Here is a 57,367-nt window from a genome sequence, read left to right on the forward strand (position 1 = left end):
CGACGCGGGCGGCCTCCCCGGCGGAGAGCCCGGCGCCGTTCGCGGCGACCCGGCGGCGCCCGTCCGGCGCGTGCGCGGCCGCGATCGCCTTGGCGACGGCGGGGTCGGAAGGCTCGTAGGGGACGGCGAGGCGCACGTTCTCGGCGACCGTGCCGTCAATGAGGACCGGTTTCTGCGGCAGCCACGAGATCGAGCGGCGGATCGCCTCCAGGTCGAGGCGGGTCAGGTCGGTGCCGTCGAAGGCGATCGAGCCGCCGATCGGGTGCCGGAAGCCCAGGAGCGAGGCGAGCAGCGTCGACTTGCCCGCGCCCGAGCGGGCGGTCAGGACCGTGGTCTGCGCGGCGGGCACCGTCAGGCTCAGCTCCGGCAGCGGGTCGCGGCCGGGATAACTAAAAACTGTGCGGCGGAACATGATCGTGGGCGCGCGGCGCAGCGGCGGCGCGATGTGCGGGGCGCTCGGCAGCGCGGCCGCGCCCGTGGGCTGCGGCTCCTCGGCCGGTTCGGCGCCTGCTTCGAGGGGCTCGGCGAGGATCGCGAAGACCTTCTCGGCGGCGGCGAGCCCTTCGGCGCTGGCGTGGTAGTGGACGCCGACGTTGCGCAGCGGCAGGTACGCCTCGGGGGCGAGGATGAGGACCAGCAGCGCGGTCTGGAGCCCGGCGGCCCCGGCGAGGCCGCCTTCGACCAGCTGGACGCCGACGGTGACCGCGACGACCGCGACCGACAGGGACGCGGCGAGTTCGAGGACGAGCGCGGAGCAGAACGCGACGCGCAGCAGCGACATCGAGCGGCGCCGGTACTCGCCGGTGGTGACCTGGATGGCCCCGGTCTGCTTGGCGGCGCGCCCGAACGCCTTGAGCGTGGGCAGCCCGGCGACGAGGTCGGCGAAGTGGTGCGCGAGCGCGGAGGTGGCCGCCCACTGGCGTTCGGCGCGGGCCTTCGTGTAGCGGCCGACGAGGATGCCGAACAGCGGGATCAGCGGCAGCGTCAGCACCACGACGAGCGCCGCGGGCGGGTAGGCGACGAGCATGACGACCAGGACGCCGACGGGAACGAGGGCGGCGAGGACGAGCTGCGGCAGGTAGCGCGCGAAGTAGGCGTCCAGGGCGTCGACGCCGCGGACGAGGAGCTGCGCGGTCTCGCCGGTGTGGCGGGTCCCCGAGGGCAGGCGCATGAGCCGTTCGAGGGCCTGGCGCCGCAGCCCGGACTTGACGCCGGCCGAGGCGCGGTTCGCGGCGGCCTCCTGCACGGAGGCGAGCAGGGCCCGCGCGGCGAGGACTCCGGCGAGTGCGATCAGTTGCGGCCCAAGGGAGGCGAGGTCCTCACCACCGGCGAAGGCCCCCGCGATGAGCGAGGCGATGAGCCAGGCCCCGGCGATGACGCACGCGGTCTGGGCCAGGCCGAGCCCGGCGCACACGCCGATGTAGACGGACGCGCCGCGGGCGCGGTGGAGCAGGCGCCGGTCGAAGGTGCCGGTCGTGGGTTTGGGAGCGAGCTGCGTCATGCGACGGGGATCCTCTCGTCCGGGATGCTCTCAACCGCGACCCGCTTGCGGAAGACCCAGTAGGTCCAGCCCTGGTACAGCAGGATGATCGGCAGGAAGACCACCGCGGCCCAGGTCATGATGCCGAGGGTCTTCTGCGTGGCGGACGCGTTCTCGACGGTGAGCGAGTTGGCGGCCTCGCCCGTGGACGGCAGGACGTCGGGCCACAGCGCGCAGAACAAAGCAGCGGACGCGAGTCCGATCGTCAGGGCGGTGGCCGCGAAGGCCCAGCCGCTGCGGTCCTTGAAGTCGAGCGCGAGCGCGGCGACGAGGGCGAGGACGGCGGCGATGATCAAGACGAGCGAAGCGCCGCTGCCGTGGGCCGCCTGGGTCCAGATCAGGAACGCCAGCGCGGGCACCGCGGTCGCAATCCCGAGCCTGAGGCCGAGGGAGCGGGCGCGGGCGGAGAGGTCGCCGGTGGTGCGCAGGTGCAGGAAGTACGCGCCGTGCGTGGCGAACAGGAGCAGCGTGGTGAGCCCGCCGAGAAGGGCGTAGCCGTTGAGCAGGCCCCAGATCGAACCGGTGTAGTCGAAGTTCGCGTCGAGCGGGACGCCGCGCACGATGTTGGCGACGACCGCGCCCCACAGGAACGCGGGCAGGGCCGAGCCGATGACGATGCACAGGTCCCAGCGGCGGCGCCACGCTGCGCTGTCGCCCTTGCCGCGGTACTCGAACGCGACGCCGCGGATGATGAGCCCGAGGAGGATCAGGAAGAACAGCAGGTAGAACCCGGAGAAGAGGCTGGCGTACCAGTGCGGGAAGGCCGCGAACATGGCGCCGCCGGCGGTGAGGACCCAGACCTCGTTGCCGTCCCAGACCGGGCCGATCGTGTTGATCACGGCGCGGCGCTCGCGGTCCTCGCGCCCGAGGACGGGCAGGAGCATCCCGACGCCGAAGTCGAAGCCTTCGAGGATGAAGTAGCCGGTGAAGAGCACGGCTATGGCGATGAACCAGATCGTCGTCAGTTCCATTGGGCGTCCTCGGCTAGTAGGCGAAGGCCATCGGCTTGTCGGGGTCGTCGGACGGGCTCGACGCGGCGAGCGCGTCCTCCTCGGGGGGCGGGCCGGCCTTCGCGAACTTGAAGAACAGCTTCAAGGCGACGACGGCGAGGATCAGGTACACGAGGGTGAAGCCGATGAGCGAGATCGCGACGGTGGCGGCGCCGACGCGCGGGGAGACGGCCTCGCTGGTCTGGTATAGGCCGAAGACGACCCACGGCTGGCGTCCCATCTCGGTGAAGATCCACCCGGAGCTGTTGGCGAGGAACGGGGTCAGGGCCATCCACATCGCGATGGGCCAGAACAGGCGGTGCTCGGGCAGGCGGCCGCGGCGGGTGAACCACCAGACGATGACGGCCATGGCCATGGCGAGGAGCCCGAAGCCGATCATGAACCGGAAGGACCAGTAGGTGAGCGGGATGTACGGGACGTAGTCGCCGGGTCCGAAGAGGTCGTTGTACTGGGCGTTGAGGTCGTTGATGCCTTCGACGCGGCCGCTGAAGGAGCCGGTGGCGAGGAACGACAGGAGCCCGGGGATCTCGATGATCGGCGTGCCGTGGCGCCCGTCCAGGGAGCCGATGGTGAGCACGGAGAACGGTGCGCTGTAGGTGGTCTGGTAGAGCGCTTCGGCGGCGGCCATCTTCATCGGCTGCGTCGCGGTCATGACCTTGCCGAGGGAGTCCCCGGACAGGGTCAGGCCGAGCCCGCCGATGAGGGTGGTGAGGACGCCCAAGCGCATCGCGGGGCGGTGCACGTCGAGGTCGTTGCGGTGCATGAAGTGGTAGCCGGAGACGGCGATGACGACGACGCCGGCGGTGAGCCAGGCGGCGAAGATCGTGTGCGGGAACGCGGCGAGCGCGACCGGGTTGGTGAGGACGGCGCCGAAGTCGGTGAGCTCGGCGCGTCCGGCGGTCTCGTTGAGCTGGTAGCCGACCGGGTTCTGCATGAACGCGTTGGCGGCGAGGATGAAGTACGCGGAGGCCATGGTGCCGAAGGCGACCAGCCAGATGCAGGCGAGGTGCAGGCCGGGCTTGAGGCGGTCCCAGCCGAAGATCCACACGCCGATGAACGTCGATTCGAGGAAGAACGCGACGAGCGCCTCGAACGCGAGCGGCGCCCCGAAGACGTCGCCGACGAAGCGCGAGTACGCCGACCAGTTCATGCCGAACTGGAACTCCTGGACGATGCCGGTGACCACGCCCATGGCGATGTTGATGAGGAAGAGCTTGCCCCAGAACTTGGTGGCGCGCAGGTACGCGGTCTTGCCGGTGGAGCGCCACATGGTCTGGAGGATCGCCACGATGAGCGAGAGGCCGATGGTGACGGGCACGAAGAGGAAGTGGTAGACGGTCGTGACGCCGAACTGGATCCGCGCCAAGTCGAGAACGTCCATAACGCCCCAATCGCCCGTTGAGTGCCTGAGTCCGATTATCGTGGCAGCTTGGGTGTTCCCGAGGGGACGAAACGCGCAATACATCTACTTTTCGCGTTGCCCGCCGGCGAGGCACAATCGGAGGGCAGCCGATTGCTTGAGGAGACGTGATGCGGAGAGTCGCAGTACTGGGCGCCGGGAAGATGGGGCAGGCCATCGTGTCGGGCCTGCTGCGCGCGGGTTGGCCGGCGGACTCGGTGGTCGCCACGGCCCGCAGCGCGGAGCGCGCGGCGGCGCTGCGCGAGCAGTACGGGGTCCGGGTGGAGCCGAACGCGGTCGCGGTCGCGGAGGCCGACGTCGTCGTGGTGGCGGTGAAGCCGCAGGACGCGGCCGCGCTGCTCGACGAGCTGTCGGGCGCGTTCCGATCCGACGCTCCCGTGGTGAGCATCTGCGCGGGACTTCCGGTGGCGTTCTTCGAGAAGCGGCTGCCTGACACGACGCCGGTGGTGCGGGCGATGCCGAACACTCCGGCGCTGGTCGACGAGGCGATGACGGTGCTTTCCCCCGGCACGCACGCGGACGCGCGGTGCCTGGCGGCGGTCGAGGAGCTGTTCAAGCCGCTCGGGCGCACGCTCGTGGTCGACGAGAAGCACCAGGACGCGGTCACCGCGATCTCGGGCTCGGGCCCGGCGTACTTCTACTACCTGGCCGAGGCGATGACCGAGGCCGGCGTCCTCATGGGACTGCCGCGGGACGTCAGCAAGGAGCTGGTGACGCAGACGGCCCTGGGTGCGGCCCGGATGCTGCGCGAGAGCGGCGACTCGCCGGTGGCGCTGCGCGAGGCGGTCGAGTCCCCGGCGGGGACGACGATCAGCGCGGTGCGGCAGCTGGAGAACCACCGGGCGCGGTCGGCGGTGACGGACGCGATCGAGGCGGCCCGGGACCGGGCGCGCGAGATCGCGGAGGAGTACGCGTAGTGGTTGATCTGCGGGAAATCAGAAGCGGACACTTCGCGGACTTGGACGGGCGGACCGTCTACAACCTGGCGCGGCTGCGGCAGGCGGTGTTCGTGGTCGAGCAGGAGTGCGCGTACCCCGACCTCGACGACGCGGACCTCGACCCGGCGACGGTCCACTTCTGGATTGACGGTGCTGACGGCGCCGCGGCATGCCTGCGGGTGCTGCGCGGCGACGGCGAGTGGAAGATCGGCCGCGTCTGCGCGGCGCTGTCGGAGCGCGGGACCGGCTTGAGCGCCAGGCTCATGCGCGCGGCGATGGACTCGCTGGGACCGGAGGTGGACGTGGTCCTCGGGGCGCAGACGTACGCGGCCGGGTTCTACCGGAAGTTCGGCTTCGCCGAGTACGGCGAGGAGTACCTGGAGGACGGCATCCCGCACATCATGATGCGACGCAAAGGAACGAATCCGAAATAACCGAAATATCCCCCCTAAGGGACCCCTGGTATCAAGTTTAAGCAGGGGGTCCGACAGAAACGCCCCCGTCGCGTTCACCCGTCCGAGCGACTCCGAAAGTGAGTCCGGGAGCGGGGCCCCGGATCTGTATGCCCCGCTCCCGGACGGCTCATGCGGGCGGCAGCTGCGTCGGGTCGACCACGCCCCAGTAGGCGGCCTTCGCCTGGAGGCGGTCGTCGAAGAACAGCGGCGCCTCGTGCGGGCGCGAGACCGGCCAGGACCGCAGCCACGAGACCGCGTCGTACAGGCCCCACATGGTCACCGACTCCAGCAGGTGCGCGCGCTCGCGCAGGACCTCGAACAGCTCCTTGTAGTACCAGCCCTGCGCGGCCAGCCGCTCGGGCGGCGTCGCAGGCAGGGACTCCTCCATGTAGTCCGAGACCGAGACGTCGAGCTCGGTCACGGTCTGGAGCACCCGCAGGCGCTTGAACGCGTCGATGGACTCGCCGAGGAGCTGCGGGTCCCGCTTGTAGTCGACGTGGGCCTGGTGGCCGACGCCGTCGATCGGGATCCGCTTGCGCTTGAGGTCCTGCACCAGGTTGTAGGTCGCCTCGCGCTTGTCGGGGAACTCGGTGTTGTAGTCGTTGAGGAAGAGCTTCACCTTGCGCGGCAGGACGCGGCGGGCGATCTTGAAGACCTCGCCGATGTAGGAGCCGCCGCCGAAGACCTCGTACCAGCGCGAGCGGCGCAGGCCGTCGGCCTGCTCGGGGTCGACGACCTCGTTGACGACGTCCCAGGCCCAGACGCGGTCGCCGTAGTGCGCGGCGATCGCGGTGACGTGCGCTTCGAAGCGGGCGAGCAGGAGCGCCCGGTGCGCGCTCGTGCTCTGGAGCGGGTTCCCGTCGGCGTCGAGGAACCACCAGGCGGGGGTCTGGTTGTGCCACAACAGGGTGTGGCCCCAGATGCGCATGCCGTGGGCCTCGGCGAAGGACACGACCTGGTCGGCCCGGTCGAAGGTGAAGACCCCTTCGGTGGGCTGGATCGCGTCGGGCTTCATCTGGTTGCCGGTGGTGACCTGCGCGAAGTGCTTCGCGAGGAGCTCACCGGGCTTGCCGACGACCTCGGGCGGCTCGACGGCGCAGCCGATCGGGAAGTCGCATTCGAGGAAGTCCTTGAGCGGGAGGAGGTCTTGGATCTCGGGCTCCTGGATGCGGGTGAGCGTGAAGTTGTCGACGAGGACCGGGGTCAGGCTGGACGCGGACTCGACGTAGAACTGGAGCCGGTCGGCGGCCTGGGTGATCGAGTACGTGCCGGTGAACTCGGTCCAGGCGTCGGGGGTGACGGCGGTGTTCCACTTGACCGACTCGTAGGCGGTCGACCCGGCGGCGTCGCGCTGCACGGTGGTCCGCAGGTCGGCCGCGTCGGTGCCGGAGGGCAGGCGCATGAGGACGCGCAGCTGGTAGCGGACGCCGACCTCGATGTGCGCGGTGATGTCGATGGCGGCGCCGTTCCAGGTGGCGGTGCGGCCCTCGACGAGGAGGTTCCCTTCGGCGTTCACCGAGAGGGCGACGGCGCCGCGGGCGTACCAGCCCTCGGTGGTGCCGGTGGAGAAGTCGGTGGCGAGCAGCAGGTCGTCGGCGTGCGCGGGGCTCGCGAACCCGAACGGCAGCACGGCGGCGCCGCCGGCGACGGCCGCGCCGGCGAGGACGGTGCGGCGGGTGGCGTGAGGGGAGGACTTCGACATGGACGCTCCTTTGCGGCATGAGGGGAAGCCGCGGCCGGGAGTCGGGGGTGCCGGCCGCGACTGGACGCTCCGAGTGAATTCCGAAACTCTCGGAAACTTTCATTCAAAGTATTGATATGTTACGATCCTTGCGTCGGCGCTGTCAAGGCGACGACCTACCACTGTGGCGGAGATGTGAGGGGCTCTGCCGCAAGAAGAAAGGGGGCCGGCGAAAGCCGGCCCCCTCCAAGCGCGCGTTCGCTACGCCTCTTCGGGCTGCTCGATGAGCGACTGGATGTACAGCGGCTCGCCGATCTTCTCCAGGATCTCAAGCTGCGTGTCCAGGTAGTCGATGTGGTGCTCCTCGTCCTTGAGGATCGACCCGAACAGGTCGCGCGAGATGTAGTCGCCGACCGACTCCATGTGCGCGATGCCGCGCTTGAGCCGGTCGATCGCCTCGACCTCGATCAGGCGGTCGCACTCGAAGACCTCTTTGATGTTGGTGCCGATGCGCAGCGGGGAGAGCCGCTGGTAGTTCGGCATGCCGTCGAGGAAGAGGATGCGGTCGGTGAGGATCTCGGCGTGGCGCATCTCGTCCATCGACTCGGCCCGCGTGTACTTCGCCAGCTTGGTGTAGCCCCAGTTCTCCTGGAGCTTGTAGTGCAGGAAGTACTGGTTGATCGCGGTCAGCTCCGCGGTCAGCTGCTCGTTGAGGAATTCGATGACCTGCTTGTCGCCCTGCATGGTGTGCCCTCCCGGTCTCATTGTCGCCGGTCGAGCGACCGGTGACCCCAGACTAGGACGATAAGTAGGGTGATTTCCAGCCAGGAATACCTAAAATAGGACAACCTATCCTAAGGGAGGACATCCTAAAGGGACGGGAAAATCCCGATAAAGCAGAGGGATCAGGCCGCGGCCGGGACCGAGTCCGTGAAGTAGCTCTCGATCATGTCGACCAGGCGCTCATGGCAGGTGCCGCAGCTGGTGCCGGCGTCGCACGCCTCGCCGATGGCCTCTTCGGTGTGCGCGCCAGCGCTGATGCAGGCGCGGACCTCGTTCTCGTGGACCGCGTGGCAGATGCAGGCGTACACGCACCGACCTCCGGCAGGTTAGGCAGGACTAATAAAGGCATGCCTAACCTACCTAACCGCCGGGCGATCGGCAACCGTCTCTTCGGTCACTTCCCGAGCAGCGTGCCCAGGACCTTCACCGCGTGCTCGATCCCGGCGTCGTCGACGTCCAGGTGCGTGAGCATCCGGCCCCAGTCGGGCCCGAGCACGGAGATCTTCACGCCCTGGTCGGCCGCGGCCGAGGCGACCTTGGCGATCTCGGGGACGCGCACGAGCACGATGTTGGTCTCCACCTGCGCGGCGTCGCAGATCCCGAACGGCTCCAGCGACCGGGCGAGGTGCTGCGCGCGGGCGTGGTCTTCGCCGAGGCGGTCGATGTGGTTCGCCAGCGCGTACCGCCCGGCCGCGGCGAGGAACCCGGCCTGGCGCATGCCGCCCCCGAGGCGCTTGCGGATGACGCGGGCGCGCTGGGCGCGTTCGGCGTCGGTGATGAGCAGCGAGCCGACGGGGGCGCCGAGGCCCTTGGAGAGGCAGACCGAGACGGTGTCGAACAGGCGCCCGTACTCGGCGAAGGGGACGCCGGTGGCGGCGTGGGCGTTCCAGATGCGGGCGCCGTCGAGGTGGAGGCCGAGGCCGTAGGCGTCGGCGAGTTCGCGCAGGCGCCGCATTTCCTCGACCGGCTGGACGGTGCCGCCGCCGATGTTGTGGGTGTTCTCCACGGCGATGGCGCGGGTGACGGTGACGTAGGGGTTGGGGCGGTTGATCAGGGGTTCGATGAGGGCGGCGTCGACACGGCCGTTCTCGCCGGCCCAGGTGCGGGTGGAGATCCCGCCGAGCGCGGCGGCGGCGCCCATCTCGAAGTTGACGACGTGCGCTTTGACGTCGCACAGGAGCTCTTCGCCGGGGCGGACGAGGAGCTGCAGGCCGATCTGGTTGGCCATGGAGCCGGTGGGGGTGAAGACGGCGGCCTCTTTGCCGAACAGCGCGGCGGCTTCGGCTTCGAGGGCGTTGACGGTGGGGTCCTCGCCGTAGACGTCGTCGCCGACGTCGGCGCACATCATGGCTTCGAGCATGCCCGGGGTCGGGCGGGTCACGGTGTCGGAACGGAGGTCGACGATCATGACCCGATTCTAGCCGCGCGGCTAGGAAGGCCGGCCGGTCTCCTAGTAGGGGTTCTCGCCGTTGCCGATGCCGAGGACCGGCAGGTACATGCGCTCGCCGTCGGCGGTGAAGCCGTCGTAGACGATGTCGAAGAGGTCCTGGATGCCGAAGGCCCGCAGGGCGTCCACCATCATGTGGGCGGCCTGGTTGGTGGCGGTGCGGTCGGTGGAGTTGAAGGTCCGCGACCAGTTCGGCTGGGAGCCGCTGGGGGCGCGGAAGCCCATGCTCGGCAGGTTCGACAGGCCGGAGCGCCAGTTGCCGCTCACGGCGGCGCTGGCCTCGACGCGCAGGCCGTCGTCGACGAACGCGGCGACGTACCGGGCGGACCAGTCGCCGGTGCGCAGGAGCACGGTCCCGGAGGTGTCCACCACCGGGACGTCGGCGGCCATGTCCTGCAAGAGCGAGCTGAGCCGCTCGGTGAACTCCCCCATGTCGTGGCACGCGGGCTCGGGAGGCCGGGAGCCGGTCCGCGCATAGGCGGACCACCCCGAGATATCGCCCTTGCCGATGGCATGGGCTTCAAGCTGCTCGAACAGATCCGGGGAGAGCAGCCGCAGGAGCACACCGCCGTGGAACCGGCGAAGATGAAGCTCGAAGATCAATCCATCCCGGTACCAGCGGATCCAGGGCCCGCCGTCGCCGCCGCGAACCTCGGGGGCGCCGAGCTCGGCCATCATGGTCCGGAGGACTTCCCGGAAGATGAGGGTGCGGTGGTTCTCACCCTGGCGGCCGCGTTCGGCGGACCGCAGGACCATGACCTCGATGGAGTAGAAGTCGGCGCGGCCGCTGACGGGAGTCTGGGGCGGGACGGAGTCGGCGATGGCGTTCCCGGTCTCGTAGCCGGTCTCGGCGCGCCACATGCCGATGTCGACTTCGGCGGACCGGACCTGCCAGCCGAGGTCGGTCATGGCCCGCGTCAGGTCTCCCTTGTTCCAGCGCCCGAAATCGGTTTTTCTGGCACGTCGGAGCAAGTCGACGAGTTGCGATTCGCTGATCCGATGTGTGCCGAGCATCCGGTACCGTGCCAATCCGTCCGTAGGTGGGGCTGCGGGCCTGAAGCCCGGCTGGCCACTGCGGTTAGGGTAGCCTTGCCTGAGATACCGAGTCGAGAGGTGAGGGTCGGGAGTTGACCGATACTGTGCGGCAAGACACGCTCGTCAGCCTACTAGGCGGCAAGCGCGGCGCCTTCGACGCCACCGCCCCGCTTGTGGTGTTCGTCCTCACCTGGCTTCTGACCGGCAATTCGGTCGCGTGGGCTGCTACGGCATCCCTCGTCTCAGCGGCCGCGATCGCGGCGGTGCGCCTCACCCAGAAGCAGAAACCACGGGCGGTGATCCTCGGCCTCCTCAGCGTCGCCGTCGCGGCCCTGATCGTCCTCTACACAGGACGCGCCCAGGACATCCTCCTCCCCCGCATCATCTCCAACGCCGCCAGCGCCCTCGTCTGGGCCGGCTTCATCGCCTTCCGCCGCCCCCTCCTCGGCCTCATCGTCGGCGGCCTCCTCGGCCAGCGCACCCAATGGCGCCTCGACCCCGCCCTCCTCCGCGCCTACTCCCTCGCGTCCTGGATCTGGGTCGCCATGTACACCCTCCGCGTCGCCGTCCTCACCCCGTTCTGGAACTCCGACAGCGACGACTTCGCCGTCATCGGAGGCGGCCTCGCCCAGGTGGTCCTCTCCTGGCCCCTCCTCGTCCTCTGCCTCATCGTCTCCGGCTGGGTCATCAAAGCGGCTCTCCCGAAGGACCACCCCGGCCTGAGGCACCCGGTGGTTCCGGCGGAGAACACCGAGACCGAGAAGTCCAACTCTTAACCAGGTTCCCTTCCGCCCCAAGCGAACCAGAATCCAGTCGGATTCCCGACACGTCGGCGTTTCAATGCGGCGATCTTGATGTGTGTACTTCTACACTCATGAAGATGAAGTGGTCAACAGATCATGTGCGGGAGCCGCTACTCACGGAAGCGGAGTACGACACTCTCGGCTCCGGGGTGCACCGGGTCTCGTACCCGAAGGGCTCGCTGCTGGTGCTCTTCGGCGACCATACGGACTTCGTCCTCTACCTGATCGACGGCTACGTCAAGTCCGTCCAGCGCGACCCCGACTGCATCCTCGGCATCCATTCGCCGGGGCGGTTCATCGGCGAGCTCGCGGCGCTGACGTCGAAGCCGCGATCGGCCGACCTGGTCACGCTCACCGAAATAACCGCGCTGTTCATTCCCGGGGACACCTTCCTGAAGCTCGTCACCGGCAACACACAGCTGGCTGCGGCGATGATGCGGCAATTGGGGGAACGTGTGCAGGACCTCGGCATCCGGGTCAAGTCGATCATCAACGCCGAACAGCAGCTCGCCCGGGCAGTGCTGGAGATTGTGCACTCCGGCATCGGAGAGGAGCGCCCCGACGGACTTGAGCTGATCGGGTTCAACCAGCGGGACCTGGCCTCTCTGTCGGGGATCTCCAGGGAGTCGGTCTCAGCAATCCTGAAGCCTCTCAAGGAGAGCGGTGCGGTCACCATCGGCCGAGGCCGCATCACCATCCACGACCTCACGCCGTTCGAGGTCATCGCCCAGCGCGTCGATCACGCGCTTTTACCTGGACGCGCCACGTGATACATGATGTCGAACCTGGACCTCTACCTCTCCGCCGCAGTCTCCGTCATCTCAGCGGTGGCAATGACAACGCAGGCCTGGCTGCTGTACAGGGCGTCGCGCTACCAGAACCATACCGAACTCATGAAGATCCGCATGGACGAGAAACGCAGCGTCGAACCCTCGCAGTCGCGTGAGACCGCCCCAGAACAGGAACGACCTACAGGTGACCCGAACGCGAACAACCAGGTTCAGCGGATTTAAGCTCATCGAGCTGCTACGGCAGCATGTGCCGCACGATTTCGATCCGGAGGACTTCCTCATCGCAGGGAGCGCCCGATTGTGGGCGGGCGGCATCACTCATCAGCTGTCCGATCTGGATCTCCTGGTGCGGCCCAAGAGCGACACTTGGGAGCGGGCCGTGGAGATCGCCTTCGAGCACTCGCTGGTCTTCGATCACACGGCGCTGCGCACCAGTGCCTACAACGGCGACAAGATCGCCCTCCTCTATGGCGGCCTCATCGAGGTCTGCGAATCCTGGCTCCTGCCGGACAGCGACACCGAAAAACTGCTCAGGACCGCCGATGAGATCGACGGATTGAAGTACTTGACGCTTCCCGAGGTGATCGCCTACAAGCGGTACCTCGACCGCCCGAAGGACCGTGCCGATCTTGCCCATGCCGCGCAATACCTTCGCAAACCCAGCTCAACCGGCAAGTGTGCGATGCTGTTAGCCAGCAATGGAAACACCGGAGGCCGAAATGGGAGCCCCACAGCCCGCGATTTTCGACGCTGCACTCGCTGAAATCCACCGCCAGATCAATCACGCCCGCACCAACGTGACCCATGCGGACACGAAAGCGGCGCTGCTTGCTGCCGGGGCCATCCCGATCACGGCAGTGCTCGTGGCTGCGCCGTCGTTAACCCGACCACTCGGATTGCTGAGCGCCGTCGCCTGGATCGCGGCCGCCTTCATGTTCATCGGGATCAGCATGCTCGGCGCGGTAGTTTGGCCGCGGCTCGCCGGAGGCTCCGGCATCAAGACCGGCGCCCGCAGGCCACCTGATCAGATCATCGAGAATGCCCTTCATGCGTCGTCCAGCCCTGAGAGTCAATTGGAGAACGCCGCCGCGGAACTGGAGTTGTTGGCGACGCTTGCATACGCCAAGTTCCGGAGGATCCAGGCAGCGATCCTGTGCTTTGCCGTTGCTGCTGTGTTCATGCTGGTGGCTGCGGTGGTATGAGCTGTTGGCGGGCTGGGGTTTGCGGTGGGGGGTTAGGGTCGTGGTGTAGCGTGCGGCTGCGACCCCCTCGACTGAATCGGACTCGGTGCCTTGATCGCGGCGTACGTCTCGACGTTCTTGACGGCGTTGTGGTCGGCGTTCGTGCCGGTGACGCCTATTGAGCCGTATCTGATCGCGCTGGCGGCGATGACGGGGTACGGGCCGGTCGGGCTGGGGTTGACTGCGGCGGTGGGGCAGACGATCGGGAAGACCGCGATTTTTCTGGGCGCCCGCGGGGTGTTCAGGTCTGATCGGGTCAAGCGGTGGCTGTACGCGGTGTCCGAGCATCGGAAGCGACGGGTCGGGGACCGGCCGGATTCGCCTCTGCGGCAGCGGGTCAGGGCGCTGGGCAAGCCGTTGCGGGCCGCGGCGGCGAAGTTGACGGCTTTGTTGGAGCGGCCGGCGTTGACGCTTCCTATCTTGTTTTTGAGCGCGTTCGCTGGGCTGCCGCCTCTGCTGGCGACGAGTATTTACATTGCCGGGACGCGCGTCCGGACGCCCACGTTCGTCACGGTTTGTCTTATCGGGCGCGCGGCCCGGTTCATCGTCATTGCTTGTGCGCCTCAGATCTTTCTCGGATGACTACGCCTTGACCGGGTTCCAGGATTGAAGCCTCCGTCCATGGCTTCCCGGTCAGTAGATCCTTGCCAGTGGCTTGCAGTTGCTGGGGTTTTTCCGTGTGGTTGATCGCGAACAGGTAACTGCGGCCGTCTTCGTGGCGGCGGCGGACGAGTTCCAGGCCCTCTGGGACGTCGGTGCTGATGCCGAGGCGGTCGAGGAGGGGGTTGAGGTCGGTCGGGCGGGTTGCGAGGTACCAGACTTCGCCTTGGCCGACATGGCGGTGGAAGATCGCTCCTGTCGACGGGTAGTCGGTGAACGAAGCGACCACGTCGGCATCGAGCGCGTGAGCCGCTTCCGACCAGGTCTGGCCTTCCGTGCCGTCGTCGAGGGCGATCGTCTCGCCTTCAGGGATCGGGACGAACTCCTCCACGCGGACGCCGATCAGGTCGCGGATCGCGCCCGGGAGGCCCGGGCGGACGTGGTCGTTGCGGTCGACGATGCCGGAGTAGGGGCCGATGACCAGGGTGCCGCCGTGCTCGACGTAGTCGCGGAGGTGCGCGTCGGAGTCGAGGAGGTACAGGTGCGGGGCGAAGACGAACTCGTAGCCGCTCAGGTCCCACGCGGGGTTGACGATGTCGGTGGTCACTCCGCGGCGCCACAGGGCAGCGTGCCAGCGGCGCAGTTCCGGGTACGTTGCCATGTCGGCACTGGGTTGGCCCGGTGTCTTTGCCGCCCAAGACGATTCGAAGTCCAGCAGCACCGCTGCTCTCGCGACTACCCGCGAGCCCTTCACCTCCGCGATCTGCTTCAGTTGCGCGCCGAATTCCTTCACTTCCCGGAAGACCTTCGAGTCCTCGCCGCCGTGCGGCAGCATCGCCGAGTGGTAGCGCTCGGCGCCGTATCGCGAAGCGCGCCATTGGAAGTACATCGCGCCCTCGGAACCGCGCGCGACGTAGGAGAGGGAGTGGCGGAGCTGGTCGCCGGGCTTCTTGGCGAAGTAGCCGCGGCGCCAGGCGCTGGAGTTGGCGGCCTGTTCCATGAGGAGCCAAGGGGAGCCGCCGGCGAGGCCGCGGGAGGCGTCGGCGCCGAAGGCGACCTGGGCGGGCCACTCGATGTCGGTGTCGTGCTCGGGGATGAGGTAGTGGTCGGTGGCGACGAGGCGGTTCGGGCCGGTGACGTGGTCGCCCCAGCGGTGGTAGTCGATGCCTGAGAAGTCGCCGGTGACCATGAGGTTCGTGGTGATCGGCTTGTCCGAGGAGTACTTCGCGATCGCGTCGGCCTCGGAGCGGAAGAGCTTGAGGAGCGCGTCGGAGCTGAAGCGCTGCCAGTCGAGGACGAGGCCCGGGTTCGGGGTCTCGGCGCAGATGCGCGGCGGGAGGACCTGGGACCAGGCGGTGTAGGTCTGGGACCAGAACACGGTCCCCCAGGCGTCGTTCAAACCCGCCAGGGAGCCGTGGCGCTCCAGGAGCCAGGCGCGGAACGCGTCCGCCGCGAAGTCGCAGAAGCAGGAGCGGTAGTACTCGTTGCCGACGTGCCACATGGCCAGCGCCGGGTGGCCGGTGTAGCGCTCGGCGAGGCGCGAGGCCATCTCGACGACCGCGTCCCGGAAGGCCGGGGCGTGCGGGCAGTACTCGGCGCGGGCGCCGGAGTTCAGGCGCACGCCTTCGGCGTTGACCGGGAGCGTCTCGGGGTGCGCCTCGGAGAACCACGGCGGCGGGGAGGCGGTGGAGGTCGCGAGGTCGGCCTTGATGCCGGCGTCCGCGAGGAGGTCCATGATCGCGTCGAGCTGCTCGAAGTCCCACTCTCCGGGGCCCGGATTGATTCGGGCCCAGGCGAAGATGTTGACGCTGACGATGTTGACGCCGGCCTCGCGCATGAGGCGGACGTCCTCGTCCCAGACCTCGCGCGGCCACTGCTCGGGGTTGTAGTCGCCGCCGTAGGCGAGGCCCTCGACGGTGGGGATGATGTCGTTGTTCGGGTGTACCACTTCCGGCCCTTCGGTGTTGGACGGCGAGTTCAGGATGGCGCGCCGACGATGCCCTGGAGGTCGAGCTCTTCGCGGCGGACGCAGCGCGTGCCGTGCTCCAGCGGGATCTCGCCGGTGTCGCAGCGGCCCGCCTCGGCGTAGCGGCAGCGGCGGGCGAACGCGCAGCCCGGGGGCGGGTTCGAGGGGTCGGGGAGCTCGTCGGGGAGGAGGATGCGGCCGCCGCGGCCCTTCAAGGCGGGGTCGGGGATCGGGACCGCGGACATGAGCGCCTCGGTGTACGGGTGCCTCGGGGCGTCGTAGAGCGAAGCGGTGTCGGCGAGTTCGACGATGCGGCCGAAGTACATGACGGCGACCCGGTCGGCGAGGTTCTCGACCACCGACAGGTCGTGCGAGATGAACAGGTACGTCAGCCCGAACTCGGCCTGGAGCTCCCTGAGCAGGTTGAGGATCTGCGCCCGCACCGAGACGTCCAATGCGGACACCGGCTCGTCGGCGACCACCAGGCGCGGGTTGACGATCAGGGCACGGGCGATGTTCACGCGCTGGCGCTGGCCGCCGGAGAACGCGTGCGGGTAGCGGTCCATGTAGTCGGGGCTGAGCCCGACGCGGCGCATCATCTCGGCGATGCGGTCCTCCAGCTCCGAGCCGCGCGCCTCGCCGGTCGCGACGAGCGGGTCGCCGATGATCTGGCGCAGCGTGAACCGCGGGTTCAGCGACGAGAACGGATCCTGGAAGACCATGCGGATCTGGCGCCGGTACGGGGCCCGCTCGCGTTCGGGCATCGAGGTGAGGACCTTGCCGTCGAAGATGACGGCGCCGCTCGTGGCCTTCTGGGCGCCGACGATGGTGCGGCCCAGCGTGGTCTTGCCGCAGCCGGACTCCCCCACCAGCGCCAGGGTCTCCCCCGGCACCAGGGCGAGGTCGACGCCGGAGACGGCGTGGTTCTCGACCGTGGTGCGCCCGAGCAGGTTGCGGCGCACCGGGAATCGGACGTGGAGGTCGCGGACCTCCAGGATCGGTTCGATCATGCCTTCGCCCCTTCGGTCTCGTAGAGCACGCATTCGGCGGTCCGGCCGCCGCCGAAGTTCACTTCGGGCGGTGCGTCGACGTCGCACTTCCCGGCGATGGCCTCGGCGCAGCGGGGGTGGAACGAGCAGCCGCTCGGCCGGTGGAGCGGGTTCGGGACCGCGCCGGGGATGGTCGGCAGGTCGCGGCGCCGGTCGCGGCCGAGGACCGGGACGGAGGCCAGGAGCGCCTTCGTGTACGGGTGCTTGGGATCGGCGAAGATCTCGTCCACGGGGGCGCGCTCGACGACGCGGCCGAGGTACATGACCGCGACCTCGTCGGCGAGTTCGGCGACGACGCCGAGGTCGTGGGTGATGAACATGACCGCCATGCGGTGCTCGGCCTGGAGCGAGCGGATGAGGTCGAGGATGCGCGCCTGCGTCGTCACGTCCAGGGCCGTGGTCGGCTCGTCGGCGATGAGCAGGGACGGGTTGGCGCACAGGGCGATCGCGATCATGGCGCGCTGGCACATGCCGCCCGACAGCTGGAACGGGTAGGCGTCGATGCGCCGCTGCGGGTCGGGGATGCCGACCGAGTCGAGCAGCTCGACGGCCCTGGCGCGGGCGGCTCGCTTGTCGAGTCCGGTGTGGATGCGGAGGGTCTCGATGAGCTGCGCGCCGATGGTGCGCAGCTGCAGGAGCGACGCGGCGGGCTCCTGGAATATCATGCCGATGTCGCCGCCGCGCAGCCTCTGGAGGCGTTTGTCGCGCGGGTCGAGGGAGAGGATGTCGAACGGCGCGCCGTCGCCGTGCCAGGTGATCGTGCCGGCGTCGATCGAGCCGGAGTCCTCGACCAGACGCAGGATCGAGCGAGCGGTCACGGACTTGCCGCAGCCCGATTCGCCGACGACGCAGAGGGTCTTGCCGGCGTGGACTTCGAGGTCGACGCCGTCGACGGCGCGGACCCTCCCGTCGAAGGTGTCGAAGCCGGTGTGCAGCCCCGAGATCTCCAGCAGCGGTCGTGAAGGTTGCTCCATTGCTCACCTAGTGCTTGTAGGGGTCGGCGGCATCGCGCAGGCCGTCGCCGACGAAGTTGAACGCGAGGACCACCAGGACGACGCAGGCACCCGGGATGAGCAGCCACGGCGCTCCTGAAAGGACGCTCCACTTGCTGGCGTCCTGGAGCTGCACGCCCCAGGAGACGGCCGGCGGGCGCAGGCCCATGCCGAGCCACGACAGGGCGGTCTCGGCGAGGATCATGCCCGGGATCGACAGGCTCAGCGCCGCGATGATGTGCGAGGAGAACGAGGGCAGCATGTGCCGGAACATGACCCGCGCGTGGCTGGAGCCGTCGAGGCGCGCCGAGGTCACGAACTCCTCCGAGCGCAGGGCGAGGAACCGCCCGCGCACCTCTCTGGCGAGGCCGGTCCACGCCACCAGCGCGAGGATCGTCGTGATGATGAAGTACCTGGCGACGGGCCCCATCTGGGCCGGGAGCGCGGCGGCGAGGCCGAGCCACAGCGGGATCGACGGGACGGCCATGATCAGCTCGATGATGCGCTGCACGACGTTGTCGATCCAGCCGCCGAAGTAGCCGGAGACGGCGCCGAGGACGATGCCGAGCAGGAACGCCAGCATGACGCCGATGATGCCGACCGAGGCCGAGACGCGGGTGGCGTACACGAGCTGGCTGAGCAGGTCCTGGCCGTCGGTGGTGGTCCCGAACAGGTACATCGGGTCGCCTGAGTCCTTGGGGCCGATGAGGTGCCGGTCCATGGGGATGAGGCCGAAGAGTTCGTACTCCTCGCCCTTGACGAAGAGGCCGACGTCGACGCGGTCCTCGGGGTTGGGCTCGTACGTGATCCGCAGCGAGCGCGGGTCCTGTGTGGACGTGTAGCCGTCGACGTGGAGGCCGAAGCGGAACCCGTCGGGGCCGTCGGTGTCCCAGAGCTTGAGGACCTGCGGCGGGGCCGTGGTGTACTCGGAGTCGCGGTGGCGGTCGCCGAACGGGGCCACGAACTCGCACAGGGCGATCACGATGAGCATCGCGGCGAGGAGCCAGGCCGAGACGAGCGCGAGCCGGTGCTTCTTGAAGGCCCACCAGACGAGTTTCCGCTGGGAGGCGCGAGTGCGCTGGAGTTCGCTCGGACTGGGCGTCATGCCGGTGGGTTCGAGGCCTTCTCCGTCGTTCAGAGGCACGGTTTTCAGGCTCATGCGCGGCTCACCTCTGGTGTCCGAGTCGGATGCGGGGGTCGAGCCAGCCGAGGAGCAGGTCCGAGATGAGCGTGCCGATGACGGTGACGACGCTGAGGACCATGATCACCGACCCGGCCAGGTACATGTCCTGGGATTTCAACGAGCCCAGCAGGATCGGGCCGAGCGTCGGCAGGCTCAGGATCTGGCCGACGACGATGTCGCCGACCAGGAGCAGCGGCAGGACCCAGCCGATCGTGGACACGAACGGGTTGAGCGCCACGCGCAGCGGGTAGCGGCGCAGCAGGGCGCCCTCGGGGACGCCGCGGGCGCGCGCGGCCGTGACGTACGGGCGCCGCAGCTCGTCGAGGAGGTTGTTGCGGATGATCCGCACCAGCCCCGCCACGCCGCCGGTGCCGATGACGATCATCGGAATCCACAAGTGCCCCAACAGGTCGAGGAGCTTGCCGAGGTTCCAGGCGGCGTCGCACCACTCCGGCGAGCAGAGCCCGGAGGGGACGGAGCCGAACCAGGTGACGCTGAAGTAGATGAACACCAGCGCGATCAGGAAGTTCGGGGTGGCCAGGCCCAGGAAGCCCACAGTGGTGACGGCGTAGTCGCCGGCCGAGTGCTGCTTGACCGCCGAGTAGACGCCGATCGGGAACGCCAGCGCCCACGTCACCAGGAGCGTGATGAGCGAGACCGCGATGGTCCAGCCCAGGCGCGGGGCGATGACCTCCTCGACCGGCTTCGAGTGCTCGAAGGACATCCCGAGGTCGCCGTGGAGGACGATCTGGGTGATCCAGTGCCAGTACTGCTGGAGCAGGTTCCCGTCGAGGCCGTAGCGCATGCGCAGGTTCGCGACGTCGGCTTCGGTGAGGCCCTGGCCCATGACGTTGTACTTGGCCTGGAGCGCGGTCACGTAGTCGCCCGGGGGCAGGCTGATGATGACGAACACCATCAGCGAGATCGCGAGCAGCGTGGCCGCCATGTAGAGCGTGCGGCGGCCCAGGTATCGCACCACTGTGGACTCCCTATTCCGTTGCGGCCCTGGTTATTCCGACTCCAGCCACCACTGCTCGGGGGCGGCGGGCCCGGGGGTCCCGTAGGAGGGGTTCTCCGGCATGGGGCCGCCGAAGTTGCGCAGGCGCTTGGAGGCGATGGCCCACGAGCCCTGGCCGCGGACGGTGCCGATGGCGTAGAACTGCTCCTTGGCGACGGCGAGGATCTGCGTGAAGATCTCGGCGCGGGCCGCCTCGTCGGCCTCGGCGAGGAACTGGTCGTACAGGTCGTGCTGCTGGACGACGTGCGCGGGCGGGGCTTCGAGCATCTCGGCGTCCTGGGCGCCGTTGAGGGTGTAGTGCGCCGACCACTGGCGGGCGAAGAGCGCGCCGCCGCTGGGTCCGGCGGGCATGTACCACTGGACGGCGGTGGTCTCGTCGATGTAGCCGCCGTCGCCGGTCCACACAGTGAGGTCGTAGGCGTTCTCGTCGATGCCGGCCTGCCAGTTCTCGCGCGGCTGGCCGTTGACGTGGAGGGTGACGCCGACGGCGGCCCACATGTCCTTGATCATGTCGAGGCCGTCGAGCCAGACGGTGCCGAGGAGGGCGTCGTCGGCGACGGAGGCGGTGAACTCCAGGCGGGTGCCGTCGGCCGAGGTCCGCACGCCGTCGGAGCCGAGGGCGTACCCGGCGGCGTCCAGAGTGGACGCGGCGAGGTCGGGGTCGAACTCGGTGTACTGGGTGGCGAACGCCTCGTCGTAGAAGTCCGACTCGGGGCGCGGGGCGGCCTGGGTGGGCTCGCCGACGCGGTTCCACAGGACGTCGATGAGCTCCTGGCGGTCGATCGCGTGCGACATGGCGATGCGGAACTGCTTGTCCTGGAAGACCTTCCGCAGTTTCGCGTCGGCGTGGTTGAGGTTGAAGGCGATGTTCATGTCGCTCGAATAGGTGCCTTCGAGGTCGATGATGGTGTAGCCGCCGGCCTCCTCGCCGTCGACGGCGTCGGCGCGGTGGGCGTTGTCGTTGAAGTGGCGCGAGTGGAACTCGTAGTCGCCGTTGACGGCGTGGGCGAACATCGTCTCGACGTCGGCGATGATGTTGTAGCGGACCTCGTCGAGGTACGGGAGCTGGCTGCCGTCCTCGTCGACCTTCCAGTAGTACGGGTTGCGCTCGAAGAGGGCGTAGTCGGCGTCGGAGACCGGCTTCTTGCAGATCCACGGCAGCAGGGTCGGCAGCTCCGGGTTCTCCCACTGGAAGTTCCACAGGTTGCCCAGGGCGGTGAAGCGCGAGACCCAGCCGTCGTAGCCCTCGGCGACGGCCTCGTCCTGCGCGGCCGGGTTGTAGGTGGGGTGGAACTGCTCCAGGTAGTGGCGGGGGTACATGGTGAAGCGCTGGCCGGCGACGCCGGCGGCCATGTCGTCGCGGAAGAGCGGCTTGGGCCCGGAGAAGCGGACGATGAAGGTGAAGTCGTCGACCACTTCGAGTTCGGCGGGGGTGCCGTCGAGGCTGGTGAGCTCGGTCGGCATGGCGGTGGTGAGCTCGGTGTTGAGGTTGACGTCGGCGTAGGCGAACTCGACGTCCGAAGTGGTCAGCGGGGTCCCGTCGGACCACTTGACGCCTTCGCGGAGGGTGATGGTGAACTCCGAGGCGTCGGCGTTGGCCTCGAACGCGGAGGCGACGTTCATGCGGATCTCGCTCCAGTCGCGGGAGCGTTCGAGGAGGTGGCCGTCGTTGACGGTGCGCCACAGCCAGGGGCCGTCGGAGGGGCCGGTGATGGCGGTGTTCCAGGTGCCGCCGTAGGCGCCCATTTCGTCGGTGGCCTTGACGACGAGGGGCTCCTTGGGGAGGCGCTCCTCGACCGGCGGGAGGTCGCCGGCCTCGACGCGCTCGGCGAGCATGGGGGCCTCGGGGCCCTTGTCGCCGCCGGCGCCTTCGCCTTCGGGGTCGGTGGAGAAGAAGCTGCATCCGGCGGCGGAGGCGGTGATCGCGGCGCCGCCGGAGAGGACGAGGCCGCGGCGGGTGAGGGTGGGGTCCCACTGGAATTCGGATCGCTGGTTGCCCGCGGGGGTGCGGGCGGGCTGCTGAGTGCTCATCGGTGAGCGCTCCTTCCGTGGTCGCGCAGTGCACATGAAGGGGGTGTGACGGGGCCCTGCACGACCCCGCCTCATGCCAAAAAGTTTTGGCGAACTTCCGGAAACACTCCGAAAACTTTCGGTGATAGCGGTGAGACTACGGCAACACCAAAACAGCGTCAAGGCAGGTAAGTCGCCGCAAAGGTCACGATCAGATCACGAATGGCAATCGTATTCCGCCTCAGAGCTACTGAAAAGTTTCGGAAGTTTCGAAAATGGAGTACGTTTGCCGCCAGTGACGTCGGTCAATACCATCAGGCGCCTTCGCGGCGCGGCGACAGACCGCGGCGGTACCCCTCCCAGAGGCTCCGCATGACGAAGATCTTCTCGTCGAGCTCGTCGTCGGCCGAGAGCGCGCGGCCCGAGTACGGGGCCTGGAGCCGCCACGGCTTCTGGGACGGGTCGACCAGGTACACGACCGGCACGGTGCGCCCGGCGCGCCGCTCGGCGCGGATGTCGGCGACCTCGGTCCACGCCGCGTACCGCTCGTTTCGCGGACTCCCTTGGGGCCCTTGGGACTCCAGCGGGTGGATGCCGCGCTCGTCGAGGACGACGCCGTGCTTGCGGGCCCCGGCGTAGGCGACCGCGAGGGCCACCGCGGCGGCGACGAGCACGAGGACGCCGAGGGTGAGGTGGTACCAGTGGCCGACGGCGAGCATGTACAGGACGGCGGGGACCAGCGCGACCAGGGCGGAGACGCCGCCGAGGAACAGGGCGCGGCCGATGACCTGTCGCGTCGTCGGACGGAATGTGATCTTGACGGCCACACTCACCCCCACCAGGCTCGTTCCGCTGCCGATGAGCTGATCGTGCCACGTCCGACGCGCACGTCAAGCGACAATCGGACAGAAACCGGACCGCCACCCCGCGGCCCCCGGGCCCGGGTGTGTCAATCTGGACGCATGACGTCCGCAGACTCCCCGCTCCCCACCCGCCGCCTGCGGGTCCGCCGCTCCGCGGCGTTCACCGGCGCGGCCTTCGTCGCCTGGCTCACGGTCGCCCCGCTCGCGTTGGCGCTCATCGTCGAGCAGCCCCTCTGGAGCGCCCTCTCGGTGCCCCTCGGAGTCGTCCTGCTCTTCATCCCCCTCGGCGTCTCCATGTGGGCCTGGCGCTCCGGCGTCGACGTCACCACCGACGGCCTCACCGTCCGCGGCATGTTCACCACCCGCGAGATCCCCTGGCGCCACATCGACGGCTTCGCCACCGGCAACGAAGGCGTCCAGGCGATACTCGCCGACCAGTCCCAGATCAAACTCGACCCCCTCAAGCCCGAAAACCTCCCCCAGGTCCTGGAGATCGGCGGCCAGGAGCTGCTGCGCGAGGACGAGACAGCCCCCGACCCGAAGGCCGGGGGCTGAGGGCTCAGTCCTCGATTACCGGCGGTTCGTCGTCACCGCAACCGACGTCACCGGGATTGGGCGGGAAGGGCGTCGTCTGGGACGCATACTCGGCGATCGTCTCCGCGTCGAGCACACCGGAGACAGCGCGAACCTGATCGATGAAGCCGGAGAACGGGTCCACGCCGGCACCGGTCGCTCCTACGGAGAAGGCCCCGTCCGCAGGCCACGGGCTCGACGGACCGGCCGAGGCGCCGGAGAGGACGCCGTCCACATAGAGCGCAACCGAGTTCGCGCGGATGTCGTACACCACGGCCAGGTGATACCAGCGCTCGGCGACGGCGGGAGCGCTTGCGACCGCTTGGACGACGCTTGCATCCGCGGCGTCGCTCTCATGCGATTCGAGGACCCAGGTTCCGGTCGCAGGTTCAAAGGCCAGCTCGAATGCGGAAGCGGCCGTCCCGGACTGCGCCAGAATCGTGCGGCGCGCCGAAAGGTCGTCGGGCCTGACCCACACCGTGGCGCTGAACGACTCATCGGTGCGGAACGGCGCGAGCGCCGTGCCGTAGACCGGCGAGTCCGGGTCCACCTCCAGGGACATTTCACAAGCACCCCAGCGGTTGATGTTGTACACGGGCGCACCGTTGAAGACCATGTCGCGATCACCGACTCCGTCCGTCCCGCCGAGGTTCTCGCTGAAGTCCCAGAAGGCGACCGTCTCGACGGCGGTACCGGTGATCTCCTCGGCCGTCGCGATGCCGCGCCAGAGCCGGACCTGCGAGATCGCTCCCTCCCAGGGCTGCTTCGGACCGTCGGCGGCTTCGCGATTGCAGCCGACGGTGAGGGTCGAGGCGCGGGCGACCTCGTGGTCGACCGCGGCTTCGGTGGCGACGCCGTTGACGACGAGGGTCGCCGTCGAGGTGACTGCGTCGTACACGGCCGCCAGGTGCGTCCACTCGGCGACCGCGGCGTCCGCGGAGAGGACGGTCCTGTCCGTGCCGTCGCTGAGCACGAACTGCCAGGTGCCTGCGCTCGCGTTGTACTTCAGGCGCACCGTGCGTCCGTCGCCGCCGCGGAGGTTGAGGACGGTCGGTCCGTCTGAGGAGACAGCATCGAGCCGGACCCAGGCCGAGGCGGTGAAGGAGTCGTCGGTGCGGATAGCGGCGTCGGCAGAGAGGCATTCGGTGCCGTCGAGGGTGACGGCGCTGTCGGCGCGGTTGAACTGGTCCGCGGACCAGGCGGGTGCGGCCGGTCCGTCGAGGGCGGCCGCGCGACCGCTCGCGTCGAGGAGGTCGCTTCGCAGCGGCCACCAGGCCTGCGCGGCCGCCGGCAGGTGGTCGCCGGCGGCGAGCTCGCCGATGCGAGCCGGGGTGAACACCTTCGGTGCGACCACGAGGTCGTCGATCGCGCCGGTGAAGGCCGCCGGGGCGGCGGCTGCGGGGTCGGTGCAGCCTACGGTGACGATGCCGTCGGCGTCCCAGGGCTGCAGTGTGAACGACGCTGAAGCGGCCACCTGGCCGTCGATGTAGATCCGCAGCTGCTGTGCGGGCAGGTCGTACGCGGCCGCGAGGTGGTGCCATTCCCCCGCCGCCGTGGCGGGCGCGGCGACGGTGTTCCAGGCGGCTCCTGCGGCGCGGGTCTTCGCGGTCGAGAACTGCCAGGACGCCGTCTCGGCATCCCAGCCGAAGGTGAACGCCGGTCCGTTCGGCCCGCGCTGGGAGAGCACGGTCTGGTCGGCGTCGCCGAAGGCGTCCGGTCGGACCCAGGCCGCGACGGTGAAGCTGTCGAGGGTGTTGACGGCGGGCGCGTCGCTCACCGCGCAACCGGAGGCGGTGCCGTCGGCGAGGAGCGCCGATTCGGAGCGGCCAATGCGGTCCGCGGTGAACGCGAGTCCGGCGGCAGCATCGAGATGCGCGCCGGCGGTGGCGTCATCAAGGCCGTCGCCCTCGAAACGCCAGGTGGCGACGGGTACGGGAACGGGATCGTAGGTCTGCGCCGCGGCGGGGACGGCGAAGGCGGCGACTGCGAGGGGTATCGCGGCCGCCGCACCGAGCGCCGCGCGGACGCGGTCGGGTGCAGGGGACATGGGGGTCCTCTCGGGGAAGGGGAGCCGCCGCGGTCGGAACCGCCACGGTCGGCGATCAAGACTCTACAGTGGCTGGAGTTCCCTGTGGGGCCCCGAAATCGGAGCGCTAGTAGCCGTCGGCGACGACGTTCTCCAGGGGTTCTCCTGCTGCGGCCCTGCGGATCTGGGGGCCTACGGGGGCATAGGCGCGGTCGAGGGTGCCGTCTACTGAGGCGCCCGCGTGGGGGGTGATGAGGGCGCCTTCGAGGTCCCACAGGGGGTGGCCCGGCGGGAGGGGTTCGGGGTCGACGACGTCGATCGCGCAGCGGAGGCGGCCGGAGGCGACTTCGGCGACGAGGGCGTCGGTGTCGACGATCGGGCCGCGGGCGGCGTTGACCAGGAGGGCGCCGTCCTTCATGCGGGACAGGAACTTCGCGTCGACGAGGCCGCGGGTCTCGTCGGTGAGCGGGAGGATCAGGACCACGATGTCGAACTCGGGCAGCAGGGTCTCGACCGCGGCGATGGGGTGGACGCCGGGGCGTTCGCGGCGGGCGACCTTCTCGACCTCGACGCCGAGCGCGGTGAGCACGTCGGCGACCTTCTCGCCGATGTCGCCCGCGCCGACGATCAAGGCGCGCTTGCCGACCGCGGTGGTGGTCCACTCGACGCGCCACTCGTGGCGGGACTGCTGGCGGGCGAAGAGGTCGAAGCCGCGCATGGACGCGATGACCGCGCCGACGGTCCACTCCGCGGTGACGCCGGTGTGGACGCCGCGCGCGTCGCACAGGGTCACGTTCGAGGGGACGACCGGGACCCAGACTTCGGCGCCCGCGCTCAAGAGCTGGATCGTCTTGAGGGAGGCCATGTCCTTGAGCGGGGTGGTGACCTTCGACTGGGCGAGGAACGGCGGGACCCAGAAGTCGACCGAAGCGGGGTCAGAGGGGTAGCCCGACTTACCGTCGTAGACCTCGACCTCGACGTCCGCGGGGAGGTCGCCCAGCAGGGCGCGGCCTTGTTCGTGCGCGATCCAGACTTTCACAGGTCCCGAGCGTAGTCGAAGCAATCGTTTGCGCCGAGCCGGTGTAAACGCCGCCGGATCGGGGATCCCCGGCCGGTGAAAAGCGGCATCACTCGCCTGTCATCCCTTCCCTATATGGTTGGGCCCATGCGCAGGTTGCTCCCGGCCGCGGCTGCGGCCGCCGCCGCACTGTCCCTCGCCTCGTGCTCGTTCGGCGAGCCGCCCGAGCCCGAGTCCGGCCAGCCGCCGAACCTGCCGACCCCCTCGGGCGCACCCGAGAGCCCGGCGACGTTCATGGACGTCGTCGCCGAAGGGCTCGAAGTGCCCTGGGGCCTCGACTTCCTCCCCGACGGCTCCGCGATCGTCGGCGAGCGGAGCGGCCGCATCCTCCAGATCCCCGTCGCCGAGGACGGCACCACCGGCGCCCCCGAAGAGCTGCTCCAGGTCGATGTGGACGACGCCGGCGAAGGCGGCCTGCTCGGCATCGCCGTCTCCCCCGGGTACGCCGAAGACCACTCGGTATACCTCTACTACACGACCGGCGAGGACAACCGCATCGCCCGCATCGACCCGACCACCGACGCGGCGCCCGAACCCGTCCTCACCGGCATCCCCTCCGGGGAGAACCACAACGGCGGCGCGCTCGAATTCGGCCCCGACGGGTTCCTGTACGCCGCGACCGGCGACGCCGGGAACGGCGACACCGCGCAGGACCCGGACTCCTTGGGCGGCAAGATCCTCCGGATCACCGCGGCCGGCGAGCCCGCCGAGGGCAACCCCGACGCCGACTCCCCCGTCTACTCGCTCGGGCACCGCAACATCGAGGGCCTCGCCTGGAGCGGCACCGGCGCCCTGTACGCCACCGAGTTCGGGCAGGACGTGGCCGACGAGGTCAACCTGATCGAGCCCGGCGCCAACTACGGCTGGCCCTACTACGAGGGCCCCGGAAACGACCCGGCCTACCGCGACCCGGTCGTCTCGTGGGAGCCGTTCGAGGCCTCCTGCGCCGGAGCCGTGTTCCTGGAGGACTCGCTCGTCACCGCGTGCCTGCGCGGGCAGCGGCTGTGGATCGTCCCCTTCGACCAGTCCGGCGCCGCCGGCGAGCCGCAAGCGGCCGTCGTCGGCGAGTTCGGTCGACTACGATCGGTCGCCATGGGCCCCGACGGGATGCTGTGGGTGACGACCTCCAACCGCGACGGCCGCTGCGTCGAAGAGCGCGGGTGCACCGCGAACGAGGCCGACGACCGCATCATCCGCTTCTCCACCAGCTACGCCGCCCAAGGGAGGGTCTAGATGAACGACCGGTCCGGCTACGCCCGCCGCCTCCGCGACGCCGCCCGCCCGCAGCTGCGGAGGGCGAGATCCCTGTGGCGCAAGGCGAGAGCGGGCTGGTCGCGCTTCCGGCAGTCCCCCAGGGCGCAGAAGGCCGGCGTCGCCGCCGCGATCGTGCTGCTCGGCACCGGGGCCGCCGCCGCGGGCCTGGCGCTCGTGGGCGGCACCAGCGCCGACATCGGGCCGTTCGACACCACCGTGGCCCTGCACCCCGACGTGAACGGCGAGACCGTCGTGAACATCCCGCCCCTGGGCGACATCGTGTTCGACAGCCACGACGGCCCCATCGGCCTGAACCTGTCGCTCGACTCGATCGACCCGGTCAAGGCGCAGCTCATCATGAACACCCCCGACGGTTTCACGATCGCCGCGCAGAACCTCGCCTCCGACGTCACCGACGCCGTCATCCGCGTCGTGGTCGAGGCGCTCGCGATCGTGACCCTGTGCGGGCTCCTCGTCGGCGCCCTCGCGTTCCGGAACATGCGCCGCGCGCTGCTCACCGGGATCACCTCGCTCGCCGTCACCGGCGCGCTCGTCGGCTTCGCCGCGGGCACGCTGCGGCCCGAGTCGATCTCGCAGCCGCGCTACGAGGGCCTGCTCACCTACGCGCCCAGCGTGGTCGGCAGCGCCGAGAACATCGCGGAGAACTACGAGGAGTACGTCGGCGACCTCCAGCAGATCGTCACGAACATCTCCGGGTTCTACACGCTCGCGATGGACATGCCGCAGGTCGGCATCCAGGACAACTCGATCCGGGTCCTCCACGTCTCCGACCTGCACCTGAACCCGAACGCCTGGCACCTCATGGAGACCGTCGTCGGCCAGTTCGACATCGACGCGGTCGCCGACACCGGCGACATGAACGACTGGGGCTCCGAGCAGGAGGCCGAGATCTTCTCGCAGGGCGTCGCGCAGATCGACGCGCCGTACGTGTTCGTCAAGGGCAACCACGACTCCGCCACCACGGTCGCCGCCCTGTCTGCGTACGACAACGTGACGATCCTCGACGGCGAGGTCCAGGAGATCGCCGGGCTCCGCTTCGCCGGGGTCGCCGACCCCACGTTCACGCCCGACAAGGGCAGCCTGCCCGACAGCGAGTACGTGGCGCAGATGCTCACCGAGTCCGGGGAGCGCCTCGCGGGCGCGATCGAGGAGGCCGGCGGCGCCGACCTCGCGATGGTCCACGAGCCGCCGATGGCCGACCCGCTCGCGGGCGTCGTGCCGCTGGTCCTGGCCGGGCACATGCACGAGCGGTCGGTCGAGGACCTCGGCGAGGGCACCACGCTCATGGTCGAGGGCTCCACGGGCGCGGCCGGGCTGCGCCACTTCACGTCCTCCTCGACCATGAAGATGGAGATGGACGTCCTGTACTTCGACCCGGTCACCAAGGCGCTCACCGCCTACGACTCGATCTCGGTCGGCGCCGGGGACGAGACGGACGTGACCCTCGACCGGACCGTGATCCCCACGGAGGAGCAGGTCGAGGGCGACCAGCTGCAAGGCGGCACGGAGTCCACTGCACCGCAACAGGACTGAGAAGCCGTTCATTTCCCGTCGATCTTGAGCTGGTCTTGAGTTAACCCAGAGTTCAAAATCAGTTCGGGCGGTTTGACTCATTGCGTTCCCTAGCGACAAGGAGCGCCATGACCGAACCGAGCCCCGACGCGGGCCACCTGCGCCGCACCGCCAGCGCACTGCACTCGTTCAACCGCTTCGAGATCAAGTACCTGCTGTCGTACGACGAGGTCCCGCGGCTCCGCGAGGAGCTGGCCGCCCGCATGGAGGCCGACCCGTTCACCGTGCGCGGCGGCTACCCGGTCGCGAGCCTGTACTACGACTCCGCCTCGCTGCGGTACTACTGGGAGAAGATCGAGGGCCTGCGGTTCCGCCGCAAGGTCCGCGTCCGCGCCTACGGCGAGCGGCACGACCTCCAGGACGACACCCCCGTCTACCTGGAGATCAAGCAGCGGGTCAACCGGGTCACGCAGAAGCGGCGCGTCAAGGTGCCGTACCTGCTGGCCCGCAGGCTGTGCGACGAAGCGGTCCTCGTCGACCACCTCCCCGAGCAGCGGCCGTTCCTCGAAGAGGTCCTCGGCCTGGTCGAGGGGCACGGCCTGCGCCCGACCGCGATCACCGCGTACAACCGCGAGGCGTACCTCGGCTCGGACGCCGACCTGGGCCTGCGGGTCACCATCGACCACCGGGTGCGGGGGCGCGACCGGGACTTCCACCTGGGCGCCGAGGTCGAGAACCGCCTGATCATCCCGCCGCACAAGGCGATCGTCGAGGTCAAGGCCAACGAGCGGGTCCCGTACTGGGTCACCGACATGGCCGCGCGCCTGGGCATGTCCGTCGTGCGGATCTCCAAGTACTGCCAGAGCATCGAAGCGCACGGCCTCGCGCCGCGCTCGGTGTTCCACGTCCCCACCGAGGACGACTACTCGGTCCATTCCAAGAACGAAGCTGCCGCTTCCGTCTAGCCCGAACCAAGAAAGCGACCATGGACTTCCTTACCGGTTTCAACGACCTCTCGGCCGAGTTCAGCGTGGCGGACATCGCCATCTCGCTGACGCTGTCGTTCATCCTGAGCTGCGCGATCGGCATCGTCTACCGGTGGACGCACCGGAACGTGTCGTACAGCCAGTCGTACGTGCAGACCCTCATCGTCATGGGCATGATCATCGCGGTGATCATGCTGATCGTCGGCTCGAACGTGGCCCGGGCGTTCGCGCTCGTGGGCGCGCTGTCGATCATCCGGTTCCGCAACGCGCTCAAGGAGACGCGCGACGTCGGGTACATCTTCCTGGTGATGGGCGTGGGCATGGCCTGCGGCACCAGGTTCTACCTGCTGGCGGTCATCGCCACGGTCGTGGTGTGCCTGGTGCTGCTGCTGATGTACCGGTTCAACTGGTTCGCGCACAACGTGCAGCGCCAGGTCGTCAAGGTGCACGTGCCGACCGACGAGGACTACGCCGACCGCATCGACGACGTGCTCATCCGCAACACCGACGAGTACGAGCAGGTCAGCATCGAGACGATCCGAGGCGGGGCGCTGCTGGAGTACACGTACACGGTGCGCCTGAAGAAGGCGAAGAACGCCGCGGGGCTGCTCGGCGAGCTGCGCGAGGTGACCTCGGGCCAGCAGGTGACCGTCCTGACCGGTTACGACCAGACGGACCTGTAGCCATGGCCCGCAAGAAGCTCCGGCACCGCATCCCGGTGAGCCTGCGCCACTACTGGAAGCTCATCGCGGGGTCGGTCGGGCTGATCGCGGTGCTCACGCTCGCGGTGGGGACCGTGCGGGCCACGGCCCTGGTGTACTCGGACGCGAACGAGGGCTTCGTGGTCACCAACGACATCCAGGGGACGGTCGACCTGTTCGACACCTCCGTGGCGCACGAGATCAGCCTGTCGTACAGCGACGCCGACTACGACGACATGATCGAGACCTTCGAGGACTCCGGCGAGAAGGAGTGGATCAAGGCCGACATCACCATCGACGGCGTCACGATCTCCGACGTCGGCATCCGCTTGAAGGGCAACTCGACGCTGTCGGCGCTCGGCGGCGGGGCCATGGGCGGCGGCGAAGGCGGCGGGATGCCCGAGGGCATGGAGCTTCCCGAAGGCGTGGAGCTGCCGGAGGGCATGGAGGGCATGGTGATGCCCGGCGGCGACGAGGGCGGCATGGGGGGCATGGGCGGCTCGACGATCAGCTTCGAGGACCCCGAGACCCTGCCGTGGCTGGTGGACTTCTCGAAGTACGTCGACGGCCAGGTGTACCAGGGCAACCAGCAGATCAGCCTGCGAGTGGACTCGGCAATGGGCGGCACTCAAGAGGGGACCTCGCTGAACGAGGCCGTCACGCTGGAGCTGCTGGAGGCGAGCGGCCAGTCCTCGTACGACTGGACGTACTCGACGGTGTCGGTCAACGGCGGCGAGGCGGTCACCCGCCGGGTCGTGGACATCATGGACGTGACCTGGGCCGAGGACACCTACGGCGAGAACACCGGGGTGCTGTACAAGGCGCTGTCGACGGGGTCGTTCGAATACCAGGGGGCCGACCCCGAGGAGTACGAGGACGACTTCAAGCAGCTGAGCATGAAGGGCTCCTACGACGCGCAGCCGATCATCGACTTCCTGGAGTGGCTGGGCGAGGCCGACGACGCGACCTTCGACGCGGAGCTGGGCGACTGGGTCGACGTGGAGTCGTTCGCGACCTACACCGCGTTCCAGAACCTGGTGACCAACGGCGACGACATGGCCGGGCCGGGGAAGAACTTCTACCTCTGGTACGACTTCGACACCGGGCTCATCAGCATCCTGACCTGGGACGTCGACCTGACACTCCAGACCGCTGAGCTCGCTCCCGACGAGACCGCCTCGATCGGCGGCGGGGGCGGCGGCTTCGGCGGCGAACTGCCCGAGGGCGTGGAACTGCCGGAGGGCATGGAGATGCCGGCCGGTGGCGACGAGGCCGAAGGCGGCCGCGGAGAAGGCGACGGCGGAGGCGGCATGGGAGGTGGCATGGGCGGCAACGAGTTGAAGGAGCGGTTCCTCGCCTCGGAGGCCTTCCAGGACGAGTACATGGCCGCCTACCAGGACCTGTACGGCACCCTGCTCGCTTCGGGCGCCGCGCTCGAAGCGGTGGACACCGCGCAGGCCGCGGCAGAGCTGAGCGGCGCCGACGTCGCCTCGTCGGCGGAGTCGCTCAAGGCGATCATCCAGCAGCGGACCGATTTCCTCGCCGAGGAACTTGCTGCCGAGTCCGCGGCTGAATGATCGAGGGAGGCGCGGACGGTTCCTGAGTTCACCGCGCCTCCCACCGAGAACGGAGAAGCCCCTGACGCGGCACGGCGTCAGGGGCTTTTCGCCTGCGGCTCAACCGGTGAGGGCCGGTCCGAGGACCAGGGCCGCCACCGAAAAGTAGATGAGCAGACCGGTGGCGTCGCACAGGGTCGAGACCATCGGGGCCGAGACGAGCGCCGGGTCGATGCCGACCTTCTTGGCCAGCAGCGGCAGCAGCGAGCCGACGAACGTCGACCAGGTGCAGATGACCAGGAGCGTCAGGGCGATGATCAGCCCGATGTCCCAGCCGTACACGAAGCCGACCACGGGCCCGCCGACGACGGCGAGCATGACGCCGAGCAGGAAGCCCACCCGCGACTCGCGCCAGGTGATGCGGAAGGCGTCGGAGAAGCGGACCTCGCCGACGGCCATGGCGCGGATGATCGTCACCGACGCCTGCGAGCCGGAGTTCCCGCCGGTGCCGGTCAGCAGCGAGATGAACACCGCGAGGACCGTGACGTTCGCGAGGTACGTCTCGTAGTAGTTGAGGACGGTCACGGTGAGCGAGGCCGAGACGGCGAGGACGAGCAGCCACACGGCGCGCTTGCGCGCCAGCATGAACACGCCCGCCGACAGGTACGGCCGCTCCAGCGGCTCGACGCCGGCGCTGCGGGCGGCGTCCTCGGTGTCCTCGGCTTCGAGGACCTCCATGGCGTCGTCCCAGGTGATGAGGCCGACGAGCCGGTCCTCGTGGTCGACGACCGGGAGCGCGATGAGGTTGGCCTCCTGGATGAGGCGCGCGGCCTCCTCCTGGTCGGTGTCGGTGACGACCTGGTAGTGCTCGCTGGCGATGAGGTCGGCGACATGAGCGTCGGGGTCGGCGCTGACGAGGTCGGCGAGCGTGACGGTGCCGAGGAGCTTGCGGTGCCCGTCGGTCACCGGCAGCACGTCGATGTTCCGGGGCCGCTCGCGCAGGTGCCGGATGCGCTCGATCGCGGCGGCGGCGGTCATCGAGGCGCGAAGCGACACGTAGTCGGGCGTCATGATGCGCCCGGCGGACTCGGGCTCGTAGCCGAGGAGCTGGGCGGTCTGGCGCCGGTCGGCAGCGCTGAGCTGGGACTGGAAGCGGGTCACGACCCGGGCGGGCATCTCGTCGAAGAGCTTGGCCCGGTCGTCGGCCTCCATCGACTCCAGCAGCTCCCGCACGAAGTCGGTCTTGAGCCCGTCGATGAGCTCCTGCTGGTGGACGGGGTCGAGCTCCTCGAAGACCGCGAGCGCGCGGTCCTTGGGGAGGAGGCGGAACCTGAGCGCCTGTTCGGCCAGGTCCATCCGGGGGAGCTCTTCGGCGAGCCCGACGGTCGAGGTGTCCGCGAGTTCGAGCCGGAGTGCGGCGAGTTCGTCGACTGCTGCGGGCGAAATGGGCTGAATGGTGGTTGCCATGCGTCAGCCACCTCCTAACGCGAGGAAAGGGCCGTGCCCCTCAGCGCGTCAAGAGACGTGCGCAGGTCGGTCAGGCCGCCCGCTTCACGATAAGAGGGCGCGAGGCACGGTGAAAGGAAAATGGGAAGAACACGTCGGTATCTCGACTGGATCCGGGGTCGTCGCCCATGGCCCTCACCTCCTCGGGTCGGAATTGCACCTCAGCCCAGGATACTCATCCGTTGTGAACAACATCGCTCTCTGGGGTTCCCAAAGACTCGCGGCTCACACTGGGACTGAACGGACAGTGAACGCGAAAAGGCCGGGCGTGTCGCCCGGCCTTCTCGGATGTCGTGCTAGCCCAGTTTGTCCAGGATGATCTGGCGGACCGTGCCGGCGTCGGCCTGGCCTTTGGTGGCCTTCATGACGGCGCCGATGAGGACGCCGGCGGCGGCGTGGGTGCCGCCGCGGATCTTGTCTGCGACTGCCGGGTTGGCGGCGATGGCCTCGTCGACGGCGGCTTCGAGCGCGCCGGTGTCGGAGACGACCTCCAGGCCGCGCTTGGCGGCGACCTCGGCCGGGGAGCCCTCGCCGGCGATGACGCCGTCGATGACCTGGCGGGCGAGCTTGTCGTTGAGGCGGCCGTCGTCGACCATGCCCTGGAGTTCGGCGACCTGCGCCGGGGTGATGGCGAGCGCGGCGAGCTCCTCGCCGGACTCGTTGGCGCGGCGCGACAGCTCGCCGAGCCACCACTTGACGGCGCCGGCGGGGCTGGCCCCGGCGGCGACGGTGGCCTCGATGAGGTCGACGGCGTCGGCGTTGACGACCGACTGCATGTCCTTGTCCCCCAGGGACCAGGCGGCCTGGAGGCGCTCGCGGCGCTTGCGCGGGAGTTCGGGGAGCGTGGCGCGCAGCTCCTCGACCCATTCGCGGGACGGCTCCATGACGGCGAGGTCGGGCTCGGGGAAGTACCGGTAGTCGGTGGCTTCTTCCTTGGAGCGGCCGGGGCTGGTCTCGCCGGTGGCCTCGTGGAAGTGGCGGGTCTCCTGGAAGATCCGCTCGCCGGCGTCGAGGAGGGCCGACTGGCGGCGGACCTCGTAGCGGACGGCGCGTTCGACCGAGCGCAGGGAGTTGACGTTCTTGGTCTCGGTGCGGGTGCCCCACTCCTCGCCGGGCTTGTTCAGCGAGAGGTTGACGTCGCAGCGCAGGGACCCCTGTTCCATGCGGACGTCGGAGACGCCGAGGGAGCGGACGATGTCGCGCAGTTCGGCGGTGTAGGCGCGGGCGACCTCGGGGGCGAGGGCGCCGGTGCCGGGGACGGGGCGGGTGACGATCTCCACGAGCGGGATGCCGGCGCGGTTGTAGTCCACGAGGGACTCGGTGGCGCCGTGGATGCGGCCGGTGGAGCCGCCGACGTGGAGGGTCTTGCCGGTGTCCTCTTCGAGGTGGACGCGCTCGATCTCGACGCGGTGGACCTGCCCGTCGACGACGACCTCGACGTAGCCGTCCTCGCAGAGCGGCTCCTCGTACTGGCTGGTCTGGAAGTTCTTCGGCATGTCCGGGTAGAAGTAGTTCTTCCGGGCGAAGCGGGTCCACTCGGCGATGCGGCAGTTGAGCGCCAGGCCGATCTTGATGGTGGCCTCGATCGCGGCCCGGTTGGCGACCGGGAGGGCGCCGGGGAGGGCCAGGCAGACGGGGCAGACCTGGGTGTTGGGCTCGGCGCCGAAGACGGTGGAGCAGCCGCAGAACATCTTGGTGTGCGTGTCGAGTTCGATGTGGGTCTCGAGTCCGAGGACGGGCTCGTAGGTCTCGACGGCCTGCTCGAAGGTGTTCAACTTCGTCATGTGCTTACTTCCCCTCGATCTCGGGCGCGGTGTCGGCGAGGAGGACGTCCTGGGTGGACTCCAGCGCGGCCGCGACGCGGTAGGTGATGTCGTCGCCCAGGACGGGGCCCATGACCTGGAGGCCGACGGGCATGCCCTCGGAGAGGCCGACGGGGACGGAGACGCCGGGGCCGCCGTACATGTTCGTCGGGATCGTGTACAGGTCGGCGAGGTACATCTGGTACGGGTCGCCGGTGCGGGCGCCGAACTCGAAGGCGATGAACGGCGTGGTCGGGCTGATGATCGCGTCGACCTGCGCGAAGGCCTTCTCGAAGTCCTGCTTGATGAGCGTGCGGACCTTCTGGGCCTTGCCGTAGAACGCGTCCACGTACCCGGCGCTGAGCGCGTAGGTGCCGAGGATGATGCGGCGCTTGACCTCCGGGCCGAAGCCGGCCTCGCGGGTGAGGCTCATGACCTCTTCGAGCGAGTGCTTGCCGTCGTCGCCGGCGCGCAGGCCGTAGCGGACGCCGTCGTAGCGGGCCAGGTTCGAGGAGGCCTCGGACGGGGCGATGAGGTAGTAGGTCGGCAGCGCGTACGTGAAGGACGGGCAGGAGACCTCGACGATCTCGGCCCCGAGCTTGACGAGCTGCTCCACGCCGGCCTCGTAGGCGGCGACGACGCCGGGTTCGGCGGCGTCGGCGCCCTCCTTGAACTCCTTGACGACGCCGAGCTTGACGCCGGAGAGGTCGCCGGTCGCGCCGAGGCGGGCGGCCTCGACGACGGGCGGGACGGGCGCGTCGATGGAGGTCGAGTCGCGCGGGTCGTAGCCGGAGATGACCTCGTGGAGGAGCGCGGCGTCGAGGGCGTTGCGCGCCACCGGGCCGGGCGTGTCGAGCGAGGACGAGAAGGCGATGAGCCCGTAGCGGGAGTTGCCGCCGTAGGTGGGCTTGGCGCCGAACGTGCCGGTGACGGCGCCGGGCTGGCGGATCGAACCGCCGGTGTCGGTGCCGATGGCGAGCGGGGCCATCTTCGCGGCCACCGCCGCGGCGGAGCCGCCGCCGGAGCCGCCGGGGATGCGCCCGGTGTCCCACGGGTTGCGGGTCTTGTGGAAGGCCGAGTACTCGGTGGAGGAGCCCATGGCGAACTCGTCCATGTTCGTCTTGCCGAGGATCGGCATCTTCGCGGCCTTGATGCGCTCGACGATGGTCGCGTCGTAGGGCGGGATCCAGCCTTCGAGGATCTTGGAGGCCGCGGTGGTCGGGAGGCCCTTGGTGACGACGACGTCCTTGATGGCGATCGGGACGCCGGCGAGCGGGCCGAGCTCCTCGCCGCGGGCGATGGCCTCGTCGACCTCGCGGGCGGTGGCGAGGGCCCCTTCGCGGTCGACGTGGAGGAAGGCGCCGATGGCGCCGTCGATCGCGTCGATCCGGTCGAGGTGGGCCTCGGTGATCGCGTAGGAGGTGGCGCGGCCGGTGCGGATGGCGTCCGCCATGTGGGCGGCGGTCTGGTCGATGGCGCGGTGTCCGGTCATGCTCAGGCCTCCTCGTCCAGGATGCGCGGGACGCGGAAGCGGTCCTCGGCGGTGTCGGGGCCGCCGGCGAGGACGGCGTCGCGGGGCAGGGACGGCTGGGGCTGGTCTTCCCGGAACACGTTCACCAGCGGCACCGCGTGCGAGGTCGGCTGGACGCCGTCCGTGTCCACTTCGGCGAGCGTCTTCATCGACTGGAGGATGACGTCGAGCTGGCCGGCGAAGGCGTCGAGTTCGACGTCGGTGACCTCAAGGCGGGCGAGCCGCGCCAGGTGCGCGACTTCCTCGCGTGAAATCGTACTCACGACAGGTGTTTCCTAACGGTTACTAGCTGCGGGAAGACCAGTCGAGTCTAGGCCGTGCGCGGCGGCGGCCCGAGGCGGGCACGGCGCGGGCGGGAGTGTGTCATACCGCGGGGACGGGCGCGGTCCGCGGGACTGTGACCGACGAGTCGTGAAAACGGCTTGCCATGGATAGAGCAGGGTGGATATGACCCCCTAGCCACGGCGAATGTGACGTGATACTCTCTCGGTACTGGTTCGGAACGGGTTTCCTGGTTTCCTTTCTGTTTCCTTGCTAAGAACGAGTCGGTGGGTGTTCCGACTTGTGGTGGTGTTCTCGGACCAGTACGGGCCCCGGACTTTCGTCCGGGGCCCATTTCTTTTTGTTGGGCTACAAGGGTTTTCCAGCTCCGGCGAACTCCTCGGGACGGTGCTCCTGCTCCCCGTGCCAGGCCCGCCACAGTCCCGCGTAGTGGCCGTCGAGCGCGATGAGCTCGTCGTGGCTGCCGAGTTCGGCGACGCGACCGTCCTCGACGACGGCGATCCGGTCGGCGTCGTGCGCGGTGTGGAGCCGGTGAGCGATCGCGATCACGGTGCGGCCCTCCAGGACCGCCGCGAGCGCGCGCTCGGTGTCGCGGGCCGCGCGCGGGTCGAGCATCGCGGTGGCCTCGTCGAGGATCACCACGTCGGGGTCGGCGAGGATGATGCGCGCGAGCGCGATCTGCTGCGCGGAGGCGGCGTCGAGCTCGCGGGCCTTGCCGCCCAGGGCGGTGTCGAGTCCTTCGGGCAGGTCGAAGGCCCAGTCGGCGCCGACGGCGGCGAGCGCGTCGTTCAGCTCCTGGTCGGAGGCTTCGGCCTTGGCGAGGATCAGGTTGTCGCGCAAGGAGGCCGTGAAGACGTGGTGCTCCTGGGTGACGAGGGTGACGCGGCGGCGGCGCTCGTCGAGCGGGAGCGCGGCGACGTCGACGCCGCCGATGGCCGCGCGGCCCTGGCGGGGCGTGTCGGAGCCGGAGATGAGCCGCGCGAGCGTGGACTTCCCGGCGCCGGAGGGGCCGACGACGGCGAGGCGCTGGCCGGCGGGGACCGAGAGGGTCACGCCGTGGAGCACGTCGCGGGTGCCCGAGGGGTAGGCGTAGCGGACGTCGGTGAGGTCGACCGTGCCGTCCACGGGGCGGTCGGTCGTCGCGTTCTGCTCGGTGTCCTCGGCTTGGGCGACGCCTTCGATGCGGGACATGGCCGCGAAGCCGCGCTGGACCTTCTCGACCCACATGAGCAGGTGGTCGATGGGGAACATGATCTGGCGGGTGAGGACGGCGCAGGAGGCGACGGTGCCGAGGGTGACCGAGCCGTCGAAGTAGAGCGCGCCGCCGACCAGGAGCACCGTGGCGGTCGGGAGGGCGTACGCGCCGTCGAGGAACGGGAAGAACACGCTGCGCAGGAACAGGGTGTAGCGGGCGGCCTTCCAGTGACGGGCGACCGTGTCGTCCCCGGCCGTGTCGCGGGCGCCGCGCAGGCGGTAGGCCTCGGTGGTGCGGGCGCCGTCGGCGGAGGCGCCGATGGTGTCGCCGATCGCGGACTCGGCCTGGCGCTCGTTGAGGTAGCCGGAGCGGGCGCGCTTGAGGTACCAGCGGGTGCCGATGTACAGCGAGGGGACGACGACAAGCATGCACAGGCCCAGCAGCGGGCTGGCCCAGAGCATCGCGGCGAAGAACACGATCACCTTGAGGATCGAGACGGTGATCTGCGGGAGGCCGTCGCGGAAGAGGAGCCCGGCCTCGGGGACGTCGGCGGAGGAGCGGGTCATGAGGTCGCCGGAGCCGGCCTGCTCGACGACGGGCATCGGCAGGCGCAGGGCGCGGTCGACGAACTCGACCCTCATGCGGGCCGAGAGGCGCTCGCCGAGGCGGTGCGAAACGAACGTCCCGGCCCAGGTGAAGGCCACGACGGCGACGATCGAGCCGATGAGGCCGAGGGCGAGGAAGTCGATGGCCGAGGCGCCGGAGCCGGCGGTGAGCCGGTCGAGCATCTCGCCGAGCAGCAGCGGCGCGACCGCGGCGGCGACCGCGGCGACCAGGTGGAGGCTCACGGCGGTGGCGGCGCGGCGCTTCTCGGTCAGGAGCAGGCGCACGAAGGCGCGGCGCACCGCCGGGGTGTCGGCGACGGGCAGCTGCCCGGACGTGGTGGTGCTCATGCTTCCTCCCGGGAGACGAGGGCGCGGTATTCGGGGTGCTCGGCGGCCAGGTCGTGGTGGCTGCCGGTGGCGATGACCTTGCCGCCCTGGACGAACGCGACGCGGTCGGCGCGGCCGAGCCACAGCGGCGAGGTGGTGGCGACCGCGGTGGCGAGCCCGGAGCGAGTCTCGGCGAGGCGGTCGACGATGCGGGCCTCGGTGTGCGAGTCGACCGCGGAGGTCGGCTCGTGGAGCAGGAGCGCCTCGGGGGCGGCGGCGATGGCGCGCGCCAGGCGCAGGCGCTGCCGCTGGCCGCCCGAGAGAGTGCGGGCCTGGTTGTCGAGCTCGGTGTCGAGGCCGTTCGGCAGGGACTCGACGACGTCCGAGGCGGAGGCGGCCTCGATCGCGGTCTCGACGCGGGTCCCGCCGTCGCGGGCGCCGATCGCGGCCGCGAGGGTCCCGGCGAACAGGTACGCGTCGTGCTCGGCGACGAGGACGCGGCGGCGCAGCTCGTCGCGATCGAGCCCGGCGACGGGGACGTCGCCGAAGCGGGCCTCGGACGCGGCGTACCCGCCGAGGCGGTCGAAGGCGCGGGCGACCTGGTCGGAGTCGGCGGAGGCGACGGCGAGCAGCTCGCCGCCCTCGACGGTGAGCCCGGACTCGGGGTCGTGGAGCCCGGCGCCGGCGGCGGGGCCGGGGACGGTCTCGGCGGGGGCCTCGCGCTCAGGCGTGTTCAGCAGCTCGCAGACCTTCCCGGCGGCGACGCGGCCCTCGATGATCCGGTAGGTGCAGCCGATGAGCCAGTGGACGGGCAGCAGCAGGGCGCTGGTGTAGCCGAACGCGGCGACCATCTGGCCGGGCGTGAGGTCCCCGGCGGCGACCTGGCGGGCGGCGATCCAGATGACGACGCCCAGGAGGATCGCGGGCGTGCCCTCGCCGAGGGCGTTGAGCCACGCCTGCGGGGCGGCGACCTTGTACCCGGCCTCGCGCAGGGCCTCGGAGTCCTTGCGGTACGAGGCGGTGAAGCGGGCCTCGCCGCCGATGCCGCGCAGGACCCGCAGGCCCGAAACGATGTCGGAGGCGCGGCCGGTGATGTCGCCGACGCGCTCGCGGTAGGCCTCCTGGCGGTCCTGGAGCTTGTTCAGGACCGGGCCGGTGACGAGGCCGACGGCGAAGACGCCGATGAAGATGGTGAGGCCCAGGGCGACCGAGGTGTTGAACAGGAGGACGCCGACCGCGATGAGGCCGATGAGGCAGCCCGCGGTGGGCGAGAGCGAGTCGACGGCCCAGGAGATCCGGTTGATGTCCGTGGCGCCGACCGAGACGACCTCGCCGGTGGTGAGCTTCTGCCGCAGCTCGTCCCCGAGGCGGTTGACCTTGCGGGTGGCGAGCTGGAGCGTCCGGTACGAGGCGTCCATGCGCCAGTACACGGTGAGGCGGTGCGAGATGACGATCATCGCCGCGGTCGCGAAGCCCGCAAGGACCATCGCGGAGGACCAGAACGCGAGCGCGCCCCAGTCCCGCTCGCGCAGGCCGTTGTCGACCGCGCCGGTGAGGAAGTACGGCAGGACCGGGAGCGAGCCGAGGGCGAGGCCGGAGGTGACGAGCGCCGCGATCGCGAGGCCCTTGTTGCGGGACGCGAGCCAGGCGAGCAGGCGCCAGGGCGTCCCCGGGGGACCTTGGGGGTCGCCGAGGGAGCCGTCCGGGCGCAGCGGATCGGCGAGCGGGTATTCGGGGGCGCGGAGGAACCTCACTTGCCGAGCGTAAAGGGAGGGTCCGACAACCGGCAATCGATTAACCCCTGACCGGTTACGTTTCACTTTCTTGTCCGAATCGCCCGGAGTCGCATGTACTACGCTGACCGCGGACCGACGCCGCTCTCTCCCCTCGACTGGAGCATCCCCTTGCCGACGCTGTACTCCGAAGAAGTTCTGCGCCAACCGGAACCCGAGTGGACCGGGGAGCGCTGGGGAGTCGACGGCCGGCCCGTGCTGCTGCTGACCGAGAGCGGCGACGACCGGTCGGCGTGGTGGCCGGTCGCGGCGCGCCTCGCCGAGGACCTCGCGGTGGCCGTGCTCGACCTGCCCGAGGACGGGACGATCGGCGACCGGGCGGAGACGCTCGCGCAGTTCGTCGCGAAGATGGGGACGCGGGCGCCGGTGGTCGTCGGGCACGGGCGGGCCGCGGTCGTCGCGTCGCTGTTCGCGGCCCGGTACGTCGCGCACGGCGTGGTGGCCGTCGAGCGGGCCCTCGACGCGCCCGGCGGGGACGAGGACGCCGAGGCGGCGCTCGCCGAGATCACCGCGGGGCCGCGGAAGGTCAAGTGCCGCTACCTGTCCGTGTTCGGGTCGGCGCCGCGGCCGGGCTACGCCGCGTGGCTCGAAGCGCGGATCCCGGGCGCCGAGTGCGCCGTGTACGGGACCGGGGACCGGTTCCCCCACCTGAGCGACCCCGAGCGGTTCATCAAGGACGTCACGGCGCTGGCTTCCTAGGGTTCTCTTTGCGTCCCAGGGCGTTGGCCGAGGTAGGACCGTCCATATGACACGGAGCGAGCGTTCGGAAGCGATCACGTGGAGTTTTATTTCACTGTGACGCTTCTCAACGAAGAAAAACTCCGCTATGGTCTGAATCACCAAACCCGCCTCAACCCCTGAACGATCCCCGCTCCGTCCGCGGCGGCCATCGGCACCGTCTTTCCAAAAGCACCGTCGCGTTAGGTATTCCGAAGGGACGCATCGCCTCATGACCCACCAAGAACCACGTACCCCCCGCTCCCGCCGCTGGGTGCTCTCCCGCGCCCTCATGGTCGGCGGCGCCGTCACGGCCGCCGCCGTCCCGTCCGTCTTCGCGCTCACCTCGGCGAGCGCGGCGGTGTCGGTCGACATGGAGCTCGTGCTCGTGGCCGCGATGGTCGACCCGCAGAAGTCCGGCACCGGCACCACGCTCAACGCGGCGGCCTCGGTGAAGGCCGTCGAGCAGGCGCTCGACGCGAAGAACCACCTGGCGACGTCCGCAGTGGACGGCCACTACGGGACCTCCACGATCACGGCCTACTCGGCGTGGCAGAAGGCCCTCGGGTACACCGGGCTCGACGCCAACGGCATCCCCGGGCCGACTTCACTGACGAAGCTCGGCAGCGACACCGGCGTGTTCACCGTGACCCGCAAGATCGACATCGGGTCCGCCTCGGACTCCTACGGAGGCAGGCGGGTCAACACCCGCACCAAGAACATGCTGGCCGCCGCCGACGGGAAGGTCTCCTGGAGCCTCGCCCTCACGCAGGGCTCCTACACGACCGGCAACCCCAGCTCCGCCGGGACGCACGACGGCGGCGGCGTGGTCGACATCAGCGTCAGCGGCATGACCGCCACCCAGCGGTGGCAGACCGTCAAGGCGCTGCGCGACGTCGGCTTCGCGGCCTGGCTGCGCACCCCCGAGCAGGGGTTCAGCTACCACATCCACGCGAACGCGGTGGGCGACACCGACATGGTCGACGTCGCCCGCGCGCAGGTCCACGACTACTTCTACGGCAAGAACGGCCTCGCGAGCCACGCGGCCGACAACACCCCCAGCTCCTACAAGGGCTCGTTCACCTGGTGGGAGCAGTACAAGCGGAGCTGACAGAGCTCGATATAAGGAAAGACCGGCGGGCGGGACCACACAATGGCCCCGCCCGCCGCTTCGCGTCCGCTCAGGAGTTGGCCTTCTTGATCCGGTCCACCCAGCCGGTGTCGTGCCGGGGCCGGTGGCCGACGAAGTCGACGACGAAGTTGACCAGTTCCTCCGGGTTGTCGGCGATGCCCGCGAGTCCGGGGTGCGTGACGGGGAGGGAGGCCGCGGGCACGGTATAGAGGACGACCGGCGCGGGGATTCCGGTCTTCCTCATGCGCTCCAGCAGTTCGAGGCCGGCGCGGAGTCCCGCCGGCTCGTTGGCGCGGCTTGCGTCGCTGATGACCAGGTCGTAGGCGGCCGAGCGCATCGCCTGCATCGCGGCCTCGGTCGTGACGACCGTGTCGACCTGGATGCCGACCTGCTGGAAGAGCGCCGCCAGCGCCGCATTGTTCTCGGGGTGGTCGTCGACCCAGAGGATCGCGCCGCCTCGCAGGAGATCGGTGGAGAGGGCGATGCGGGTCGCGGCTCGGAGACCGCGATCGGATTGGGCGGGGTACTGGGGGTAGGGAGGCAGCGGGGCCGCGGCGCCGGGGTAGCCGTTCTGGCGGGGCACTTGGTAGTACGGGGGCGGGGCGAGGTACGGGTAGGCCGGGGGCACGTTGGTCTCGGGCGGCCGGGGCGCGGTGAGGGGCGACTGGGGCCGGGCGTCGGTCGGCTTGGTGCCGTCGGTGAGCGCGCTGTCGCCGGGTTCGTCGGCGGGCGGGGTGTTGGGCGGGCGGAGCCGGGCGGGCTCGGTGTGGATCGGCTCGTCGCCGGTCTCGTCGGCGTCCTCGGGGTCGGACTGCGGCGGGCTCGGGGGCGGGGCGCCGGTGTCGGTCTCGGGAGGCGCACCGGCTGCGGCACCGGGTGCGGAGCGGAAGTCGGCCGGGGAGCCGTGGGGTCCGCCCCCGTACGGGCCGGTGCCTCCCGGGAAGCCCGTGCCTCCGGGGAAGCTCGGCGGCGGGGGCGGGTCGTTCACGAGCCAGTCGGTGCGGGGCGGCTGGATCGGCTGCGTCGGGAACGGGGGCTCCGGGGCCCGGTTGGAGGCGGCTTCGATGGCCTGCTGGGCGAGTTCGACCGTGACCCAAGGGGTCTCGATCTTGCTCATGCGGGGGGCCTGCTGGGTGAAGATGCGCTTGGCGACGGCCAGCGCGATGAAGCCGAAACCGATCCAGAGGAACGCGGGGAGCACCTTGATCAGCTCGATCCAGATGGCTTCGCTCATGAATGGCTCCAAGAGAGGGGGGACCGGGCCGGGCATCTCAACCTTAATCGGCTCAGACAACCGGACCGGCACCCCCTTGCTCTATCGGGTGAGGGCCTTGTACAGGGAGATCCAGCGGTCGGGCGGGACGAGGCCGACGGGTGCGTCCTTGGCGATGCCGGCCTCGGCGCAGGCGCGGGCGGCGGCTCTGGCGGAGACGGCTTGGCGCAGTGAGGAGGCGAGGGAGCCGCCGACGCCGGTGAAGCCGAGGGCGACCATGTCGCGGTAGTCGTCGAGGGCGTGCCGGGGCAGGAGCGGTTCGGGGCGGCGGCGCAGGTGGAGGACGGCGGCGTCGACTCTGGGGACGGGCCGGAATTGGCGGCGGTCGATGCGGATACCAAGGGAGAGTTCGTGTTCGGGCCAGGCGTCGACGGCGAGTTTGGACCAGCGGCCGTAGTCGCCGGTGTGCTTGCGGGCGAATTCGAGCTGGACGACGAGGTCGGCGGTGGTGAGGGTGCGGGCGTCGAGGCACCAGCGGACGATGTCGGTGGTGATCGCGAAGGGCACGTTGGCGACCACGCGGAACGGTTCGCGCGGCGGGCGGGCGTCGCGGAAGTCGCCGGCGTGGAGGCAGAGGTGCTCGTGGTGGCCGTAGCGGGAGCGCAGGCGTTCGGCGAAGTGGCGGTCCTTCTCGTAGGCGAGGACGCGGCGGGCGCGGTCCAGGAGCGGGCCGGTGATCATGCCGCCGCCGGGGCCGACTTCGACGACGAGGTCGTCGGGGCCGACGTCGGCTACCAGGCGGCGCGCGAGGTGGGGGTCGGCGAGGAAGTTCTGGGACAGGCGCTTGCGGTCGGAGACGGGACGGGACTCGCGGGCGCGCGGGAACTGGCTGCGGGACATGGGAATCCTCCATGCGGAACGGTCGAATCAGGACGAGTTGATTCGCCTAGACCGCGCAGCGGCGCAGCAGGTGCGTCAGATGGCACCATCGAGGACCGGCGGTTGCCGGGGAGAGCGTGCGCGTGCGGGGGCCTAGGCCGCCGCGCGCAGCCGACTGAAGCAGCTCGGACCGAACGCGGCGCACGCGTTCAGCCCAGGAGATCCGTACATGGCGGCCAGGCTACCGGACCCGGGCGGGGCTGTCGAACGGGTTTTCGCGGCCCGCGCGGGAGGCGGCGGGCCGATACCATCGAGGGGTCCGGATCCCCGTAACGCCTGCTCCCACCCCCGGAGTCATGCCTTGAACGACGCTCTCGACGGCGACCGCTACTGGAACGACGACCATCCCGTGCTCGAACTCGTCCGGGCCCGGGCGAAGGCCGGGACCGGCCCGGGCGCCCACGGCGACGGCATGCGGCTCGGCCTCGCGGTCGAGGGCGGCGGGATGCGCGGGATCGTGTCGGCGGCGATGCTCACGGCCCTGGACGACTTGGGGCTCAACCAGGTCTTCGACGCGGTGTACTCGTGCTCGTCGGGCGCGATCAACGCCGCGTACTACCTGAGCGGCTCGTCCTGGTACCCGCTGACGATCTACTTCGACGACCTGCCGACCAAGCGGTTCCTGGACTTCCGGCGGTTCGTGCTGCCGGGGCCGGTGCTCGACCTGCGGTACGTGTTCGAGGAGGTCCTGGCGCTGCGCAAGCCGCTCGACTACGCGCGGATCGTGGAGGGCGCGGCCGAGCTGCACATCGCGGTGTCGCGCACGGACACCCTTGAGCCGGAGTGGGTCTCGGAGTTCAAGTCGGCGGAGGACCTGAAGGAGGCGATGCGGGCGAGCTGCTGGCTGCCGCTGGCGGTGCCGGGGACCGGCGAGTTCCGGGGGCGCCCGGCCGTGGACGGCGGGGTGCTCACCGCGCACCCGTCGCTGATGGCGCTGGAGGACGGGTGCACGCACGTGCTGTCGTTGAGCACCAAGCCGTTGCAGCCGCCGCCGACGCGCACGTCGCCGGGGTTCGTGGCCTCGGCCGCGGCGATGGAGCGGCTGCGCAATGGGCTCGGGCGGGCGTACCTGAAGTCGGTGAAGGCGTACCGGTCGCACCGGGCCCGGTTGCAGCGGTGGATGACCGAGCCGGAGGCGTCCCCGGCGTACGTCCTGGACCTGCCGCCGCTGCCGTGGATGGCGCGGATGACCCGGCACGCGATCGCGCCGGCGCCGGTCCTGACGGCGGCGCGCGAGGCGCACGCGATCATGCACGCGGCGTACCTCGGAATCCCGGTCCAGGAGCTGCGCGACGGGCGCTTCTCTTCGCTGCCGCGCCTGATCACCGTGAGGAAGGACGCCGATGGCCGCATCGTCTCTTGAGGACTTGTCGCGGGCGGTGTCGCAGCTTGGCTACGACGGCAGTACTGCGGCCCTTGACGACTGGACGGCGGAGGACTGGCGGGCGGTGCTCCTGGACCTCCCGCTCGACGAGCGCACGTATCTGTACCGGCTCCAGCGGACCCGGGTCGAGGTCATCGAGGCACTGTGGAAGTGGTGGCCGTCGGGGCAGACCGGCCCGGCCGCCGGGTATCTCGGGTTCCTGCTGCTCACGCTGGTGACGATGCACTGCTCGGACCGGGTGCGGTACCAGGGCGAGGAGCCCGGCGCCGCGGTCGTGGCGGGGAAGCGCGGCGACGCGCTGTGCACCGCGCTGGCAATCGACCCGGACGTACGCAGTGCCATTGTGGCGCTGTACGACCCGGCACTGCGCGGGGGGAGCGAGCGGGCCCGCGAGGAGTGGGCCGGGCTGGACTTCCGAACACTAGAATTCCACCGGCACGGGACCACCTCGATCATCTTCAAGGGCAACGCGAAGGAGGCGCACGGCAGCGCGGCGAAGTTCGCGCTCAAGTGCCTGATCTACCCGTACGAGCGGATTCCGGCGATCGCCGAGGCGACCCGCGGGTACCGCGAGGAGTTCGGGCGGTCCGGTTCGGCAGACTCGCCGCTGGTGCGGGCGTGGGCCAGCCACGACAGCTGGATCCTCATGGACTTCGTCAAGGGGGACACGCTCGCGCAGGTCCTGCGCGAGCTCCAGGAGAGGCGGCGCGAACCGAAGCGGGAGATCAAAAGGCGCGTCGACCTGGAGCAGTTGCGGCGGCTCGGGGGGCCGCTGCTGCGGGCCATGGTCGAACTCGAAGGGGCACAACGGCACCACCACGACCTGACGCCGTCGAACATCATCGTCGAGGACGACGAGCGCGGCGTCAGGTTCCGGCTCATCGACCTCGGCGTGAACTACCTGCACCTGCGGGCCCTCTCGGGGGCCGAGCGCGGCGAGGCCGACTTCGTCGCCCCCGAGGTCAAGGAGACCGGCGCCGGAGGCGATGAGTCCGACCTGTACTCGCTCGGCATGCTGCTCATCGCGATCGCGGGCATCCCGCGCCGGTCCGAGCATCTCGTCCCGGACCAGTTCTACACGGCCTCAGCGGGTCTGGCCCGCATCCTCGAAGACCTCGTGGACACCGACCCGGACCGGCGGCTGCTCGTCACCGGCGTCGTCGCCGACGAGCCCCGGTACGCGCAGATCGAGAAGCTGCTCCTGCGCGAGGTCGAGGTCCTCGCCGCCGGAGAGGCCGACCGGCCCGACGGGCGGCTGCGGCTCCCGCGCCAGATCCTGCCTGGCGCGGCCACCGTCGCCCGCCAGCGCCGGATCGCGGCCGTGCGCCGCAAGCAGGTCAAGGAGACCGGAGGCTCGGCGCACCTGCGCCAGGCGAGGTACCTGATGTGGTGGGCGATCGGGTGCGCGGTGCTGTGGTGGGCGACGATGGCGATCGTCCTCACCTGGTGGGCAAGGGACCTCGGCATCGACTGGGCCGCCAAGTGGTTCGACCTCGCGAACCAGGTGTTCGACCGCAAGGGCGAGGGCCTGGTGTTCTTCGACGACATCCGGGCCGCCGACTACCCGATCCCCGATCCGTGGGGGAACCTGCCGGTGCGCATCGCCGCGTTCACGTACGCGCTGCCGAGCTACCGGTTCTACCTGTACCTGCTCGCGGAGATGACCCCGTTCTCCGGAATCCCGCGGCACGGGATGCGCCAGGTGCGGACCGTCGCGGCCGCCGTCGCGATGCGGACGGCGGCGATCTGGCCCGCGGTGCTCGTGCTGGTGCCGACGCTGGTGCAGCGGGACTGGTGGATGCTGGCCTGCCCGATCGGGGTCGTGTCGGCGGCGCTGTTCATCTCGGGGCTGTCGTTCTTCGGCCGCGACGCGATCGAACGCGCCAAGGACAGGGGCCTGTCGACGGTGTCGCGGACCGACGCGCCGCTGGGGCGCCTGGCGTCGTGGGAGCCGATGGCGTGGATGTACTGCGTGCCGGTGGTCGTCATCGGGCCGCTGCTGTACCTCGGGGTCATCCAGGACGAACTCGTCTACGTGTGCGCGATCGGGCTGATCAACGTCGGCATCTGGTTCCTCAAGGACACCGTCGGGGACGCGCCGAACGTGCGCATGAGCCTGAACCGGGCGATCCTCGCCGCCGAGCGGCTGGACCGGCTGGAGCAGCGCGAGCGCGCCGCGGCCGTGCCGGATCAGCCTGCGGCGCTGCGGGAGCGGATCGGGCCGGTGTCGCCGGTCGATTGACATCCTCTCCGTCCTAAAGGACGGAGACTCCCGGCTTGGGCACCGTTGACACGGCGCCGCCACGGGCGGGTTCCTCATTCTTCCCCTCGCGGGGATTGCGGAGTCTGCCAGGTGTCCCTGGTCTGACGTCTCCTCCAGAGGCGTTTCGCGTGTCCGGGTGCCCCCCGGCCACGATACGGCTACCTTCACGGCGGGTATTCACTTCAGCGTTCACATCGCGGTCATGGACCGCGCCGCACCCGCACGCCCACGAGCGCACTTTCAAGCCCTCCAGGCCCGAGGGCCCGGCCAGGACCCCGCACACCGAGCACAACCGGGTCGAGGGGAAGAACCGGTCGATCTTGACGAACGTCCGGCCCGACCGGGCCGCTTTCGATTCGAGCCGGGCCAGGAACATGCCGAACGCGGCATCGTGCACCGACTTCGCCGCCCGGCCCCGGCTGAGCCCCTTGACATTCAGGTCTTCGACGTACACCGCTTGGTTCTCACGGACGATTGCCTTGACCTGCTTGTCGACCCAGTCCGAACGAGTGTCCCTGATCTTCTCGTGAATCTTCGCGACACGGAGACGGGCCTTGGCCCGGTTCACCGAGCCCTGCGCCTTACGGGCCAGGACCCGCTGCGCCTTCCCGAGTCTGCGCTCCAGCCGCCGGAAGAACCGCGGGCTCTCGATCACCCTGCCCCCGCGCAGGACCGCGAAGTCCTTGAGACCCAGATCGATCCCGGTCTCCGCCTCCGGATCACCGAGCGGTTCGAGGAAATCCGCGCCCTCGTCCACCGCGACGACAAAACTCGCGTAGTACTTCCCGGTCGGGCACTTGATAACCGCCACCGAGCTCGGCTCCGAGGGCAGTGCCCGCGACCACGCGACCTTGACTTCGCCGATCTTCGGCAAGCGCAGCCGCCCGTTGCCAAGCACCGCGAAGCGGGCATTGCGGGTGAAGCGGATCGACTGGGTACCGTTGCGGCGCTTGAACCGGGGCGGGCCCACCCGGGTCCCGGCCCGCTCCCCTTTGACCGAGGCGAAGAAGTTCTTCCAGGCGCGGTCGCAATCCGACAATGCCTGTTGGAGCACCACTGCCGAGACCTCACCCAGCCACGAACGGCCAGGGGTGCGTTTCGCCTCGGTGATCAGCTGCTTCGACAAGACCGCCATCGTCGGATACGGCAGCCCCTCGGCGTGGGCGTGCTTCCGCGCCGCTACCGCGTCGTTGAACACCACCCGCGCAGAGCCGAACGCCCGCGCAAGCGAAACCCGCTGCGGCATGGTCGGGTACAGCCGGAACCGGTAACGAAGCAGCACACCTGTACAACGACCACTCCCGTGGAAACGAAACGCCCTCACGGCCGTGACTGCCCACACACCCCGTTCTCGCCACGAAATTCCAGTACCGGCCTTCATCAGCGCCCGGCCTGGCGCAGTCCCGCTGACGCGGGACCGCGAGCAGGCAAACGCCCGGATTCATCTCCGCCGTATATAACGGCACTCTCCCCGGAAACCTGGTTGCGGCCGGGCACGTGCAGGCGCAGGACGGCCTCCCCGGCCCAGTCGGGGACCGCGCTCGGCCGCGAGGCGGCGGCCATGACGGCGAACGCCAGCGGGACCGTCCACAATGCAGGTTGGGCGAGGAGGATCGACCAGGTGCCCGGCGGCAGGTCGAGGATCACCGAGGCGAGCGCCGCGCCGGTCGAGGAGGCGGCGCCGACGAGGAGCCCGGCCGTCGCACCGGTGGCGGTGAGGCCGCGCCACCAGATGCCGAGGGTCAGCAGCGGGCAGAACGTCGAGGCGGCGACCGCGAAGGCCCAGCCGACCAGGACGTTGATGTCGACGTCGGCGGCCGGGAGCGAGAGCACCACCGCGAGGGCGGTGCCGGCGAGAACCCCCATGCGCAGCTTGGAGAGCGAGCCGCCGAACAGGTCGTGCGACAGGCCCCCGGCGAGCGCGAGCAGCAGCCCTGAGGAGGTCGACAGGAACGCCGCGAACGCGCCCGCGGCGACGAGCGCGGTCAGGACCGCGCCGACCGTGCCGGGCGCGATGGCCTGCGGGACGAGCACCGGGACCACGTCGGTCTCCTCCGGGTCGGGCACGGCGATGCGGCCGAGGAGCCCGTACACGACCGGGAACAGGTAGAACAGGCTCAGCAGGACGATCACCGAGACGGCGACGCGGCGGGCCGCGCGGGCGCCGGCGACCGTGTGGAAGCGCATCACGACGTGCGGGAGGCCCATGGCGCCCAACGTGGTCGCCGTCAGGACCGACACGGTCGCGAGCACGGAATGACCCGAGCCGTCGAGGTCGAGGAGCGGGCGGGCCCAGTCCGGGTCGGGGCCGGTGGTCGCGAGGGCTGCCTCGCGGCGCTCGGACCCGGCGAGCACGATGAGCACGATCGCAGGACCTGCGATGAACGCGAGCTTCACGAGGTAGTGGAACGCCTGCACGTATGTGGCCGAACGCATCCCGCCGACGGCGATCGTCGAGGAGACCACCAGCCCGGCGCCGATGACGCCGATCCAGTACGGGATGCCCGAGACGAGTTCGAGCACGACCCCGGCGGCCTTGAACTGCGGCAGCAGGTACAGCAGCATGATCACCAGGACCACGAGCCCGCACATGCGGCGGATGCGCGGCGACCCGAGCCGGTACTCGGCGAAGTCCGGGACCGTGTACGCGCCGCTGCGGCGCATCGGGCCCGCGACGAGGGCCGCGACGAGCACGTACCCGGCGGTGAAGCCCACCGCGTACCACATCGCGCCCACGCCGTTCTTGACGAGCAGGCCCGCGAGGCCCAGAACCGAAGCGGCCGAGACGTACTCCCCCGCGATGGCGAGGGCGTTCCAGCCCGGCACGATCGAGCGGGAGGCCACCAGGAAGTCCGGAGTGGACCGCGCGGCGCGCACGCCCCACACGCCGATGACGACGCTGGAGACGAGCACCAGCATGATCGAGGCCAGACCGAGCATCAGGGCCCGTCCCGGTCGTGGTCGTCCTCGACCTGCTCGGCGCGGCGCACGTGGAGGGCCGCGAGCGCGAGCAGCACCGGGTAGGGCGCGAAGAACAGGACCGCCCAGCCGAGGCGCCCGGGGATGACCGCAGCGGCGGTCAGCAAGGCGGCCAAGGCGATCAGCAGCGAGAGGGCGGTGCGGACGGCGAGACGGCGCTGGCGGCGCAGGGCGCGCTCGGCGGCTTCGAGGTCGATCGCGGTCAAGGGCATCGGGGGCCGGCCGGAGAGATGGCTCAAGCGCCCCATGGCATCCGCCCCGCGCCGTTGCGCGAGGCGGGTCTGGGGGCTTGTTACTCGGACCCTCTGAATCACAGCGTTTACTCCGGTTCGGGGAAAGGCGAGCGAAGCGAGCCGGTTGGGTGGGGCGACGGGTGTGGGGTCATGAGTCTCCGCGCACGGCTTGGAGGAGGCGTTCGCGGAGGAGACGCGAATGGCGGCGGCTTACGGGCACCTCTCCCGCGCCGGTGACGGCGACCAGTCCAGCCGTCGAGGTCACCCGCAGTTCCGTGATCGAGGCGAGGTTGACGAGGAACGAGCGGTGCGCGCGCACGAATCCGGCTGCGTCCCAGACCTCTTCGAGATAGGTGAGCGACTGCCGTAGCAGGTGCGAATGCTGGCCGGAGTGGAGTCGAACGTAGTCCCCGTGGGCCTCTGCGTAGGCGATGTCGTCGCGGCGGACGAACACGGTCCGCCCGGCGAGTTCGACCTGGACGACCGCGAGGTCGTCGGCCTTGTCGCCCGCCGGGGGCGGGCCGGAGCGGCGGCCGATGCGGGCGACGGCCTCGGCGAGGCGCTCGGGCCGGAACGGCTTGAGCAGGTAGTCGACCGCGCCGAGGCCGAAGGCCTCGACCGCGTGGTTGTCGTAGGCGGTGACGAACACGATCGCCGGCGGGTGCGAGAGCCGCCGGAGGATGCGGGCCACGTCGATCCCGGTCAGGCCGGGCATGGCGATGTCGAGGAACGCGGCGTCGAAGGTGCCCTCGCCGAGCAGGCGCACGGCCTCGTCGCCGCCCGCGGCGCACTGCACGTCGCCGACGCTCGGCTGCTCGGCGAGCTGGCCCGCGAGCTCGGCGCGGGTGGAGGACTCGTCCTCGACGACAAGAACACGCAAGCCCGAATTACTCATCAGAGTTCACTCCGGTTTGGGGAGAGGCGAGCGCAGTGAGCCGGCTGGGTGGGGCGACGGGTGCGGGCTCATGCGTGGACTCCTCTGGCGTAGCGGGGGATGCGCACGGTGGCCTTGGTGCCCGCGCCGGGGGCGGTGTCGAGCCACAGGCCGTACTCGGGACCGTAGACGGCCCGGAGGCGTTTGTCCACGTTCGCGAGGCCGATGCGGCCCGATCCGGCGCGGCTGCCGGTCAGGATCGCCTTGGCGACCTCGGGGTCCATGCCGGCGCCGTCGTCCTCGACCTCGATGACGCACAGGGGCCCCTCGGAGAACCCGCGCACGGCGATGTGGCCGGTGCCGGGGCGCGATTCGAAGCCGTGGCGGACGGCGTTCTCGACGATGGGCTGGACGACCAGGAACGGGATGGGCACGGGCAGGACCTCCGGGGCGATGCGCACGGTGATGTCGAGTCGGTCGTCGAAGCGGGCGCGCTGGAGCTCCAGGTAGGTCTGGACGGCGTGGAGCTCGTCGGCCACGGTCGCGAAGTCGCCGGTCCCCGCGAACGAGTAGCGGAGGTAGTCGGAGAAGTCGGTCAGGAGCTCGCGGGCGCGCTCGGGGTCGGTGCGGGTGTGGGCGCTGATGGCGGCCAGGGCGTTGTGCATGAAGTGCGGGGAGATCTGGGCGCGGAGGGTGCGCAGGTCGGCTTCGGCGATGCGCTCGCGGGCCCGAACGAGGTCGGCGTGGTCGAGGGCGCGGGCGACGAGGTCGGCGGCCTCGGCGAGGTCGGCGTCGCTGACGTCCCCCGATATGAGCAGGCACCCGGCGAGGTCGCCGGAGACGACGAGCGGGGCGGCGCGCAGCGGCGGCGCGGTGACCGGTTCGAGGACGTCCAGGGTCTCCACCAGGAGTGCTTGGGCCGCATCGGGATCGAGGCTCCCGGCGGTTGCGAGGATCTTCTCGCAGTCGGCCAGCGCGACGGCGTCGGCGGCGAGGAGCCGGGCGAGGCGGCGGGCGGCCACCTGGGGGCCCTTTCCGGCGAGCCCGTCGGCGAGGGCTTCGCCGATCTGGCGCGACAGTCGCAGCGCGGCGAGGGTCGCCGCGCTGCCGGTCCGCCGACGCTGGCGATGAGGGGATCGCGCGATCACCTTGCAACTGTAACGTGGCGCACATCGGGGCCCGTCCAGCGGACGGGCGTTAGGGCTCGACCCTGGGATCGAGCCCTAAGCGGCGGGGAGGGCCGCCCCGGCCCTCCCCGCCTGGGGGCCGCCTAGTGGACCGAGGCCCGCTCCGCACCCGCACCGGTGAACGCCCGGACTTGCATGGACGCGAACCGGTCAGGGTTCGATTCGGAGCTCATCAACGTGCCGACCACGGCGCAGATGAGACCCAGCGGGATGGACACCAGGCCGGGGTTCGACAGCGGGAACCATGCGATGTCGACCCCTTCGCCGAGCAGCGAAGTAGGTGTACTCGAGAAGGTCGGCGAGAAGATCACCAGACCGATGGACGAGATGAGGCCGCCGTAGATGCCCGCGACGGCGCCGGCCGTGTTGAACCGCTTCCAGAAGAGGCTGAACAGCAGGGTCGGGAGGTTCGCCGAGGCGGCGACCGCGAAGGCGAGCGCGACCAGGAACGCGACGTTGAGGTCCTGGGCGAAGACCGCGATGACGACGGCGACGGCGCCGACGCCGACCGCCGCGAACTTCGCGAAGACGACCTCCTGCTTGCCGCTGGCCTTGCCGTGCTTGAAGACCCCGTTGTAGAGGTCGTGGGCGAGCGAGGACGAGCAGGCGATGATGAGGCCCGCGACCACCGACAGGATCGCCGCGAACGCCGCCGAGGCGATGAGCGCGAGCATGATCGCGCCGCCCGTGGACCCGGCGATGTTCTCGCCGATGACCTGGGACAGCTGCGGCGCGGCGGAGTTGCCGGCCGGGTTCTCGGCGATGATGGCGTCCTTGCCGACCATCGCGGCGGCGCCGAAGCCGAGCACGAGGGTGAGCAGGTAGAACATGCCGATCAGGCCGATGGCCCAGTTGACGGACTTGCGGGCGGTCTTGCCGTCGGGGGTCGTGTAGAAGCGGATGAGGACGTGCGGGAGGCCGGCCGTGCCCAGCACGAGCGCGAGCCCGAGGCTGATGAGGTCGAGCTTGTTCCACAGCGTCTGCAGCGAATCGCCCGCGACTTCCGTGCCGTAGCGCAGCCCCGGTTCGAGGAAGGCCGCGCCTTGGCCGGAGACGTTGGCGGCGTCGCCGAGCAGGGCCGAGAGGTTGAAGTTGTAGTGGACGAGCACGAGGATGGCCAGGACGAACGCGAGGCCGATCTTGACGCAGGCCTGGAAGATCTGGACCCAGGTCGTGCCCTTCATGCCGCCGAAGGCGACGTACGCGACCATGAGCAGGCCGGTGACGACGATGCCGACGACCTTCGCGGCCCCGGCGTCCATGCCGAGGAAGGTCTCGCCCTCTTTGATCCCCAGCAGCAGCGTGACAAGTGCACCCGTGCCGACCATCTGGGCGAGGAGATAGAAGATCGAGATGCTCAGGGTCGCAATGGAAGCCGCAGTCCTGACGGGACGCTGCTTCATGCGGTACGAAAGCGCGTCGGCGACGGTGAACCGGCCGGAGTTCCGCAGCGACTCGGCCACCAGGAGCAGGGCGACGAGCCAGGCGACGAGAAAGCCGATCGAGTAGAGGAACCCGTCGTAGCCGTAGAGGGCGATGGTGCCGGCGATGCCGAGGAACGAGGCGGCGGAGACGTAGTCGCCGGCGACGGCGAACCCGTTCTGCCAGGCGGAGAAGCCGCGCCCGCCGGAGTGGAAGTCGGTGGCGGTGCTGGTCTTTCGTCCACCTTGGATGGTGATGAAGATGGTGACCATGACCATCACCATGAACAGGGAGATCGTCAGGATGCGGTTGGAGTCGCTCATCTCCTGCGCAAGCGTGTTCATTTGCCGCCCCCGCTCATGATGTCCTCGCGGAGTTCCGCGGACTGCCGGTCGAACTTGCGCGCCGTGAACCGGTTGTAGGCCCAGGTGACGTAGAACGTCACGACGAACTGGCTGAGGCCGAGGATGAGCCCGAGGTTGATGTTGCCGAACAGGACGATGCCCATGAAGTCGCGGGCGTACGCCGACAGGAGCACGTAGACGAGGTACCAGGCCAGCGCGGCCAGCAGGACCGGGACGGTGAAGCGGAACAGGGTGCGCTTGAGCTCGACGAAGCGGGGGTCGTCGTGCATCGCGGCGATCTCCGCGTCGGTGACCTCGGTCGGTGGGCCGTTGTCTTCGGGGGTTGTGGTCATCGAGCCTTCCTCCTTGAAGGGCCGGGCATGTCCGACTCGTTTCGACACGGTGACGTGTGTCACCTGGGAACATAGGGCCTTCGGAGGCTCGGGAGAAGCACCGTTGTCAGGCGTGTCGCCGGGAAGGCGCCATCATGCGCTGAACCCGCGCCGAGCCGCCTGCGAACGGTCCGTGAGCGGTCGGTGAACGGCACCTCGCGGAAACGATGAATCCGGGGAACGTCTCTCGTCCTTACTCGGAAGGCCCTCTGAGACCGGAAAGAAGCGTGAGCCCGATGGCGAGCAAGATGATCTTCCTGAACCTGCCCGTGGCCGACCTCCAGAAGTCCAAGGACTTCTACCTGGCCCTCGGCTGGACCGTGAACCCCGACTTCACCGACGAGAACGCCGCTTGCGTGGTCGTGGACGACAACATCTGCCTGATGCTCCTCGCCCGCGAGTTCTACACGACCTTCGCCGAGCGCCCCATCGCCGACACCGCCAACTTCTCCGCCGCCGCCTACGCCCTCGCCCTCCCCCACCGCGAAGCCGTCGACGACCTCACCGACGCCGCCCTCAAAGCCGGCGGCACCGAAGAGACCTCCAGAAACGAACGCCGCGCCCAGGAAGCCGAAGTCGGCATGTACGGCCGCACCTTCCTCGACCTCGACGGCCACCAGTGGGAGCCGTTCTACATGCCTTACCAATAAAGGAAACCCACAAAAAACGACGGCCGCCCCGCAAATAACGCGGGGCGGCCGTCGGCGTTCGCGGA

General features: G+C 69.8%; 51 protein-coding genes. 19 read left to right on the top strand and 32 right to left on the bottom strand.

What is annotated here, in order from left to right:
- The 3 genes from cydD to DI269_RS25610 form a co-directional block, all read right to left on the bottom strand.
- Window positions 1-1,501: thiol reductant ABC exporter subunit CydD (gene cydD / locus DI269_RS25600; RefSeq protein WP_112141312.1), on the bottom strand; the 1,501-nt coding region annotated here is incomplete at its 3' end.
- Window positions 1,498-2,511, bottom strand: a complete 1,014-nt coding sequence (gene cydB, locus DI269_RS25605) for a cytochrome d ubiquinol oxidase subunit II (protein ID WP_112141314.1) — start codon at window positions 2,509-2,511, stop codon at window positions 1,498-1,500. The genes cydB and cydD, both read right to left, overlap by 4 nt.
- Window positions 2,512-2,524: 13 nt before the next feature.
- The gene (locus DI269_RS25610; protein ID WP_112141316.1) at window positions 2,525-3,931 is read right to left on the bottom strand and encodes a cytochrome ubiquinol oxidase subunit I; all 1,407 of its coding nucleotides are present in this window, start codon (window positions 3,929-3,931) and stop codon (window positions 2,525-2,527) included.
- A gap of 149 nt (window positions 3,932-4,080) precedes the next feature.
- On the opposite strand from DI269_RS25610, the gene proC reads away from it, so the two are divergent.
- Together proC and DI269_RS25620 are read left to right on the top strand one after the other, a co-directional pair.
- A complete protein-coding gene (gene proC / locus DI269_RS25615) occupies window positions 4,081-4,887 on the top strand; it encodes a pyrroline-5-carboxylate reductase (RefSeq protein WP_112141318.1) in 807 nt (268 codons plus the stop codon).
- 41 nt (window positions 4,888-4,928) lie between these two features.
- Complete coding sequence (locus DI269_RS25620; RefSeq protein WP_232822903.1) at window positions 4,929-5,342, top strand: GNAT family N-acetyltransferase; 414 nt, start codon at window positions 4,929-4,931, stop codon at window positions 5,340-5,342.
- A 148-nt stretch (window positions 5,343-5,490) separates the two neighbouring features.
- Here DI269_RS25620 and DI269_RS25625 read toward each other — a convergent pair whose 3' ends face one another.
- The 5 genes from DI269_RS25625 to DI269_RS25645 form a co-directional block, all read right to left on the bottom strand.
- Window positions 5,491-7,065, bottom strand: coding sequence for an endo-1,4-beta-xylanase (locus DI269_RS25625; protein ID WP_112141320.1), 1,575 nt, complete (start codon window positions 7,063-7,065; stop codon window positions 5,491-5,493).
- A gap of 240 nt (window positions 7,066-7,305) precedes the next feature.
- Window positions 7,306-7,788 carry a bacterioferritin gene (gene bfr / locus DI269_RS25630; RefSeq protein ID WP_112141322.1) on the bottom strand — a complete coding sequence of 161 codons (483 nt, stop codon included), beginning with the start codon at window positions 7,786-7,788 and terminating at the stop codon, window positions 7,306-7,308.
- A gap of 161 nt (window positions 7,789-7,949) precedes the next feature.
- Entirely contained in the window at window positions 7,950-8,135 is a 186-nt protein-coding gene (locus DI269_RS25635; RefSeq protein ID WP_112141324.1) for a (2Fe-2S)-binding protein, read from the bottom strand.
- A gap of 86 nt (window positions 8,136-8,221) precedes the next feature.
- Window positions 8,222-9,232, bottom strand: a complete 1,011-nt coding sequence (locus tag DI269_RS25640; RefSeq protein WP_408612333.1) for a threonine aldolase family protein — start codon at window positions 9,230-9,232, stop codon at window positions 8,222-8,224.
- A gap of 45 nt (window positions 9,233-9,277) precedes the next feature.
- Window positions 9,278-10,183 (bottom strand): TY-Chap domain-containing protein, encoded by a 906-nt coding sequence (locus DI269_RS25645; protein ID WP_112141328.1) that lies wholly within the window; start codon window positions 10,181-10,183, stop codon window positions 9,278-9,280.
- Window positions 10,184-10,413: 230 nt separating this feature from the next.
- On the opposite strand from DI269_RS25645, the gene DI269_RS25650 reads away from it, so the two are divergent.
- The 6 genes from DI269_RS25650 to DI269_RS25675 all read left to right on the top strand — a co-directional run bounded on the left by DI269_RS25650 (window position 10,414) and on the right by DI269_RS25675 (window position 13,726).
- Window positions 10,414-11,085 (top strand): DUF3159 domain-containing protein, encoded by a 672-nt coding sequence (locus DI269_RS25650; RefSeq protein WP_232822904.1) that lies wholly within the window; start codon window positions 10,414-10,416, stop codon window positions 11,083-11,085.
- 98 nt (window positions 11,086-11,183) lie between these two features.
- Window positions 11,184-11,882, top strand: a complete 699-nt coding sequence (locus DI269_RS25655; RefSeq protein WP_112141331.1) for a Crp/Fnr family transcriptional regulator — start codon at window positions 11,184-11,186, stop codon at window positions 11,880-11,882.
- 6 nt (window positions 11,883-11,888) lie between these two features.
- Window positions 11,889-12,125: a hypothetical protein gene (locus DI269_RS28490; protein WP_157975208.1), complete on the top strand. Its 237-nt coding sequence runs from the start codon at window positions 11,889-11,891 to the stop codon at window positions 12,123-12,125.
- A complete protein-coding gene (locus DI269_RS25665; RefSeq protein WP_157975209.1) occupies window positions 12,088-12,666 on the top strand; it encodes a hypothetical protein in 579 nt (192 codons plus the stop codon). Before DI269_RS28490 ends, DI269_RS25665 begins: the two co-directional genes overlap by 38 nt.
- The gene (locus DI269_RS25670; protein ID WP_112141337.1) at window positions 12,623-13,105 is read left to right on the top strand and encodes a Pycsar system effector family protein; all 483 of its coding nucleotides are present in this window, start codon (window positions 12,623-12,625) and stop codon (window positions 13,103-13,105) included. Before DI269_RS25665 ends, DI269_RS25670 begins: the two co-directional genes overlap by 44 nt.
- A gap of 90 nt (window positions 13,106-13,195) precedes the next feature.
- On the top strand, window positions 13,196-13,726 hold the full coding sequence (locus DI269_RS25675; protein ID WP_112141340.1) for a hypothetical protein: 531 nt from the start codon (window positions 13,196-13,198) through the stop codon (window positions 13,724-13,726).
- Here the strand turns inward: DI269_RS25675 and DI269_RS25680 are convergent.
- The 7 genes from DI269_RS25680 to DI269_RS25710 all read right to left on the bottom strand — a co-directional run bounded on the left by DI269_RS25680 (window position 13,692) and on the right by DI269_RS25710 (window position 22,789).
- Window positions 13,692-15,692 (bottom strand): beta-galactosidase, encoded by a 2,001-nt coding sequence (locus tag DI269_RS25680; RefSeq protein WP_198667750.1) that lies wholly within the window; start codon window positions 15,690-15,692, stop codon window positions 13,692-13,694. The genes DI269_RS25675 and DI269_RS25680 overlap by 35 nt on opposite strands.
- Window positions 15,693-15,721: 29 nt before the next feature.
- Entirely contained in the window at window positions 15,722-16,720 is a 999-nt protein-coding gene (locus DI269_RS25685) for an ABC transporter ATP-binding protein (RefSeq protein WP_198667751.1), read from the bottom strand.
- Window positions 16,717-17,733, bottom strand: coding sequence for an ABC transporter ATP-binding protein (locus DI269_RS25690; protein WP_112141344.1), 1,017 nt, complete (start codon window positions 17,731-17,733; stop codon window positions 16,717-16,719). The genes DI269_RS25685 and DI269_RS25690 overlap by 4 nt, the downstream gene beginning before the upstream one ends.
- A gap of 7 nt (window positions 17,734-17,740) precedes the next feature.
- Window positions 17,741-18,910 carry an ABC transporter permease gene (locus tag DI269_RS25695; protein WP_112141346.1) on the bottom strand — a complete coding sequence of 390 codons (1,170 nt, stop codon included), beginning with the start codon at window positions 18,908-18,910 and terminating at the stop codon, window positions 17,741-17,743.
- A 7-nt stretch (window positions 18,911-18,917) separates the two neighbouring features.
- A complete protein-coding gene (locus DI269_RS25700) occupies window positions 18,918-19,913 on the bottom strand; it encodes an ABC transporter permease (RefSeq protein ID WP_112141348.1) in 996 nt (331 codons plus the stop codon).
- Window positions 19,914-19,943: 30 nt separating this feature from the next.
- A complete protein-coding gene (locus tag DI269_RS25705; protein ID WP_112141350.1) occupies window positions 19,944-21,983 on the bottom strand; it encodes an ABC transporter substrate-binding protein in 2,040 nt (679 codons plus the stop codon).
- 293 nt (window positions 21,984-22,276) lie between these two features.
- Entirely contained in the window at window positions 22,277-22,789 is a 513-nt protein-coding gene (locus tag DI269_RS25710) for a hypothetical protein (RefSeq protein WP_112141352.1), read from the bottom strand.
- A 135-nt stretch (window positions 22,790-22,924) separates the two neighbouring features.
- On the opposite strand from DI269_RS25710, the gene DI269_RS25715 reads away from it, so the two are divergent.
- On the top strand, window positions 22,925-23,380 hold the full coding sequence (locus tag DI269_RS25715; RefSeq protein WP_112141354.1) for a PH domain-containing protein: 456 nt from the start codon (window positions 22,925-22,927) through the stop codon (window positions 23,378-23,380).
- 4 nt (window positions 23,381-23,384) lie between these two features.
- On the opposite strand, the gene DI269_RS25720 is transcribed toward DI269_RS25715, so the two are convergent.
- Complete coding sequence (locus tag DI269_RS25720; protein WP_112141356.1) at window positions 23,385-25,445, bottom strand: LamG domain-containing protein; 2,061 nt, start codon at window positions 25,443-25,445, stop codon at window positions 23,385-23,387.
- A 106-nt stretch (window positions 25,446-25,551) separates the two neighbouring features.
- Window positions 25,552-26,463, bottom strand: coding sequence for a 2-hydroxyacid dehydrogenase (locus DI269_RS25725; protein WP_112141358.1), 912 nt, complete (start codon window positions 26,461-26,463; stop codon window positions 25,552-25,554).
- A 126-nt stretch (window positions 26,464-26,589) separates the two neighbouring features.
- Here DI269_RS25725 and DI269_RS25730 point away from each other — a divergent pair, with 126 nt between their 5' ends.
- The 5 genes from DI269_RS25730 to DI269_RS25750 all read left to right on the top strand — a co-directional run bounded on the left by DI269_RS25730 (window position 26,590) and on the right by DI269_RS25750 (window position 32,553).
- Complete coding sequence (locus DI269_RS25730) at window positions 26,590-27,735, top strand: PQQ-dependent sugar dehydrogenase (RefSeq protein WP_198667752.1); 1,146 nt, start codon at window positions 26,590-26,592, stop codon at window positions 27,733-27,735.
- Window positions 27,736-29,310 carry a metallophosphoesterase family protein gene (locus DI269_RS25735; protein ID WP_112141362.1) on the top strand — a complete coding sequence of 525 codons (1,575 nt, stop codon included), beginning with the start codon at window positions 27,736-27,738 and terminating at the stop codon, window positions 29,308-29,310.
- A 107-nt stretch (window positions 29,311-29,417) separates the two neighbouring features.
- Window positions 29,418-30,254, top strand: coding sequence for a polyphosphate polymerase domain-containing protein (locus DI269_RS25740; RefSeq protein WP_112141364.1), 837 nt, complete (start codon window positions 29,418-29,420; stop codon window positions 30,252-30,254).
- Window positions 30,255-30,274: 20 nt separating this feature from the next.
- The gene (locus DI269_RS25745) at window positions 30,275-30,958 is read left to right on the top strand and encodes a DUF4956 domain-containing protein (protein WP_112141365.1); all 684 of its coding nucleotides are present in this window, start codon (window positions 30,275-30,277) and stop codon (window positions 30,956-30,958) included.
- Between the two features lie 2 nt (window positions 30,959-30,960).
- Entirely contained in the window at window positions 30,961-32,553 is a 1,593-nt protein-coding gene (locus DI269_RS25750; protein WP_112141367.1) for a CotH kinase family protein, read from the top strand.
- A gap of 99 nt (window positions 32,554-32,652) precedes the next feature.
- Here the strand turns inward: DI269_RS25750 and mgtE are convergent, their stop codons facing one another.
- From mgtE to DI269_RS25780, 6 genes are all read right to left on the bottom strand, one after another.
- Window positions 32,653-33,999, bottom strand: a complete 1,347-nt coding sequence (gene mgtE, locus DI269_RS25755) for a magnesium transporter (protein ID WP_112141369.1) — start codon at window positions 33,997-33,999, stop codon at window positions 32,653-32,655.
- A gap of 335 nt (window positions 34,000-34,334) precedes the next feature.
- On the bottom strand, window positions 34,335-35,822 hold the full coding sequence (gene gatB, locus DI269_RS25760; RefSeq protein ID WP_112141371.1) for an Asp-tRNA(Asn)/Glu-tRNA(Gln) amidotransferase subunit GatB: 1,488 nt from the start codon (window positions 35,820-35,822) through the stop codon (window positions 34,335-34,337).
- 4 nt (window positions 35,823-35,826) lie between these two features.
- Window positions 35,827-37,293 carry an Asp-tRNA(Asn)/Glu-tRNA(Gln) amidotransferase subunit GatA gene (gatA, locus tag DI269_RS25765; protein ID WP_408612334.1) on the bottom strand — a complete coding sequence of 489 codons (1,467 nt, stop codon included), beginning with the start codon at window positions 37,291-37,293 and terminating at the stop codon, window positions 35,827-35,829.
- Between the two features lie 41 nt (window positions 37,294-37,334).
- Window positions 37,335-37,634: an Asp-tRNA(Asn)/Glu-tRNA(Gln) amidotransferase subunit GatC gene (gatC, locus tag DI269_RS25770; RefSeq protein WP_112141375.1), complete on the bottom strand. Its 300-nt coding sequence runs from the start codon at window positions 37,632-37,634 to the stop codon at window positions 37,335-37,337.
- Between the two features lie 367 nt (window positions 37,635-38,001).
- The gene (locus tag DI269_RS25775; protein WP_112141377.1) at window positions 38,002-39,801 is read right to left on the bottom strand and encodes an ABC transporter ATP-binding protein; all 1,800 of its coding nucleotides are present in this window, start codon (window positions 39,799-39,801) and stop codon (window positions 38,002-38,004) included.
- Window positions 39,798-41,534, bottom strand: a complete 1,737-nt coding sequence (locus DI269_RS25780; protein WP_198667753.1) for an ABC transporter transmembrane domain-containing protein — start codon at window positions 41,532-41,534, stop codon at window positions 39,798-39,800. The genes DI269_RS25775 and DI269_RS25780 overlap by 4 nt, the downstream gene beginning before the upstream one ends.
- A 93-nt stretch (window positions 41,535-41,627) precedes the next feature.
- Between DI269_RS25780 and DI269_RS27900 the strand changes: the two genes are divergently transcribed.
- Together DI269_RS27900 and DI269_RS25790 are read left to right on the top strand one after the other, a co-directional pair.
- Window positions 41,628-42,272 (top strand): alpha/beta fold hydrolase, encoded by a 645-nt coding sequence (locus DI269_RS27900; RefSeq protein ID WP_198667754.1) that lies wholly within the window; start codon window positions 41,628-41,630, stop codon window positions 42,270-42,272.
- A 250-nt stretch (window positions 42,273-42,522) separates the two neighbouring features.
- A complete protein-coding gene (locus DI269_RS25790) occupies window positions 42,523-43,401 on the top strand; it encodes a peptidoglycan-binding protein (RefSeq protein WP_112141383.1) in 879 nt (292 codons plus the stop codon).
- 70 nt (window positions 43,402-43,471) lie between these two features.
- Here DI269_RS25790 and DI269_RS25795 read toward each other — a convergent pair whose 3' ends face one another.
- Window positions 43,472-44,656: a response regulator gene (locus tag DI269_RS25795; RefSeq protein WP_157975211.1), complete on the bottom strand. Its 1,185-nt coding sequence runs from the start codon at window positions 44,654-44,656 to the stop codon at window positions 43,472-43,474.
- An 81-nt stretch (window positions 44,657-44,737) separates the two neighbouring features.
- Window positions 44,738-45,535 (bottom strand): 23S ribosomal RNA methyltransferase Erm, encoded by a 798-nt coding sequence (gene erm, locus DI269_RS25800; RefSeq protein ID WP_112141387.1) that lies wholly within the window; start codon window positions 45,533-45,535, stop codon window positions 44,738-44,740.
- Between the two features lie 340 nt (window positions 45,536-45,875).
- Here erm and DI269_RS25805 point away from each other — a divergent pair, with 340 nt between their 5' ends.
- A complete protein-coding gene (locus DI269_RS25805; protein ID WP_232822905.1) occupies window positions 45,876-46,937 on the top strand; it encodes a patatin-like phospholipase family protein in 1,062 nt (353 codons plus the stop codon).
- Window positions 46,918-49,200, top strand: a complete 2,283-nt coding sequence (locus DI269_RS25810) for a protein kinase domain-containing protein (RefSeq protein ID WP_112141389.1) — start codon at window positions 46,918-46,920, stop codon at window positions 49,198-49,200. The genes DI269_RS25805 and DI269_RS25810 overlap by 20 nt, the downstream gene beginning before the upstream one ends.
- A 13-nt stretch (window positions 49,201-49,213) precedes the next feature.
- On the opposite strand, the gene DI269_RS25815 is transcribed toward DI269_RS25810, so the two are convergent.
- The 7 genes from DI269_RS25815 to DI269_RS25845 form a co-directional block, all read right to left on the bottom strand.
- Window positions 49,214-50,503, bottom strand: coding sequence for an RNA-guided endonuclease InsQ/TnpB family protein (locus DI269_RS25815; RefSeq protein ID WP_112141391.1), 1,290 nt, complete (start codon window positions 50,501-50,503; stop codon window positions 49,214-49,216).
- A 98-nt stretch (window positions 50,504-50,601) separates the two neighbouring features.
- A complete protein-coding gene (locus tag DI269_RS25820; RefSeq protein ID WP_112141393.1) occupies window positions 50,602-52,161 on the bottom strand; it encodes a sodium/solute symporter in 1,560 nt (519 codons plus the stop codon).
- On the bottom strand, window positions 52,161-52,439 hold the full coding sequence (locus tag DI269_RS25825; RefSeq protein WP_157975212.1) for a hypothetical protein: 279 nt from the start codon (window positions 52,437-52,439) through the stop codon (window positions 52,161-52,163). Before DI269_RS25825 ends, DI269_RS25820 begins: the two co-directional genes overlap by 1 nt.
- A gap of 142 nt (window positions 52,440-52,581) precedes the next feature.
- Entirely contained in the window at window positions 52,582-53,328 is a 747-nt protein-coding gene (locus DI269_RS25830; protein ID WP_112141397.1) for a LytR/AlgR family response regulator transcription factor, read from the bottom strand.
- A 68-nt stretch (window positions 53,329-53,396) separates the two neighbouring features.
- Complete coding sequence (locus tag DI269_RS25835) at window positions 53,397-54,392, bottom strand: sensor histidine kinase (protein ID WP_112141409.1); 996 nt, start codon at window positions 54,390-54,392, stop codon at window positions 53,397-53,399.
- A gap of 185 nt (window positions 54,393-54,577) precedes the next feature.
- A complete protein-coding gene (locus tag DI269_RS25840) occupies window positions 54,578-56,260 on the bottom strand; it encodes a solute symporter family protein (RefSeq protein ID WP_112141399.1) in 1,683 nt (560 codons plus the stop codon).
- Window positions 56,257-56,613, bottom strand: a complete 357-nt coding sequence (locus DI269_RS25845) for a DUF485 domain-containing protein (protein ID WP_112141401.1) — start codon at window positions 56,611-56,613, stop codon at window positions 56,257-56,259. Before DI269_RS25845 ends, DI269_RS25840 begins: the two co-directional genes overlap by 4 nt.
- A 275-nt stretch (window positions 56,614-56,888) precedes the next feature.
- Here DI269_RS25845 and DI269_RS25850 point away from each other — a divergent pair, with 275 nt between their 5' ends.
- Window positions 56,889-57,302 (top strand): VOC family protein, encoded by a 414-nt coding sequence (locus DI269_RS25850; protein ID WP_112141403.1) that lies wholly within the window; start codon window positions 56,889-56,891, stop codon window positions 57,300-57,302.
- Window positions 57,303-57,367 lie beyond the last annotated feature (65 nt).

Origin of the sequence: Glycomyces dulcitolivorans (assembly GCF_003265355.1) — a bacterium.
Lineage (GTDB): Bacteria > Actinomycetota > Actinomycetes > Mycobacteriales > Micromonosporaceae > Glycomyces > Glycomyces dulcitolivorans.

What these genes read in the sequence shown, in the direction of transcription:
- cydB (WP_112141314.1), bottom strand. Translation starts at nt 2,511, where the DNA reads ATGGAACTGACGACGATCTGGTTCATCGCCATAGCCGTGCTCTTCACC.
- DI269_RS25610 (WP_112141316.1), bottom strand. Translation starts at nt 3,931, where the DNA reads ATGGACGTTCTCGACTTGGCGCGGATCCAGTTCGGCGTCACGACCGTC.
- proC (WP_112141318.1), top strand. Translation starts at nt 4,081, where the DNA reads ATGCGGAGAGTCGCAGTACTGGGCGCCGGGAAGATGGGGCAGGCCATC.
- DI269_RS25625 (WP_112141320.1), bottom strand. Translation starts at nt 7,065, where the DNA reads ATGTCGAAGTCCTCCCCTCACGCCACCCGCCGCACCGTCCTCGCCGGC.
- bfr (WP_112141322.1), bottom strand. Translation starts at nt 7,788, where the DNA reads ATGCAGGGCGACAAGCAGGTCATCGAATTCCTCAACGAGCAGCTGACC.
- DI269_RS25645 (WP_112141328.1), bottom strand. Translation starts at nt 10,183, where the DNA reads ATGACCGACCTCGGCTGGCAGGTCCGGTCCGCCGAAGTCGACATCGGC.
- DI269_RS25655 (WP_112141331.1), top strand. Translation starts at nt 11,184, where the DNA reads ATGAAGATGAAGTGGTCAACAGATCATGTGCGGGAGCCGCTACTCACG.
- DI269_RS28490 (WP_157975208.1), top strand. Translation starts at nt 11,889, where the DNA reads ATGTCGAACCTGGACCTCTACCTCTCCGCCGCAGTCTCCGTCATCTCA.
- DI269_RS25670 (WP_112141337.1), top strand. Translation starts at nt 12,623, where the DNA reads ATGGGAGCCCCACAGCCCGCGATTTTCGACGCTGCACTCGCTGAAATC.
- DI269_RS25685 (WP_198667751.1), bottom strand. Translation starts at nt 16,720, where the DNA reads ATGATCGAACCGATCCTGGAGGTCCGCGACCTCCACGTCCGATTCCCG.
- DI269_RS25690 (WP_112141344.1), bottom strand. Translation starts at nt 17,733, where the DNA reads ATGGAGCAACCTTCACGACCGCTGCTGGAGATCTCGGGGCTGCACACC.
- DI269_RS25695 (WP_112141346.1), bottom strand. Translation starts at nt 18,910, where the DNA reads ATGAGCCTGAAAACCGTGCCTCTGAACGACGGAGAAGGCCTCGAACCC.
- DI269_RS25705 (WP_112141350.1), bottom strand. Translation starts at nt 21,983, where the DNA reads ATGAGCACTCAGCAGCCCGCCCGCACCCCCGCGGGCAACCAGCGATCC.
- DI269_RS25715 (WP_112141354.1), top strand. Translation starts at nt 22,925, where the DNA reads ATGACGTCCGCAGACTCCCCGCTCCCCACCCGCCGCCTGCGGGTCCGC.
- DI269_RS25720 (WP_112141356.1), bottom strand. Translation starts at nt 25,445, where the DNA reads ATGTCCCCTGCACCCGACCGCGTCCGCGCGGCGCTCGGTGCGGCGGCC.
- DI269_RS25730 (WP_198667752.1), top strand. Translation starts at nt 26,590, where the DNA reads ATGCGCAGGTTGCTCCCGGCCGCGGCTGCGGCCGCCGCCGCACTGTCC.
- DI269_RS25735 (WP_112141362.1), top strand. Translation starts at nt 27,736, where the DNA reads ATGAACGACCGGTCCGGCTACGCCCGCCGCCTCCGCGACGCCGCCCGC.
- DI269_RS25740 (WP_112141364.1), top strand. Translation starts at nt 29,418, where the DNA reads ATGACCGAACCGAGCCCCGACGCGGGCCACCTGCGCCGCACCGCCAGC.
- DI269_RS25745 (WP_112141365.1), top strand. Translation starts at nt 30,275, where the DNA reads ATGGACTTCCTTACCGGTTTCAACGACCTCTCGGCCGAGTTCAGCGTG.
- DI269_RS25750 (WP_112141367.1), top strand. Translation starts at nt 30,961, where the DNA reads ATGGCCCGCAAGAAGCTCCGGCACCGCATCCCGGTGAGCCTGCGCCAC.
- mgtE (WP_112141369.1), bottom strand. Translation starts at nt 33,999, where the DNA reads ATGGCAACCACCATTCAGCCCATTTCGCCCGCAGCAGTCGACGAACTC.
- gatB (WP_112141371.1), bottom strand. Translation starts at nt 35,822, where the DNA reads ATGACGAAGTTGAACACCTTCGAGCAGGCCGTCGAGACCTACGAGCCC.
- gatA (WP_408612334.1), bottom strand. Translation starts at nt 37,293, where the DNA reads ATGGCGGACGCCATCCGCACCGGCCGCGCCACCTCCTACGCGATCACC.
- DI269_RS25775 (WP_112141377.1), bottom strand. Translation starts at nt 39,801, where the DNA reads ATGAGCACCACCACGTCCGGGCAGCTGCCCGTCGCCGACACCCCGGCG.
- DI269_RS27900 (WP_198667754.1), top strand. Translation starts at nt 41,628, where the DNA reads ATGTACTACGCTGACCGCGGACCGACGCCGCTCTCTCCCCTCGACTGG.
- DI269_RS25790 (WP_112141383.1), top strand. Translation starts at nt 42,523, where the DNA reads ATGACCCACCAAGAACCACGTACCCCCCGCTCCCGCCGCTGGGTGCTC.
- DI269_RS25795 (WP_157975211.1), bottom strand. Translation starts at nt 44,656, where the DNA reads ATGAGCGAAGCCATCTGGATCGAGCTGATCAAGGTGCTCCCCGCGTTC.
- erm (WP_112141387.1), bottom strand. Translation starts at nt 45,535, where the DNA reads ATGTCCCGCAGCCAGTTCCCGCGCGCCCGCGAGTCCCGTCCCGTCTCC.
- DI269_RS25810 (WP_112141389.1), top strand. Translation starts at nt 46,918, where the DNA reads ATGGCCGCATCGTCTCTTGAGGACTTGTCGCGGGCGGTGTCGCAGCTT.
- DI269_RS25820 (WP_112141393.1), bottom strand. Translation starts at nt 52,161, where the DNA reads ATGCTCGGTCTGGCCTCGATCATGCTGGTGCTCGTCTCCAGCGTCGTC.
- DI269_RS25830 (WP_112141397.1), bottom strand. Translation starts at nt 53,328, where the DNA reads ATGAGTAATTCGGGCTTGCGTGTTCTTGTCGTCGAGGACGAGTCCTCC.
- DI269_RS25840 (WP_112141399.1), bottom strand. Translation starts at nt 56,260, where the DNA reads ATGAACACGCTTGCGCAGGAGATGAGCGACTCCAACCGCATCCTGACG.
- DI269_RS25845 (WP_112141401.1), bottom strand. Translation starts at nt 56,613, where the DNA reads ATGACCACAACCCCCGAAGACAACGGCCCACCGACCGAGGTCACCGAC.
- DI269_RS25850 (WP_112141403.1), top strand. Translation starts at nt 56,889, where the DNA reads ATGGCGAGCAAGATGATCTTCCTGAACCTGCCCGTGGCCGACCTCCAG.